53 protein-coding genes (1 of these 53 cut by a window edge) are annotated in these 56,287 nt (G+C 71.7%); 27 read left to right on the plus strand and 26 right to left on the minus strand.

What is annotated here, in order from left to right; translation table 11 throughout:
* The first annotated feature begins 119 nt into the window (after positions 1–119).
* Positions 120–938, plus strand: coding sequence for a hypothetical protein (locus ACFYU9_RS10440; RefSeq protein WP_389344168.1), 819 nt, complete (start codon positions 120–122; stop codon positions 936–938).
* A 27-nt stretch (positions 939–965) separates the two neighbouring features.
* Here ACFYU9_RS10440 and ACFYU9_RS10445 read toward each other — a convergent pair whose 3' ends face one another.
* Positions 966–1,634, minus strand: coding sequence for a response regulator (locus ACFYU9_RS10445; RefSeq protein WP_389205253.1), 669 nt, complete (start codon positions 1,632–1,634; stop codon positions 966–968).
* On the minus strand, positions 1,631–2,809 hold the full coding sequence (locus tag ACFYU9_RS10450) for a sensor histidine kinase (protein WP_389344170.1): 1,179 nt from the start codon (positions 2,807–2,809) through the stop codon (positions 1,631–1,633). The genes ACFYU9_RS10445 and ACFYU9_RS10450 overlap by 4 nt, the downstream gene beginning before the upstream one ends.
* A gap of 96 nt (positions 2,810–2,905) precedes the next feature.
* On the opposite strand from ACFYU9_RS10450, the gene ACFYU9_RS10455 reads away from it, so the two are divergent.
* The gene (locus ACFYU9_RS10455) at positions 2,906–3,469 is read left to right on the plus strand and encodes a GNAT family N-acetyltransferase (RefSeq protein ID WP_389205251.1); all 564 of its coding nucleotides are present in this window, start codon (positions 2,906–2,908) and stop codon (positions 3,467–3,469) included.
* A gap of 52 nt (positions 3,470–3,521) precedes the next feature.
* Here ACFYU9_RS10455 and ACFYU9_RS10460 read toward each other — a convergent pair whose 3' ends face one another.
* The 6 genes from ACFYU9_RS10460 to ACFYU9_RS10485 form a co-directional block, all read right to left on the minus strand.
* Positions 3,522–5,099, minus strand: a complete 1,578-nt coding sequence (locus ACFYU9_RS10460) for a type IV secretory system conjugative DNA transfer family protein (protein WP_389344172.1) — start codon at positions 5,097–5,099, stop codon at positions 3,522–3,524.
* A gap of 3 nt (positions 5,100–5,102) precedes the next feature.
* Complete coding sequence (locus tag ACFYU9_RS10465) at positions 5,103–6,500, minus strand: ATP-binding protein (RefSeq protein ID WP_389205249.1); 1,398 nt, start codon at positions 6,498–6,500, stop codon at positions 5,103–5,105.
* 20 nt (positions 6,501–6,520) lie between these two features.
* The gene (locus ACFYU9_RS10470; protein ID WP_389205247.1) at positions 6,521–8,074 is read right to left on the minus strand and encodes an SCO6880 family protein; all 1,554 of its coding nucleotides are present in this window, start codon (positions 8,072–8,074) and stop codon (positions 6,521–6,523) included.
* On the minus strand, positions 8,071–9,441 hold the full coding sequence (locus ACFYU9_RS10475) for a hypothetical protein (protein ID WP_389344174.1): 1,371 nt from the start codon (positions 9,439–9,441) through the stop codon (positions 8,071–8,073). Before ACFYU9_RS10475 ends, ACFYU9_RS10470 begins: the two co-directional genes overlap by 4 nt.
* A complete protein-coding gene (locus ACFYU9_RS10480; RefSeq protein WP_389344176.1) occupies positions 9,431–10,252 on the minus strand; it encodes a hypothetical protein in 822 nt (273 codons plus the stop codon). The genes ACFYU9_RS10475 and ACFYU9_RS10480 overlap by 11 nt, the downstream gene beginning before the upstream one ends.
* Before the next feature lie 93 nt (positions 10,253–10,345).
* Positions 10,346–10,654 (minus strand): hypothetical protein, encoded by a 309-nt coding sequence (locus tag ACFYU9_RS10485; RefSeq protein ID WP_116159777.1) that lies wholly within the window; start codon positions 10,652–10,654, stop codon positions 10,346–10,348.
* 377 nt (positions 10,655–11,031) lie between these two features.
* Between ACFYU9_RS10485 and ACFYU9_RS10490 the strand changes: the two genes are divergently transcribed.
* Complete coding sequence (locus ACFYU9_RS10490) at positions 11,032–12,051, plus strand: NlpC/P60 family protein (RefSeq protein ID WP_389205310.1); 1,020 nt, start codon at positions 11,032–11,034, stop codon at positions 12,049–12,051.
* Positions 12,052–12,221: 170 nt separating this feature from the next.
* A complete protein-coding gene (locus ACFYU9_RS10495) occupies positions 12,222–12,932 on the plus strand; it encodes a phosphatase PAP2 family protein (protein WP_389205244.1) in 711 nt (236 codons plus the stop codon).
* Between the two features lie 141 nt (positions 12,933–13,073).
* On the opposite strand, the gene ACFYU9_RS10500 is transcribed toward ACFYU9_RS10495, so the two are convergent.
* Complete coding sequence (locus tag ACFYU9_RS10500; RefSeq protein WP_389205309.1) at positions 13,074–13,262, minus strand: hypothetical protein; 189 nt, start codon at positions 13,260–13,262, stop codon at positions 13,074–13,076.
* 103 nt (positions 13,263–13,365) lie between these two features.
* Between ACFYU9_RS10500 and ACFYU9_RS10505 the strand changes: the two genes are divergently transcribed.
* Together ACFYU9_RS10505 and ACFYU9_RS10510 are read left to right on the plus strand one after the other, a co-directional pair.
* Positions 13,366–14,127: a hypothetical protein gene (locus ACFYU9_RS10505; RefSeq protein ID WP_389344177.1), complete on the plus strand. Its 762-nt coding sequence runs from the start codon at positions 13,366–13,368 to the stop codon at positions 14,125–14,127.
* 173 nt (positions 14,128–14,300) lie between these two features.
* On the plus strand, positions 14,301–14,483 hold the full coding sequence (locus ACFYU9_RS10510; RefSeq protein WP_389205241.1) for a hypothetical protein: 183 nt from the start codon (positions 14,301–14,303) through the stop codon (positions 14,481–14,483).
* Between the two features lie 20 nt (positions 14,484–14,503).
* Here the strand turns inward: ACFYU9_RS10510 and ACFYU9_RS10515 are convergent, their stop codons facing one another.
* Positions 14,504–14,878, minus strand: coding sequence for a metal-sensitive transcriptional regulator (locus ACFYU9_RS10515; protein WP_389344179.1), 375 nt, complete (start codon positions 14,876–14,878; stop codon positions 14,504–14,506).
* Between the two features lie 193 nt (positions 14,879–15,071).
* Between ACFYU9_RS10515 and ACFYU9_RS10520 the strand changes: the two genes are divergently transcribed.
* Both ACFYU9_RS10520 and ACFYU9_RS10525 read left to right on the plus strand, forming a co-directional pair.
* A complete protein-coding gene (locus tag ACFYU9_RS10520; protein ID WP_389205238.1) occupies positions 15,072–15,692 on the plus strand; it encodes a DUF47 domain-containing protein in 621 nt (206 codons plus the stop codon).
* A gap of 6 nt (positions 15,693–15,698) precedes the next feature.
* Entirely contained in the window at positions 15,699–16,697 is a 999-nt protein-coding gene (locus tag ACFYU9_RS10525; RefSeq protein WP_389344181.1) for an anion permease, read from the plus strand.
* Positions 16,698–16,802: 105 nt separating this feature from the next.
* Here the strand turns inward: ACFYU9_RS10525 and pstB are convergent, their stop codons facing one another.
* From pstB to mshD, 9 genes are all read right to left on the minus strand, one after another.
* Positions 16,803–17,579, minus strand: a complete 777-nt coding sequence (pstB, locus tag ACFYU9_RS10530; protein WP_389205236.1) for a phosphate ABC transporter ATP-binding protein PstB — start codon at positions 17,577–17,579, stop codon at positions 16,803–16,805.
* 28 nt (positions 17,580–17,607) lie between these two features.
* Positions 17,608–18,678 carry a phosphate ABC transporter permease PstA gene (gene pstA, locus ACFYU9_RS10535; protein WP_389205234.1) on the minus strand — a complete coding sequence of 357 codons (1,071 nt, stop codon included), beginning with the start codon at positions 18,676–18,678 and terminating at the stop codon, positions 17,608–17,610.
* Entirely contained in the window at positions 18,675–19,649 is a 975-nt protein-coding gene (gene pstC, locus ACFYU9_RS10540) for a phosphate ABC transporter permease subunit PstC (protein ID WP_389205233.1), read from the minus strand. The genes pstA and pstC overlap by 4 nt, the downstream gene beginning before the upstream one ends.
* Before the next feature lie 124 nt (positions 19,650–19,773).
* Entirely contained in the window at positions 19,774–20,907 is a 1,134-nt protein-coding gene (pstS, locus tag ACFYU9_RS10545; RefSeq protein WP_389205232.1) for a phosphate ABC transporter substrate-binding protein PstS, read from the minus strand.
* A gap of 229 nt (positions 20,908–21,136) precedes the next feature.
* Complete coding sequence (locus ACFYU9_RS10550; protein ID WP_389205231.1) at positions 21,137–21,550, minus strand: NUDIX hydrolase; 414 nt, start codon at positions 21,548–21,550, stop codon at positions 21,137–21,139.
* Positions 21,547–22,593: a CHAD domain-containing protein gene (locus ACFYU9_RS10555; protein WP_389205308.1), complete on the minus strand. Its 1,047-nt coding sequence runs from the start codon at positions 22,591–22,593 to the stop codon at positions 21,547–21,549. The genes ACFYU9_RS10550 and ACFYU9_RS10555 overlap by 4 nt, the downstream gene beginning before the upstream one ends.
* A gap of 28 nt (positions 22,594–22,621) precedes the next feature.
* Entirely contained in the window at positions 22,622–24,931 is a 2,310-nt protein-coding gene (locus ACFYU9_RS10560; protein ID WP_389344183.1) for an RNA degradosome polyphosphate kinase, read from the minus strand.
* Between the two features lie 575 nt (positions 24,932–25,506).
* Entirely contained in the window at positions 25,507–26,724 is a 1,218-nt protein-coding gene (locus tag ACFYU9_RS10565; RefSeq protein WP_389344746.1) for an RNA-guided endonuclease InsQ/TnpB family protein, read from the minus strand.
* Positions 26,725–27,010: 286 nt separating this feature from the next.
* Positions 27,011–27,937, minus strand: a complete 927-nt coding sequence (gene mshD, locus ACFYU9_RS10570) for a mycothiol synthase (RefSeq protein ID WP_389205227.1) — start codon at positions 27,935–27,937, stop codon at positions 27,011–27,013.
* A gap of 204 nt (positions 27,938–28,141) precedes the next feature.
* Between mshD and ACFYU9_RS10575 the strand changes: the two genes are divergently transcribed.
* The 3 genes from ACFYU9_RS10575 (at position 28,142) to ACFYU9_RS10585 (ending at position 36,922) form a co-directional block, all read left to right on the plus strand.
* A complete protein-coding gene (locus ACFYU9_RS10575; protein ID WP_389344185.1) occupies positions 28,142–29,974 on the plus strand; it encodes a bifunctional metallophosphatase/5'-nucleotidase in 1,833 nt (610 codons plus the stop codon).
* A gap of 173 nt (positions 29,975–30,147) precedes the next feature.
* The gene (locus ACFYU9_RS10580) at positions 30,148–33,480 is read left to right on the plus strand and encodes a FlgD immunoglobulin-like domain containing protein (RefSeq protein ID WP_389344187.1); all 3,333 of its coding nucleotides are present in this window, start codon (positions 30,148–30,150) and stop codon (positions 33,478–33,480) included.
* A 136-nt stretch (positions 33,481–33,616) separates the two neighbouring features.
* A complete protein-coding gene (locus ACFYU9_RS10585; RefSeq protein ID WP_389344189.1) occupies positions 33,617–36,922 on the plus strand; it encodes a FlgD immunoglobulin-like domain containing protein in 3,306 nt (1,101 codons plus the stop codon).
* Positions 36,923–37,086: 164 nt separating this feature from the next.
* Here the strand turns inward: ACFYU9_RS10585 and ACFYU9_RS10590 are convergent, their stop codons facing one another.
* Complete coding sequence (locus ACFYU9_RS10590; protein ID WP_389344191.1) at positions 37,087–37,866, minus strand: alpha/beta fold hydrolase; 780 nt, start codon at positions 37,864–37,866, stop codon at positions 37,087–37,089.
* 156 nt (positions 37,867–38,022) lie between these two features.
* On the opposite strand from ACFYU9_RS10590, the gene ACFYU9_RS10595 reads away from it, so the two are divergent.
* The 3 genes from ACFYU9_RS10595 to ACFYU9_RS10605 are packed head-to-tail and all read left to right on the plus strand — an operon-like array spanning position 38,023 to position 40,143.
* The gene (locus ACFYU9_RS10595; RefSeq protein ID WP_389205222.1) at positions 38,023–38,583 is read left to right on the plus strand and encodes a TetR/AcrR family transcriptional regulator; all 561 of its coding nucleotides are present in this window, start codon (positions 38,023–38,025) and stop codon (positions 38,581–38,583) included.
* A 54-nt stretch (positions 38,584–38,637) separates the two neighbouring features.
* Complete coding sequence (locus ACFYU9_RS10600; RefSeq protein WP_389344193.1) at positions 38,638–39,513, plus strand: phosphatidylinositol-specific phospholipase C; 876 nt, start codon at positions 38,638–38,640, stop codon at positions 39,511–39,513.
* A gap of 9 nt (positions 39,514–39,522) precedes the next feature.
* A complete protein-coding gene (locus ACFYU9_RS10605; protein WP_389344195.1) occupies positions 39,523–40,143 on the plus strand; it encodes a hypothetical protein in 621 nt (206 codons plus the stop codon).
* On the opposite strand, the gene ACFYU9_RS10610 is transcribed toward ACFYU9_RS10605, so the two are convergent.
* The 5 genes from ACFYU9_RS10610 to ACFYU9_RS10630 all read right to left on the minus strand — a co-directional run bounded on the left by ACFYU9_RS10610 (position 40,097) and on the right by ACFYU9_RS10630 (position 45,342).
* Positions 40,097–41,491 (minus strand): sensor histidine kinase, encoded by a 1,395-nt coding sequence (locus tag ACFYU9_RS10610; RefSeq protein WP_389205219.1) that lies wholly within the window; start codon positions 41,489–41,491, stop codon positions 40,097–40,099. The genes ACFYU9_RS10605 and ACFYU9_RS10610 overlap by 47 nt on opposite strands.
* Positions 41,488–42,234, minus strand: a complete 747-nt coding sequence (locus ACFYU9_RS10615; protein WP_389205306.1) for a response regulator transcription factor — start codon at positions 42,232–42,234, stop codon at positions 41,488–41,490. Before ACFYU9_RS10615 ends, ACFYU9_RS10610 begins: the two co-directional genes overlap by 4 nt.
* Before the next feature lie 40 nt (positions 42,235–42,274).
* A complete protein-coding gene (locus ACFYU9_RS10620) occupies positions 42,275–43,324 on the minus strand; it encodes a S1C family serine protease (RefSeq protein WP_389205218.1) in 1,050 nt (349 codons plus the stop codon).
* A gap of 160 nt (positions 43,325–43,484) precedes the next feature.
* On the minus strand, positions 43,485–44,510 hold the full coding sequence (locus ACFYU9_RS10625) for a LacI family DNA-binding transcriptional regulator (RefSeq protein WP_389205217.1): 1,026 nt from the start codon (positions 44,508–44,510) through the stop codon (positions 43,485–43,487).
* A 61-nt stretch (positions 44,511–44,571) separates the two neighbouring features.
* On the minus strand, positions 44,572–45,342 hold the full coding sequence (locus ACFYU9_RS10630) for a response regulator transcription factor (protein WP_389344197.1): 771 nt from the start codon (positions 45,340–45,342) through the stop codon (positions 44,572–44,574).
* A gap of 189 nt (positions 45,343–45,531) precedes the next feature.
* Here ACFYU9_RS10630 and ACFYU9_RS10635 point away from each other — a divergent pair, with 189 nt between their 5' ends.
* The 7 genes from ACFYU9_RS10635 to ACFYU9_RS10665 all read left to right on the plus strand — a co-directional run bounded on the left by ACFYU9_RS10635 (position 45,532) and on the right by ACFYU9_RS10665 (position 50,966).
* Positions 45,532–46,374, plus strand: a complete 843-nt coding sequence (locus tag ACFYU9_RS10635) for an alpha/beta hydrolase family protein (protein WP_389344199.1) — start codon at positions 45,532–45,534, stop codon at positions 46,372–46,374.
* A 45-nt stretch (positions 46,375–46,419) separates the two neighbouring features.
* A complete protein-coding gene (locus tag ACFYU9_RS10640) occupies positions 46,420–46,674 on the plus strand; it encodes a MoaD/ThiS family protein (protein WP_389205214.1) in 255 nt (84 codons plus the stop codon).
* A gap of 10 nt (positions 46,675–46,684) precedes the next feature.
* Positions 46,685–47,932: a hypothetical protein gene (locus ACFYU9_RS10645; RefSeq protein ID WP_389344200.1), complete on the plus strand. Its 1,248-nt coding sequence runs from the start codon at positions 46,685–46,687 to the stop codon at positions 47,930–47,932.
* Between the two features lie 101 nt (positions 47,933–48,033).
* Positions 48,034–48,726 carry a DUF2993 domain-containing protein gene (locus tag ACFYU9_RS10650; RefSeq protein ID WP_389205212.1) on the plus strand — a complete coding sequence of 231 codons (693 nt, stop codon included), beginning with the start codon at positions 48,034–48,036 and terminating at the stop codon, positions 48,724–48,726.
* 565 nt (positions 48,727–49,291) lie between these two features.
* Positions 49,292–50,137, plus strand: a complete 846-nt coding sequence (locus ACFYU9_RS10655) for a sulfurtransferase (protein WP_389344201.1) — start codon at positions 49,292–49,294, stop codon at positions 50,135–50,137.
* A 36-nt stretch (positions 50,138–50,173) separates the two neighbouring features.
* Positions 50,174–50,461 (plus strand): DUF1416 domain-containing protein, encoded by a 288-nt coding sequence (locus ACFYU9_RS10660; protein ID WP_389205210.1) that lies wholly within the window; start codon positions 50,174–50,176, stop codon positions 50,459–50,461.
* A 190-nt stretch (positions 50,462–50,651) separates the two neighbouring features.
* Entirely contained in the window at positions 50,652–50,966 is a 315-nt protein-coding gene (locus ACFYU9_RS10665; protein ID WP_389205305.1) for a DUF3099 domain-containing protein, read from the plus strand.
* A gap of 28 nt (positions 50,967–50,994) precedes the next feature.
* Here ACFYU9_RS10665 and ACFYU9_RS10670 read toward each other — a convergent pair whose 3' ends face one another.
* The gene (locus ACFYU9_RS10670) at positions 50,995–51,357 is read right to left on the minus strand and encodes a DsrE family protein (RefSeq protein WP_389205209.1); all 363 of its coding nucleotides are present in this window, start codon (positions 51,355–51,357) and stop codon (positions 50,995–50,997) included.
* A 301-nt stretch (positions 51,358–51,658) separates the two neighbouring features.
* Here ACFYU9_RS10670 and ACFYU9_RS10675 point away from each other — a divergent pair, with 301 nt between their 5' ends.
* From ACFYU9_RS10675 to ACFYU9_RS10700, 6 genes are all read left to right on the plus strand, one after another.
* Positions 51,659–52,432: a hypothetical protein gene (locus ACFYU9_RS10675; RefSeq protein ID WP_389344203.1), complete on the plus strand. Its 774-nt coding sequence runs from the start codon at positions 51,659–51,661 to the stop codon at positions 52,430–52,432.
* Positions 52,429–53,301 carry a hypothetical protein gene (locus tag ACFYU9_RS10680; protein WP_389205207.1) on the plus strand — a complete coding sequence of 291 codons (873 nt, stop codon included), beginning with the start codon at positions 52,429–52,431 and terminating at the stop codon, positions 53,299–53,301. Before ACFYU9_RS10675 ends, ACFYU9_RS10680 begins: the two co-directional genes overlap by 4 nt.
* On the plus strand, positions 53,298–54,275 hold the full coding sequence (locus ACFYU9_RS10685; protein WP_389344205.1) for a hypothetical protein: 978 nt from the start codon (positions 53,298–53,300) through the stop codon (positions 54,273–54,275). Before ACFYU9_RS10680 ends, ACFYU9_RS10685 begins: the two co-directional genes overlap by 4 nt.
* A gap of 299 nt (positions 54,276–54,574) precedes the next feature.
* Complete coding sequence (locus ACFYU9_RS10690; RefSeq protein WP_389205205.1) at positions 54,575–55,147, plus strand: FABP family protein; 573 nt, start codon at positions 54,575–54,577, stop codon at positions 55,145–55,147.
* A gap of 46 nt (positions 55,148–55,193) precedes the next feature.
* Positions 55,194–55,646 (plus strand): Fur family transcriptional regulator, encoded by a 453-nt coding sequence (locus tag ACFYU9_RS10695; RefSeq protein WP_389205204.1) that lies wholly within the window; start codon positions 55,194–55,196, stop codon positions 55,644–55,646.
* Between the two features lie 106 nt (positions 55,647–55,752).
* Positions 55,753–56,287, plus strand: the 5' portion of a protein-coding gene (locus tag ACFYU9_RS10700; RefSeq protein ID WP_389205203.1) for a YgfZ/GcvT domain-containing protein. 431 nt of this gene lie beyond the right edge of the window; only the first 535 of its 966 coding nucleotides appear in the window; its start codon is at positions 55,753–55,755; the stop codon falls past the right edge of the window.

Below are 56,287 nucleotides of genomic sequence, written 5' to 3' on the forward strand. Positions count from 1 at the left end.
ACTGCAGGGGGGACCCTGTGGGAGAGTAGGACGCCGCCGAACAATCATTGTGGGAAAGCCCCGCACCGTATGGTGCGGGGCTTTTCTGCGTTTACGGCCAGATGCCTATGATCCGGGGCATGCTGCAGCAGCCCTTTCCTGACCGGCCTTCGGCCGAGGACATACTCGCCGCCGTTCCCGGACTCGCGCCCTACGCGCGGCCGGCCGTGGTGCTCGAACCGGTGCCCGGTACACCGGGAGTCCACGAGAGCTCGATCGGCGGTCCCTTGCTCTGGCCGGCCGACGAGCCGTGGCCGCGCTGTTCCGTGCCGGACGAGACCTCGGGCGAGGAGGAGCCGGAACCATCGGCGATGGTGCCCGTGGTCCAGGTATTCCGGGCGGATGCGCCCGGAGGCTGGTGGCCGGACGGAGCCGATGTCTTCCAGCTGCTGTGGTGCCCCAACATGCACTGGGATCCGCCGGTGCCGCAGCCGGAGGCGAACCCGGTGATCGAGATCAGGTGGCGCCGGGCGGCCGACGTCACGAGCGTGCGGGCGGAGCCGCCCGTACCGCTGCGGACGGGGGACGAGCTCGACGGGTTCGTGCCGCGGCCGTGCACGCTCACGCCGTTCGCCTGCACGGACTTCGCCAGCACCTGGGAGCTGCCGGAGGAACTCGTACCGGATGTGCGGCGGTTGATGGAGGCGGGCAGGGAGGCCGGCGGCGAGCGGCTGGTGCCCGTCACCAGCCTGGGTGGCTACAAGTTCGGTGGCTGGCCGTACTGGGGGATCACCGACCCGTGCGAGTACCGGTGCGATGTCTGCGACGCCGTGATGCCGCTGCTGTTCACCGTGGCGAGCGACGACAGGACGGGGATCGTCGTCGGGCGGTTCGGGGCTCTGCGGGTCTTCGCGTGTCCGCGCGATGTGGGGCACGGGTACTGGTTCGACGTGCAGTGACACCGCGGCGGGCCGGGACGCCGGGGACTACGTGGACGGGGACACCAGGCCCGTGTCGTAGCCGAGGATGACGGCCTGGACGCGGTCGCGGGAGCCGGTCTTGGCGAGGATGCGGGTGATGTGGGTCTTCACCGTGGATTCGGCGAGGTGGAGGCGGGTGGCGATCTCCGTGTTGCTCCAGCCCTGCGCGACGACCGTGAGGATCTCGCGTTCGCGGTCCGTCAGGGAGGCGAGGCGGGGGTCGTCCTGTCTGGGGGACGGGGCGGCGGGCGGGAGATGGTGGAGGTAGGTGTCGAGGAGGCGGCGGGTGAGGCTCGGGGCGACCACCGCGTCGCCGGCCGCCACCGCGCGGATGCCCGCGAGGAGTTCCTCGGGCTGGGCGTCCTTGACCAGGAAGCCGCTCGCGCCGGCGCGCAGCCCGTCGTAGGCGTATGCGTCGAGGTCGAAGGTCGTGACGATGAGGACGCGGGTCCGGGAGCCCGCCGCGACGATGCGGCGGGTGGCCTCGATGCCGTCGAGGCCCGGCATGCGGATGTCCATCAGGACGACGTCCGGGTGGTGGCGGTCGACCAGGCGGACGGCCTCCGCACCGCCGCCGGCCTCGCCCAGGACCGTCATGTCGTCCTGGCTCTCGAGCAGCATGCGGAAGCCGAAGCGCTGCATCGGCTGGTCGTCCGCGATCAGTACCGTCGTCACGAGGGGGAGTCCTCCCGGGGAAGCCGGAGTCGTACCCGCCAGCCGGAGCCGGAGCCGGGGCCGGGCGGCAGCGGGCCGCAGTCGAGTGTGCCGTCGTAGAGCGCCGCGCGTTCGCGCATTCCGGTCAGGCCCTGACCCGAGCCGAGTGGGCCCGTGGCCTTGCCGGTGTCCGTCACGGTGAGCCTCACGCCTTGCGGGCCCGACTCCAGCGTCACCGTCGCCGTCGCCCCCGGCCCCGCGTGCTTCATCGTGTTCGTCAGCGCTTCCTGCACCACGCGGTAGACCGTCAGTTCCGCGCCGGTGGACAAGGTGTGGCCGTCGATCGCGTCCAGGCTGCTTCGCACCGGCAGGCCCGCCTTCCGCACTCCCTCGATCAGGGACGGCAGTTCCGCCAGGCCCGGCTGGGGGGTGCGATCGGCCGTCAGGACGCCCAGGACGCGGCGCAGTTCGGTCAGGGCCTGGCGGCTGGTGGTGCCGATGGCGTCGAGGGCCTGGGCCGCGCGCTCGGGGTTCTTCGCCGCCGCGTAGCGGCCGCCGTCGGCCAGGCCGGTGATGACGGAGAGGTTGTGGCCGATGATGTCGTGCATCTCGCGCGCGATGCGGGCGCGTTCGGCCGCGGCCGCGAGCCGGACCTCCTGTGCGCGTTCCTCCTGGCGCGAGCGGACCGTGATGCCGAGGAGGGCCGCCAGGGCGTACGTCCACAGCAGCGGGTCGGCGGCCGGCGTGCCGGCGGGGAAGCGGAGCGCTCCCGCCACCAGTGGTGCGGCGACCAGGGCGGTGGCGCCGAGCAGGGCGCGGGGCGGGCGGCGGAGCGCGATGTGGAAGACCGGGACGGCCTGGAAGTAGCCGGCCTGGAGGAAGGCGCCCGTCGTCGTGCTGATCAGCGCCGCGGCCGTCAGTGCGGCCAGGACGGCCGTGGGGCGGCGGCGGCGCCAGTGGAGCGGGAGGGTGAGGGCCAGGCTGAGGGCGAGGACCAGCCAGGTCGGCAGGGCCGGGTCGCGGGCGACGGTGCGCCAGCCGCCGCCGGCCGCGTCGACGAGCGCGGAGGTCGTCAGGGCGGCGGTCAGCGTCGCGTCCCACACCCAGGGGCGGGCCGCGTCGAGGGCCCGTACGCGCGCGAGGAGGCGCCGTACGTACCGGCTCGGTCCCGGCGTCGTGGCCGTGTCCGTCGTCACCCGGCCACGGTAGGCGGCGCGGGCCGGTGCCGTCGTCGTACCCAGGTACCACGAATTCCCTTGTCAGCGGGGTGTGGTGGTGGTCAAGATCGCGACATGGACTATTCGATTCGCACCATCCGAGCCGACGAGTGGGAGAAGGTGCGCGAGCTGCGGCTCGCGGCGCTGCAGGACCCGGTCGCGCACCTCGCCTTCGTGGAGACGTACGAGAAGGCCGCCGCGCAGCCCGACTCCTTCTGGCAGGAGCGGGCGGCGGGCGCGTCCGAGACCGGCGCGGGGCGGGTGCGGCAGTTCGTCGCGGAGACGCCGGACGGGCGCTGGGTCGGGACGACGACGGTGATCGTGGAGCGGCCGTCGGACGCGGAGCCGCTGTTCGGGGAGCCCGCGAAGGTCGACCAGACGCAGCTGGTGGGCGTGTACGTGCGGCCCGAGGCGCGCGGTGCCGGGGTGATCGACGCGTTGTTCCGGGCGGGCGTGGAGTGGTCCTGGGCGCTTCCGGAGCCGTCGGTCGAGCGGGTGCGGCTGTACGTGCACGAGGACAACGGCCGGGCCGCCGCCTTCTACCGGCGCTTCGGTTTCGTCCCGTCGGGTGTGCGGATGCTGCTGGCGGACGTGGAGAGCGGCTACGACCTGGAGTACGTGCTGCCCCGGCCCGCGTAGTGGCTCCAGCGGCTGCCGCGGGTCCGGGGGTCTAGCGGCTCCAGGGGGACTTCTAGGGGTACGGGAGGGGCTCGGGCCAGCGGGACCGGGCCTGCTCCTGGGAGCGCATCAGGGCGAGGGTGGGCATGCCCTGCTCCGCGCCCGCGGCGACGAGCTCGGGGAGGCCGGGGAGCGGTGCGACCGCGGCGACGTCGTCGAGGACGAGGCTCAGTGGTGGGTCGAGCCGACCGTCGGATGACCGTGCGGCCATGCGGCGGCCGTGCTCGACCACGCTCGCTGCGAGCGCGGTGAGGAGGGGCATCGCGCCCGGGTGGGTGCGCGGGTCCTCGATCGGTTCACCCACCACGTACAGCGTGCCCTGTTCGGCGACGAAAGATGCGAGCGTGAGCGAGTCCGTTCGATTTGCCGTGCAGGCGTCCCGGATGTGGATCGAGGAGAGCGCGCCGAGCGCACGGGCCGTCAGTTCCTGGGCCGCCGAGCGACGTTCGGGGTGTGCGGTGAGCGCCGATTCCAGGAGGCCGGCGTGGCCGGCGGCGGCCTTGGGGTGGGTGCGGAGGATCCGTACGGGCTCGTGGGCGTCGGTGCCCTGGGCCCAGCGGTGCACCTGCTTGAAGGGCCGGCCGTCGGTGGCGGCGGCGTGCAGCCAGCAGCGCAGGAGCGTTTCAGCGGTGTCGGCCGTCGCCGCGTCGAGCCGGGCCTGGGGCCGTACGGGGGCGAGCAGTGCCGCTGCCCGCTCCCGTGCCCTGTCCGGGTCCTCGCACCCCTCCACGGGGCTCCAGCGCAGCCGGGCGGGCGTGTCGCAGAGGTGCCCGGGGTCGTAGACCAGGACCGGGCCGAGCTTTCCGCGCGCGTCCTTCGTCTCGGCCCACAGGCTCGGGTCGGACGTCACGACGAGCACGGCTCCGTCGGCGTCCCGGACCGCCTGTATGGCGGCGGGGCGGCGGGTGGCGGCGGGGCCGTAGACGATCCGGGGCGCGGTGGCTGGAGCCGGGGCCTGGACGGGGGCCGGGGCAGGTGCCGGGGCCTGGACGGGAGCCTGGGAGAGCGCCGGGGCCGGGGCGAGCACGGTGGCCGGGGCCGGGGCCGGGGCCGGGGCCTGGTCGGGGACCGGGCTGGGCGTCTCGTCCACGGGGGTACGGGGGTGGGGCGGCGCGGCCGGTACGGGCACGGGCGCGGTGGCGTTCTCGTACCCGGTGTGGTCCTTCGTGCGCCTGGTCTTCGCGCCCGTCTCGCGCCGGCCGCGCCCGTCGCCGTACGCCCCCGCCTTCCTGTTGGCCCGTACCGTCCGCCAGCGCGCCAGCGTGCCCAGGGCGAAGACCGTGAGGACCGCGAGGACCATCGCCTCGCCGATGAGCAGGCCCCAGAACAGGCCGTACCCCGGCAGCTGCCCGGGCCCGGCGTCCGGCCAGGCGGTGGGGAGGTCGGTCGGGGCGGTCATGAGGGAGCGCAGGGCGAGCGGGGTGCGGGTGAAGGTGACGCCGGTGGGCCAGCTGCCGTGGGTGAAGAGGGCGGCGAGGCCGGTGGCCGTCCACACCAGGAACGCGAGGGCGAGCAGGAGGGCGAGCAGACCGACGACGAGTCCGTCGGGGATGCCGCCCTCCTTGCGTACCTCCTTCTCCGCGCCTGGCACCGCTCAGGCCACCGTCGACTGCGAGGAGCCGTTCATCTGCTGCTCGATGAGCATCGCGCGCTGTTCCGTCTCCCATTCGAGGTCCGGGTCGTTCGGCGCGGAGGACTCGGTCATGGCGCGGTCGGTGTAGACGAGCGGGCGTTCCTTCTCGGTGATGAGGTGTTTGACGACCTGGACGTTGCCGTTGACGTCCCAGACGGCGATGCCGGGGGTGAGCGTCGGGATGATCTCGACGGCCCAGCGGGGCAGGCCGAGGACGCGGCCGGTGTTGCGGGCCTCGTCGGCCTTCTGGGCGTAGATGGTGCGGGTGGAGGCCATCTTGAGGATGGCCGCCGCTTCCTTGGCGGCCGCGCCGTCGACGACGTCGGAGAGGTGGTGGACGACGGCGACGAAGGACAGGCCGAGGCGGCGGCCGAACTTGAGCAGGCGCTGGAACAGCTGGGCGACGAACGGGCTGTTGATGATGTGCCAGGCCTCCTCGACGAGGAAGATGCGCTTCTTCCGGTCGGGGCGGATCCAGGTGTGTTCCAGCCACACGCCGACGATCGCCATGAGGATGGGCATGGCGATGGAGTTGCGGTCGATGTGGGACAGGTCGAAGACGATGAGCGGCGCGTCGAGGTCGATGCCGACGGTCGTCGGGCCGTCGAACATGCCGCGCAGGTCGCCGTCGACGAGCCGGTCGAGCACCAGGGCCACGTCGAGGCCCCAGGCCCGTACGTCGTCTATGTCGACGTTCATGGCCTCGGCCGACTCCGCCTCCGGGTGGCGGAGTTGCTCGACGATGTCGGTGAGGATCGGCTGGCGGTCGGTGATGTGCTCGTTGACGTAGGCGTGGGCGACCTTGAGCGCGAAGCCGGAGCGCTCGTCGAGGCCGTGGCCCATGGCGACCTCGATGATCGTGCGGAGCAGCGCGAGCTGCCCCGTCGTGGTGATCGAGGGGTCGAGCGGGTTGAGGCGGATGCCGTCGTCGTTGGCGACCATCGGGTCGAGCCGGATGGGCGTTATCCCCAGCTCCTGGGCGATCAGGTTCCATTCGCCGACGCCGTCCTCGCCCTGGGCGTCGAGGACGACGACCTGGCGGTCGCGGAAGCGGAGCTGGCGCAGCACGTACGTCTTCTCCAGCGCCGACTTGCCGTTGCCGGACTCGCCGAGGACGAGCCAGTGGGGGGCGGGGAGCTGCTGCCCGTACAGCTGGAAGGGGTCGTAGATGTACCCCTTGCCGCTGTAGACCTCGCGGCCGATGATCACGCCGGAGTCGCCGAGGCCGGGGGCGGCGGTCGGCAGGTAGACGGCCTGGGCCTGCCCGGTGGAGGTGCGCACGGGCAGGCGGGTCGTCTCCACCTTCCCGAAGAGGAAGGAGGTGAAGGCTTCGGTGAGGACGGACAGCGGATCTCGCATCGGTCTGTGCCCCTTCGGCCCTAGCGGCGGATGCCGGTCGCGAACGGCAAGGTGTTCACAAAGGCCCGGTGGTGCTCGCGGTCGCACCACTCCAGCTTCAGGTACGACTTGCCGGCGGAGGCCCTGATCGTGCGCTTGTCCCGGGCCAGGGCCTCGGGGGAGCGCGACGATACGGTGATGTACCCGACGAGGTTGACTCCCGCAGCGCCGCTGGCGAGATCTTCACCCCGCTGGTCGAGCCGGCCGTGGGCGGCGATGTCACGCGGGTCGACGGTGCGGTTCATCTTGGCCTGGCGGGATGCCTCGGCCTCGTCGTTGGTCTTCTCGGTGAGCATGCGCTCGATGGCGACCTCGGTGGGCTCCAGGTCCATGGTGACGGCGACGGTGCGGATGACGTCGGGGGTGTGGACGAGGAGCGGGGCGAGGAAGTTGACGCCCACCGGGGTCATCGGCCACTCCTTGATCCAGGCGGTGGCGTGGCACCAGGGGGCGCGGGTGGCGGACTCGCGGGTCTTGGCCTGGAGGTACGTGGGCTCCATCGCGTCCAGTTCGGCGGGCCAAGCGTTTCGTTTCGTCATGGCCTGGATGTGGTCGATGGGGTGGTCCGGGTCGTACATGGAGTGCACGAGGGACGCGAGCCGGGACTGGCCGAGGGGCTGGCGGACGCGGATGTCGGCCTCGGCGAGGCGGGCGCAGATGTCGGTGAGTTCGCGGGCCATGACGACGGCGAGGCCGGCGTCGCGGTCGAGCTTGCGGGCGCCGGAGGCGTGGCGGGCGGCGCGGGCCATGGCGTTGGCCTCGGCGGCGAGTTCGCGGGTGTAGTGCATGCAGGCGACGAGGTAGGCGCGGTGCTGCTCGCTGGAGGTCGACACCATGGACTGGAGCTGGTCGTAGGACTCCTGGAGCCAGGCCGGGGCCTGGTGGTCGCCGCGCTGGGCGACGTCCTTGGCGTGGGCGTCGGGGTCGGCGGGCAGGGTGCGGGCGAGCATCTGCAGGCGGGTGACGAAGCCGTCGCCGTTGGCGACGTGCTTGAGGAGGGTGCCGAAGCGGTCGACGAGGGCTTCCTGGTCCTCGGAGTCGCGCAGGCCGACGCCGGGGCCCTCGATCTCGATGGCGGCGGTGACGGTGCGGCGGTCGGCGTGCAGCAGGACGGCGATCTCGTCGGGGCCGAAGGGGGCGGAGAGCCAGCTGATGCTGCCGATGCCCGGCGGCGGGCCGACCTCGACCTCGCGGCCGTCGAGGCGGGTGCCGGCCTCGACGGCGGTGGAGCGGTAGGCGGTGCCGCGCTTGAGCATGCGCTTGTAACTGCGGTTGATCTCGAACCACTTGTAGAACGTGCGGTGCTTGTACGGCACGTAGACGGCGGCGAGCGCGAGCATCGGCAGGCCGGCGAGCAGGGCGATGCGCAGGGCGAGGATCTGGACGATCAGTCCGCTCATCATGCCGAGGAACGCGCCGGCGATGATGAGCGCGATCTCACCGGTCTCCCGGTTCTTGCCGATGACCGCGTTCGGCCGGGCGCGGCCGACGAGATACGTGCGGCGGGGCGAGACCGGCTGGGACTGGGTCGTCAACGCCCTGCACCTCCTGCTCCTGTGTTCTTGCTGCTGTTGCTGCTACGGCTGGTGTGCGGGGTGCCCGCGGTGGGGCTGCCGCTGCGGGGCGGGGGTGTGGCGCCGCCTCCGGTGCCGGAGGACGAGCCGCGGCTGCTGTGGGCCGCGACGCCGCCGGAGAGCGGGTTGGCGGGGCGGGGGGTACTGCCGCCCGAGGCCTGGGAGCCGCCGCCGTCGCCGCGGGTGCTGTGGGTCTTGATGCCCTGGGACACGAGGGAGGCGGGCGAGGAGATGACGGCGGCCGCGGTGTTCTCGCCGGCGCGGTGCAGCCGGTTGTTGCGGGAGGCGATGATCTCGTCGCCGAAGCCGGGGACGAAGCGGTAGATCATCGCCGACGCGAAGATGGCGAGGAGGACGATCGCGAGGCCGGAGACGACGGCGGAGAACGAGTCGGGCCCGGTGCCGGAGGAGAGCGCTCCGGCGAGCCCGAGCACGATCACGATCACCGGCTTGACCAGGATCACCGCGATCATGATTCCGGCCCAGCGGCGCACGTGGCCCCACATGTTCTTGTCGACGAGGCCGGAGTAGACGACCACGCCGAGCAGCGCGCCGACGTAGAGCAGGACGGCGCGCAGCACGAGCTCCAGGTAGAGCACGCCGGCCGCGAGGACCGTCACCAGCGACACGATGATCAGCATGATGGGCCCGCCACCGATGCTGTCGCCCTTCTCCAGGGCCTGTTTGAAGCTGCCGAAGAACACGTCGGTCTGCTGGCCGGTGCCGGAGGCGATGACCTCGGTGACGGCGTCGGTCGCGTTCACGACGGTGTAGAGGATCAGCGGCGTGAAGGCGGAGGCGAGGACCGTCAGCCAGAGGAACCCGACCGCCTCGGAGATCGCGGTGGTGAGCGGGACGCCGCGGATGGCGCGCTTGGCGACGGCGAGGAGCCAGAGGAGGAGGGTGAGGAAGACGGAGGCGGCGAAGACGATGGCGTAGCGGCCGAGGAACTGCGGGTTGGTGAAGTCGACCTGGGCGGTCTCCTTCACGGCGGCGGAGAGGGTGTCGACGACCCAGGCGGCGGCTTTGGCGCAGCCGTGGGCGAGGGAGGCGAGCGGGTCAGGGTTGGTGGTGGGGTCGGTGATGCGAGGGGCGGAGCCGCCTGTCTTCTGACCGTTCTCGCAGTACTCCCTGGCTTGGCCCACGATGAGCGCGCATGGGTCATTGCTGGCGCTCGGTGACGGCGTACCGGGCGACGGTGTGCCGCTGGGCGGGGTCGTCGGCGTCGGAGCCGCGTACGCGCGCGAGGCGAGCAGGACGAGCGTGGCGGGGAGCGCGGCCGCGGCGGCGGTCAGGGCGCGCAGCGGGGTACGTCGGCTAGCGGGCATAGGTGAAGCCTCCGTATCCCTCGACGGCCTTGGCGATGTCGTCCGCCATGGAGGCCCGGTTGTCACCGTTGACGGGCGTGGGACCTTCCGTCTGCTCGGAGCCGGTGATCTTCCAGTCGCCGCCGGTCCAGCGGAGCTTCTCGGTGATGGTGAACCACGTGGACGTCACCGGCTTGGTGGAGCCCTCGCCGGCCAGGCCGACGAGTCCGGTGCACCACACCTCCACGGTGGCGGTGTCGTTCGTGAAGTCCTTCACCTTGGCGCCGACGGGGATCGTGCGGGACACGAACGTCAGGCCCGAGGGGGCGAGGCCTTCGGGGGTGAGGCCCACGTTCGCCAGGAACGCCGCCGAGTAGGAGTCGTCCAGGCGCTTGACCAGACCGTCGGTGACGGCCGGGTCGTGGATGGCCCGGACGATGGCCTCGCGCGGCCCGCGCTGGAACATGTCCACCGACCCCAGCGCCACCGCGTAGTTCGTCGCCGCGCTCTGCGCCCCCTGCTCGTCCCTCGCGTACCCCGTCGGGATCTCGCCGTTCTTGCCCGTCACCGGGCGCACGCCGCTCGCCGCCGTCGGGGCCGCCGAGCGGGCCGGGGCGCCCGCGCCGCCGGTGGTGTCGGAGCCGCCGGTCGGGGTGTCGCTGCCGCGGTTGGCGAGGGCGATCGCGGCGATGAGGAGGGCCACGACGCCGACGACGGCGATGAGGGAGCGGGAGCCGCGGGCGGGGCGGCGGGGGGTGGCGTAGGGGTCGCCGGTGTTGCCTTCGGGGAGGCGGGTACGGGTCTGGCCGTCGTGCTCGTCGCCGAGGCTCATGCCGGGTACGCCCTCTCAAGCGCGCGGGGGTACGGAAGCGGGTCCGGGTGGTGACTGGACATCAGGGAACGCGACCTCGTTGGTAGGAACGGGTTAGACGGCCATCCCGTACACGATGGTGAAGAGCGTCCCCAGAGACCCGATGATGAAGACGCCGGTCAGGCCGGCCACGATCAGGCCCTTGCCCTGTTCGGCGCTGAAGGTGTCGCGCAGCGCGGTCGCGCCGATGCGCTGCTTGGCCGCACCCCAGATGGCGATGCCGAGGCAGAGCAGGATGGCCACGGCCATCACGACCTCGATCATCACCTTGGCCTCGGCGCCGAGGCTCCCGAAAGGCCCCCAGTTCGGGGCGATTCCACCGATGATGGTGGAGATGTCGCCCTTCTCGGCCGCCAGGTACATGTAACTCACCGCCCCTGTTGGGTAGTTCGTCGCCCCTGCCGAACGGCATGGGTCGTCGACCTATCTTCGCTGATGAAACCGCTCGCGTGTGACGGCTTGACGGCTCTCTTTACCCGATCCCCGCACAGTTGACCGATCTGACCGTCTTGACCTGCGACGGTGTGGCCGGTTTGTATGCGAAGAAGCGTATGGTCACTCTGTGTATCACGGAGGGTGACTCCGGGCAATGATTGTCGTTGTGGCACCTTTGGGGCGGCGTCAGGGGCGGCGGGCGGGACCGCGTCCGGTTCGTCCACCCCCGCGCCCGGGAGTGCCCGCCTAGACTGGACGGCCGGGGCGTACTGGCAGGGACCGAAGGGTGGTTGACGGTGCGTAAGGTGCGGGCGGCGTGGCTGGTGGGCGGCGGGGTCGGTGGGTTCTGCCTGCTGTTCGTCGTGCTGCTCGTCGTCGGGACGTACTCCGCCGCGGCCGGGCTCGTCGGGGGCGCCGGGACCGGGCGGAGCGGGACCGTGGGCCTTGCCAAGGGGGCGGTGCCGGCGGCGTACCAGGGGCTGGTGCAGAAGTGGGGCAACCTCTGTCCGGCGCTCAACCCCGCGCTGCTCGCCGCCCAGCTGTACCAGGAGAGCGGCTGGAACCCCACGATCGTCTCGCCCGCCGACGCCCGGGGCATCGCCCAGTTCATCCCGGGCACCTGGGCCGGGCACGGCATCGACGGGGACGGGGACGGGGACCGGGACATCTGGGACCCGAAGGACGCGATCCCGTCGGCGGCTTCGTACGACTGCGAACTCGCCGGCTACGTGAAGGACGTGCCGGGCGACAACACCGACAACATGCTCGCCGCGTACAACGCGGGCGCCTATCGGGTCATCAGGTCCGGTGGTGTGCCCGGGATCAGCGAGACGCAGAACTACGTGCGCATCATCCGTTCCCTGGAGAAGAGCTTCGCCCGGCCCGTCGGCCGTGTGGAGCCGTCCAAGCAGGCGGCGGCCGCCATCTACTACGCGCAGCAGAAGCTCGGCACGCCGTATCTGTGGGGCGGTACGGGAACGGCCGCGCAGAACGGGCGGTTCGACTGCTCGGGCCTGACGCAGGCCGCGTACGAGTCGGTGGGGATCGAGCTGCCGCGCGTGGCCAACGACCAGTACAACGCCGGGCCGCACCCGAGCCGTGACGAGCTCCTGCCCGGCGATCTGGTCTTCTTCTCCGACGACCTGACCAACTCGCGGGCCATCCGGCACGTCGGCATCTACGTGGGCGGCGGCTACATGATCGACGCGCCGCGCACCGGCGCAGTCATCCGCTTCGACCGGATCGACACCCCGGACTACTTCGGGGCCACCCGCGTCACGGAGGACGGTGCCGCCGCGCTGCCCACCCACCTGCCCCAGCAGTGACTCTGCGCGAAGCCGTGGCCCTGAGCTGCGGTGACGCGTCACCTTTCGATAACGTCGCAGTGATCTTGGGAGGGGAGCGGAACGCTCCCCTCGGGCGGATCGTTTCCGATCCGACCACTCTGACCACGGGGGTTGGACGCCACCACTCAGACAGCAAGGGGCCGCAGCAGATGGCTGGACTCGCATCGGACGGCATGAACCCCGATGTCAGCCTGCTCTACGACATCAACGGGCTGGCCAAGGCCGCCCCGCCGTGGTTCGACCGCGTCATGGAGTTCGTCGGCGAGTACGGGATCGTGCTCGGCCTCGTCCTCGTCGTGCTCGGCTGCTGGTGGCACGTGCGCCGGGGCGGCGCCCTCGCCGACTCCGTCGCGGGCATCGCCGGCCTGGTGTGGGCGCCGCTCGCCGCCGGCCTCGCCCTGCTCGTCAACATCCCCATCCGCGGCTTCGTCGAACGCCCCCGGCCCTTCAAGGAACACCCGGGCCTCGACGTCCTCGTCCCCGGCAAGACCGACTACTCCTTCGTCAGCGACCACGCCACGCTGACCATGGCCATCGCCGTCGGCGTCTTCATGGCCCACCGCCGCTTCGGCCTCGCCGCCATCGCGCTCGCCCTCGCCGAGGCCTTCTGCCGCGTCTACATGGGCGTCCACTACCCCACGGACGTCGTCGGCGGCCTCGCTCTCGGCACCGCCGTCGCCCTGCTGCTCGCCCCGCCCGCGCTCGCGATGCTCACCCCGGTCGTCGCCGCCGTCGCCCGCTCCCCGCGCGGCGCCCGCCTGGTGCGCTCCCGGCGCGCCGCCGAGGGGCACGCCGTCACCGAGGCCATCGGCATCCCCGAGCCCCGGATCGGCACCGGCGAGAGCGATCTGGCCGCCTAGCCAGGCCCCGCCCGGGGGATCAAAACCCGCACGAGGCCGCCAGGGTCCTCGGACCCCTCGGGATCGCCCTGCCGTGATCAGCCCGCGGTGCGGTACATCCGCGGGACGGGCCCCGGGCGCCGCCCGGCGCCCGGTGTTCCGCTAGTCGTCGACCGACGCCTGGTGTTCCGCCGCGTCCGTACGGGCCCGGTCGCGCGACCTGCGGGCCGGGCCGGTCCAGCCGCAGCTGCACCGGGCGAACGCGAACGAACCGCGCTCCGTGGTCTCCGTGTGATGCACGCCCTCCACCGTACTGCGCCCTGCGTGACGGGTCGTCGGCACCGTCGTTATCCGGTCGGGCGGGATCCGGACGGACACGCGGGACGGCGTTGGGGGTTGGCAGGCGATGGTGGTGTGCGGCAACGGACGCTCCGGCAGGGTGTGGGGCGTCGCCATGGCTCTGGTGCTGGGCGGCTGCGCCGCCCCCGGTGACGACGGCGAGCCCGGCGGCGACCCGGCGCAGACCGTGCGCGGCGCGGCCGAGGCGCTGGTCCGGGTCGGCTCGTCGAAGGCCAGCACCTCCCTGGAGATGGCCACCGGCGGCACCCGCGTCACCATCCGCGGCGAGGGCGGCTACGACTTCCGGCTGCGCACCGGCCGGCTCCAGGTGGTGCTGCCCAAGGACGCCGCCGGCGAGAGCGAGCACCGGCCCATCACCGAGCTGCTCGTTCCCGGAGCGCTCTACATGAAGAACCGGGGCGCCGGCGTCCCCGCCGACAAGTGGGTACGGGTCGACACCACCACCCTCGACGACGGCAACCTCGTCACCGGCGGCGCCACCGACCCGGCCGCCGCCGCCGAGCTGCTGCGCGGCGCGCGCCGGGTGACGTACGTGGGCGAGGTCGACCTCGCGGGCGTGAAGGTGCGGCACTACCGCGGGATCACCGACATCGCGGAGGCCGCCCGGCTGGCCTCGCCGCAGGTGCGCGGCGCGCTGGCCGCGGCGGCGAAAGGGTTCACCACGGACGCGGTGCCCTTCGACGCGTACCTGGACGAGGAGGGGCGGCTGCGCAAGGTCCGCCACCAGTTCAGCTTCAGCAACCAGGGCCGTACGGTCGCCGTCGCGTCGACCACTCTTCTCTACGGCTTCGGGGAGCGGGTCACGGTGACGCTGCCGGACCGGGCGGACATCTACGCGGGGAAGATCAAGGCGTGACGCGAAAGAGATGACGGCGAAGAGGCGGCAGGGGAAGAGGTGACAAGGGACGGACGGGCCATCGGCGAATGGTCCGGACGTGTCATGCGCGATGCGTGCGCCGCTCCTTACGCTGGGAGAGCACGGGAGAGCACGCTGGGAGGCCGACGCCGGCAGGAAGAGGTGAAGGACGCATGGCTCCGCCGCCGACCGGTACCGGTACCGCGACCGCACCCGGCGACCCCGAGTGCGTCGCCCTGGCCGAAATCGAACTGTGCGGGGAGCTGATCATCGCGGCCTCGGCCGTCGACGGGGAGCGGCTGAGCGCCGACCGGATCGACGAGGTGCTCCGCGTCGGCGCCTGGTGCGGGCACTAGCCGCGTACCTGCCGAGTGCGTCAGGTGCGCATCATCCGCGCGATGGCCTTCGTGGCCTCCTCGACCTTCGCCTCGATCTCGTCGCCGCCCTTGGTGGCCGCGTCCGCGACGCAGTGCCGCAGGTGCTCCTCCAGGAGCTGGAGGGCGAAGGACTGCAGCGCCTTCGTCGAGGCCGAGACCTGGGTGAGGATGTCGATGCAGTAGACGTCTTCGTCGACCATCCGCTGCAGGCCGCGGATCTGGCCCTCGATGCGGCGCAGCCGCTTGAGGTGCTCGTCCTTCTGCTTGTGGTAGCCGTGCACCCCGTGGTCGTGGTCCGTGCCGTGGCCGGCCGGCGTGGCGGTCTCGGGGGTGACCTCGGCCGCCGCCTCGGTCGTCGCCTCGGTGGTCGTCATCGCGTCCTCCCGTTGTCCAGAAAGAGTGGGTATACCCCTCGTGGGTATAGGGTACCGATCCCCGCGAACCGGGGCGGGGGCCCGTGCAGATCACTGTGCCTGATGGGCGACACTGAAGGGACGCCGGTTAGCCGTGGCCGGATGATGCGCCTAGCATCAGCCTGACCGAAACCCAGCACCCCGAGGACCCCACGTGCGATTTCGTCTGACCCCCAGGGAGACGAGCTTCTACGACATGTTCGCCGCGTCCGCGGACAACATCGTCACGGGCGCGAAACTCCTGATGGAACTGCTCGGAGCGGACGCGTCCGCCCGGGCCGAGATCGCGGAACGCATGCGGGCAGCGGAGCACGCCGGCGACGACGCGACCCATGCCATCTTCCACCAGCTGAATTCGTCGTTCATCACGCCGTTCGACCGCGAGGACATCTACTCCCTCGCCTCCTCCCTCGACGACATCATGGACTTCATGGAGGAGGCCGTCGACCTGGTCGTCCTCTACAACATCGAGGAACTGCCCAAGGGCGTCGAGCAGCAGATCGAGGTGCTGGCCCGGGCGGCGGAGCTGACCGCCGAGGCGATGCCGAACCTGCGGACCATGTCCAACCTGACCGAGTACTGGATCGAGGTCAACCGGCTCGAGAACCAGGCGGACCAGATCCACCGCAAGCTGCTCGCCCACCTCTTCAACGGCAAGTACGACGCCATCGAGGTGCTCAAGCTCAAGCAGGTCGTGGATGTCCTCGAAGAGGCCGCGGACGCCTTCGAGCACGTGGCGAACACGGTGGAGACCATCGCCGTCAAGGAGTCCTGAGGCTTCGTGGACACCTTTGCCCTGGTCGTGACCATCCTGGTCGCGCTCGGCTTCACGTATACGAACGGATTCCACGACTCGGCGAACGCCATCGCCACCTCGGTCTCGACCCGGGCGCTGACCCCGCGGGCGGCCCTGGCGATGGCCGCGGTGATGAACCTCGCCGGTGCCTTCCTCGGCCAGGGAGTGGCGCACACCGTCAGCAAGGGCCTGATCGAGACGCCGACCGGCGACAAGGGGATGGCCATCCTCTTCGCCGCGCTGCTCGGCGCGATCGTCTGGAACCTGATCACCTGGTACTTCGGTCTTCCCTCGTCCTCCTCGCACGCGCTGTTCGGCGGCATGGTGGGCGCGGCGCTCGCCGGTGGCACGGCGGTCATCTGGTCGGGCGTCCTGGACAAGGTCGTCATCCCGATGTTCCTGTCGCCGGTGGTCGGTCTCATCGCCGGTTACCTGGTGATGTGCGTGATCCTGTGGATGTTCCGCAAGGCCAACCCGCACAAGGCCAAGCGCGGTTTCCGTATCGCGCAGACCGTCTCGGCGGCCGGCATGGCGCTCGGCCACGGCCTCCAGGACGCCCAGAAGACCATGGGCATCGTGGTGATGGCCCTGGTCATCGGCGACGTGCAGAGCGCCGACGCCCCGATCCCGGTGTGGGTGAAGATCGCCTGTGCCGTGATGCTCTCGCTCGGCACGTACGCGGGCGGCTGGCGGATCATGCGGACTCTCGGCCGCAAGATCATCGAGCTGGACCCGCCGCAGGGCTTCGCCGCGGAGACCACCGGCGCCTCGATCATGTTCGGCGCGGGCCTGATGTTCGGTGCGCCGATCTCCACGACCCACGTCATCACCTCGGCGATCATGGGCGTGGGCGCGACCAAGCGCGTCAACGCGGTCCGCTGGGGCGTCGCCAAGAACATCGTGATGGGCTGGTTCATCACGATGCCGGCCGCGGCGATCGTCGCGGCGCTGAGCTTCTACGTGATCCAGCTGTTCTTCGGCTGATCCCGGAGCACCCCACGGAACGTGGTTGGGCCCGGCTCCCCTGTGGGGGAGCCGGGCCCTGTTCGTCATACGGCGGCACCGCCATGCAGCGCCGTACAACGGCTTTTATCCGAAGCGGCCGGAGATGTAGTCCTCGGTCGCCTGGACGCTCGGGTTGGAGAAGATGCGCTCGGTGTCGTCCAGCTCGATCAGCTTGCCGGGCTGACCCACGCCCGCCAGGTTGAAGAACGCCGTGCGGTCCGAGACGCGGGCGGCCTGCTGCATGTTGTGCGTCACGATGACGATCGTGAAGCGCTCCTTGAGCTCGCCGATCAGGTCCTCGATGGCGAGGGTGGAGATCGGGTCGAGGGCCGAGCAGGGCTCGTCCATCAGCAGCACGTCGGGCTCGACCGCGATGGCGCGGGCGATGCACAGGCGCTGCTGCTGGCCGCCTGAGAGGCCGGCGCCCGGCTTGTTGAGGCGGTCCTTGACCTCGTTCCAGAGGTTGGCGCCCTTGAGGGAGCGCTCGACGATGTCGGCGAGCTCGGACTTCTTGTACGAGCCGCTCAGCCGCAGGCCCGCCGCCACGTTGTCGAAGATCGACATGGTGGGGAAGGGGTTGGGGCGCTGGAAGACCATGCCGACGGTGCGGCGCACCGCGACCGGGTCGACGCCGGCGCCGTACAGGTTCTCGTCGTCCAGCATCACCTTGCCCTCGACGCGGCCACCGGGGGTGACCTCGTGCATGCGGTTCAGGGTGCGCAGGAAGGTGGACTTGCCGCAGCCGGACGGGCCGATGAAGGCCGTCACGGAGCGGGGCTCGACGGTCATGGAGATGTCGTCGATCGCCTTGTGGTTGCCGTAGTAGGCGGAGAGGCCGCTGACGTCGATTCGCTTGGCCATATCAATTCACATCCAGGGGTAACCGCGGTCAGCGGCCGGTCTTCGGGGCCTTCCAGCGGGCGATGCCGCGGGCCACCAGGTTGAGGATCATGACGAAGGCGATCAGGACGAGCGCCGCTGCCCAGGCTCGGGCCACGGCGGCGTCGGTGCCGACCGCGTACTGCTCGTACACGTAGAGCGGCAGGGAGGACTGGGCGCCTTCGAAGGGGTTCGGGTTGATGAGCTTCGTACCGAACACGAGGAGGAGGACGGGGGCCGTCTCACCGGTGATGCGGGCGACCGCGAGCATGACGCCCGTGGTGATGCCGCCGATCGCGGTGGGCAGGACCACCTTCAGGATCGTGCGCCACTTGGGGATGCCGAGGGCGAGGGAGGCCTCGCGGAGCTCGTTCGGGACGAGCTTGAGCATCTCCTCGGTGGAGCGGACCACGACCGGCATCATCAGGATCGCGAGGGCCATCGCGCCGGCGAAACCGGAGGGGCCGAAGCCCAGCATCAGGTTCCAGGTGGCGAGGATGAACAGGCCCGCGACGATCGACGGGATGCCCGTCATGACGTCGACGAAGAAGGTGACGGCCTTGGCGAGCTTTCCGCTGCCGTACTCGACCAGGTAGACCGCGGTGAGCAGACCGATCGGCGCGGCGATCAGGGTCGCGATGCCGACCTGCTCGATGGTGCCGAGCAGTGCGTGGTAGACGCCGCCGCCGGCCTCGGCGTCGAGGACGCCGTTCATGGAGTGGCTCAGGAAGTACGGGTCGAGGACTTCGAGGCCCTTGCTGATCGTGACCCAGCCGAGCGAGAGCAGCGGCACGACGGCGAGGACGAAGCAGACCCAGACGAGGCTGGTGGCGACGCGGTCCTTGGCCTGGCGGGCGCCTTCGACCTTGGCGGTCAGGGCGTAGGTGACCAGGACGAAGAACAGCGCGGAGATCAGGCCCCACTGGACCTTGCTCTCCCAGCCGGCGGCGAGGCCGAGGCCGCAGCCCGCGGCGATGGAGCCGGCGGCGACGGCGAGCGGCGTCCAGCGCGGGAGCCGGGCGTGGGAGAGGGAGCGGCGCGGGGAGACGGCCACCGGGCGATCCTGTATGGCGTGGCTCATGCGTTGGCCCCCGAGTACTCCTTGCGGCGCGCGATGATCATGCGCGCGGCGCCGTTGACCAGCAGCGTGATGACGAAGAGGACGAGACCGGAGGCGATCAGGGCGTCCCGGCCGAACTCGTTGGCCTCGTTGAACTTCGCGGCGATGTTCTGGGCGAAGGTGCCGCCGCCCGGGTCGAGCAGGTGGCCCGAGAGCACGAAGCTGGGGGAGAGGACGACGGCGACGGCCATCGTCTCGCCGAGGGCGCGGCCGAGGCCGAGCATGGAGGCGGAGATGATGCCGGAGCGGCCGAAGGGCAGCACCGACATGCGGATGACCTCCCAGCGCGTGGCGCCGAGGGCGAGGGCGGCCTCCTCGTGCATCCGCGGGACCTGGAGGAAGACCTCGCGGGTCACGTTGGTGATGATCGGGAGGATCATGATCGCCAGCAGGATGCCCACGGTGAAGATGTTGCGGGCGACGCCGTCGCTGGACTTGTCGAAGATGTAGGTCCAGCCCATGTACTGGTCGAGCCACTTGTTGAGGCCGCCCAGGTACGGGACGAGGAAGATCGCGCCCCACAGGCCGTAGATGATGCTGGGCACGGCGGCGAGCAGGTCGACCACGTAGGCGAGCGGCTTGGCCAGCTTGCGCGGCGCGTAGTGCGAGATGAACAGCGCGATGCCGATGGCGACCGGCACGGCGATGGCCATGGCGATGAGCGACGAGACGATCGTGCCGAAGGCGAGGACGGCGATGCCGAAGACCGGCGGGGTGCCGGCCGGGTTCCACTCGAAGGTGGTGAAGAAGTTGGTGCTGTCGTTCGAGATCGCGTTGATCGCGCGGTAGGTCAGGAAGACCGCGATCGCGGCCATGATCACGAGGAGGGTGATGCCGGAGCCGCGGGAGAGGCCGCTGAAGATGCGGTCCCCGGGGCGGGCCGCGCTCTTGGCGCGCCGGCTCCTCTGTATCTCTGGTGTGGAAGTAGCCATCTTGTTTCTCCGGTCTGCGGAGCCGGCACGGGCACGGGGCTCGGCGGGTGGCTCCTGGCGGCGGTGCACCGGATGCCGGGGGCGGCCCCTCCACGGGAGGTGAGGGGCCGCCTCCGGCCGGGGGTCAGGACAGGGTGGGGACGATCTCGCGGACCTTGGCGGCGATCTCGGCCGGGAGCGGGGCGTAGCCGGCGTCGGAGAGGACCTTCTGGCCCTCCTCGCTGGCGGTGTAGTTGAGGAACGCCTTCAGGGTCGGCAGGGTGTCCGCCTTGTTGCCCTTGTCGCAGGCGATCTCGTAGGTGACGAGGGTGATCGGGTAGGCGCCCTCGGCCTTGGTGGTGTAGTCGAGGGAGAGGGCCAGGTCGGAGCCGGTGCCCTTGATCTTGGCGGCGGCGATGGCCTTGGACGCGTTGTCCGTGGTGGCCGCGACCGGGGCGGAGGCGCCGGTGTTGATGGAGACCGTGCTGATCTTGTTGGCGGTCGCGTAGGAGAGCTCGAAGTAGCCGATGGAGCCCTCGGCGTCCTTGACCGCGGTGGCGACACCGGAGGAGCCGTTGGCGGCCTGGCCGCCCGGGGCGGGCCACGACTTCGTCTTCGGGTCGTACTTCCAGTCGGCGGGGGCCGTGGCGGAGAGGTACTTGCCCAGGTTCTGGGTGGTGCCCGACTCGTCCGAGCGGTGGAAGGCCTGGATGGTGCTGTCGGGGAGCTTGGCGCCCGGGTTCAGCTTGGCGATCGCCGGGTCGTTCCACTTGGTGATCTTCGTGTCGAAGATCTTCGCCAGGGTGGGGGCGTCCAGGACCAGGTTGTCCACGCCGTCCAGCTTGTAACCGATGGCGATGGGGCCACCGACCATCGGGAGGTTGATGCCCTTGCCGCCGGCGCACACCTTCTGCGACTCGGTGACCTCTTCGGGCTTCAGGGCGGAGTCCGAGCCGGCCATGGCGACCTGGGCCTGGTTGAACTTGGTGATGCCACCGCCGGAGCCGATGGCCTGGTAGTTCACCTCGACACCGGAGCAGGCGGCCTGGAAGTTCTTGACCCACAGGTCCATCGCGTTCTTCTGCGCGGACGAGCCGGCGGCGAGGAGCTGGCCCTTGGCGCCGTCGCACTTGATGTTCGACGCCGCGGCGGAGGTCTTGCCGCCGTCCTTGGTGGGCTCGTTGTTGTTGTCCGAACCACACGCCGAGAGGACCAGCGCGCCGGTAACGACGAGGGCACCGATCGCGGAGGCGCGAAGCCCGTTCTTCGAAAGCTTCACTTTCGGGTGTTCCTTCCAGAAGCCGCCATGTCGTGGACCTTGATGTCCTGATCGTTTCTACGGCGGCGCGTGTCGGGGTCGAGGTGCCGCACTGGGCTGTGCACCTTGTACGGCCGAAATTAGGCAGATCAGGTGAAGCCGTCGACGGAGGAGAGTGAACGGGAAGTGAACCGTGCCGGAAGGTGAGGTGCGGGGTGTCCGGGCGGGTTTTCCGCGCGATCGCGCCGGCTCAGCGCAGGGTGACGGCCCGCAGCGCGTCGAGGAGCTCGCGGTCGCGCGGCTGGGTGAGGCGGGCGCGGGCCGCGGCCGGGGGCAGCCAGGCGAGGGCGTCGACCTCGCGGCCGGGGACGAAGGCGCCGCCGATGGCGCGGGCCGCCCAGTAGGCGACCTCCTTGGGGCGGCCGCCCACCGTGTAGCGCACGGTGGGCAGCCGGGCGCCGAGCAGGCAGGACTGGCCCGTCTCCTCCATGACCTCGCGGACCGCGCAGTCCGCGAAGGTCTCGTCGCCCTTCAGCTTGCCCTTCGGGTGCGACCAGTCGTCGTACTTCGGCCGGTGTACGAGGGCGATCTCGATGGCCCCGCCCGCCGCCGCCGGGCGCCACAGGACGGCGCCCGCCGCGAGGACGGGGGTGGGGGAGGTCATGGCACCGGGGCCGTCGCGCGGGACCAGGCGCGCTGGAAGGCGAAGCGGGCGGCTTCGACGTCGTGGCGCTGGTCGGCGTGCAGGACGCCGAGGGCGTAGGCGGTGGCCGGGGCGATGCGCGGGGTGCGGGCTGCGGCGGCCGCGGCTGCGGCGGCCTCGGCGGCGTCGCGGTGCCGGTTCAGGGCGCGGGCCGCCTCGTAGAGGACCGGGTCGGGGTCGGCGCCGTCGTGCAGCACCTCGTCCGCGTACCGGTGCAGTCGCAGCAGGCCGCGGGCCTGGTGCCAGGGCGTGTCCTGGGACTCGCCGGCGGTGAGCGCGAGGGCTTCGGCGTTGTACGGGTGGGCGGCGCGGCCCAGCGGCAGCGCGGCGACCGCGTCGCGCAGCCGGCGTTCGACGGCCTCGGCCGGGGCGTGCAGGACCTCGTCGGCCCGGGCGGCGCCGGCCGGGCCGAGCGGCACCTCGGAGGCGAGCAGCGCGACGGAGTCGGCGAGGGCGTGGAAGCGGGCGGAGCCCAGCGCCTGGAGGGCCGCGGAGTGCGCCCGGGTGCGCGCCAGGGTGAGCTGGCGTTCGAGCAGCGCGCCGGCCCGGGCGGCGCCGACGGTGAGGCCGCGGCTGGTCTCCGTGCCGCGGGCGGCGGGCACCGGGCCCTGTGTGCCGCCGTTCGACAGCCGGGACAGCGCGTCCAGCAGGCGGACGAGCCGGGAGGTGCAGGCGTGCTCCAGGGCGAGGGTGCCGGAGAGCCAGGCCAGCTCGGCGCGCAGCTGGTCGGCCCAGGCGGCGTCGAGCAGGGGCCGGAAGGTGTGCAGGGTGCCGCTGATCCGGCGGGCCGCCGCCCGCAGGGTGCGGGCGGCCTCCTCCGCGCCGCCCGTGCCGGCGCCGCTCTCGGTGTGCAGCCGCAGGCCGCGGAGGAAGTCCGCGGCCCGGGCGTGCAGGTAGGGGGCGAGGACCTCGCCCGCGGTGGCGGTCGGGGTCACGGCGGTCGCCGTGACCTCCCCCGTGGTGACGTCGGCCAGCGTCACGTCCGCCGTCGTGACATCGGCCATGGTGAGGTCCGTCCTCGTGACGTCGTGGTCAGGGTTGTGCACGCCGGCGCCTCCGCGCGTCGATGAGCATCTCCTGGACGTGCCGGAGCGGCTGGCCCTCGGGGTCGGTCGCGTGCCGCGTCCAGTTCCCGTCCGGGCCGAGGTGCCAGGAGGAGGTGGTGTCGGACATCCCGGTCTCCAGGAGCCGGGTGAGGGAGGCCCGGTGGGCGGGGTCGGTGACCCGGACCAGGGCCTCGATGCGGCGGTCAAGGTTGCGGTGCATCATGTCGGCGCTGCCGATCCACACCTCCGGCTCGCCGCCGTTGCCGAAGGCGAAGATCCGGGAGTGCTCCAGGAAGCGGCCGAGGATCGAGCGGACCCGGATGTTGTCCGAGAGTCCGTCGACGCCGGGGCGCACGGCGCAGATGCCGCGGACCCAGACGTCGACGGGCACGCCGGCCTGCGAGGCCCGGTAGCAGGCGTCGATGACGGCCTCGTCGACCATCGAGTTGACCTTGATCTTCACGTACGCGGGCCGGCCGGCGCGGTGGTGCGCGATCTCCTTGTTGATCCGGGAGACGAGGCCGTCGCGCAGGGACTTCGGCGCGGTGAGCAGGCGCCGGTAGGTCTCGCGGCGCGAGTAGCCGGAGAGCCGGTTGAACAGGTCGGAGAGGTCGGCTCCGACCTGCGGGTCGGCGGTGAGCAGGCCGAGGTCCTCGTAGAGCCGGGCGGTCTTGGGGTGGTAGTTGCCGGTGCCGACGTGGCTGTAGCGGCGCAGGGTGTCGCCCTCCTGCCGGACGACGAGCGACAGCTTGCAGTGGGTCTTCAGTCCGACCAGGCCGTAGACGACGTGGCAGCCGGACTCCTCCAGCTTGCGCGCCCACTTGATGTTGGCCTGCTCGTCGAAGCGGGCCTTGATCTCGACGAGGACGAGGACCTGCTTGCCGGACTCGGCGGCGTCGATCAGCGCGTCGACTATCGGCGAGTCGCCGGACGTGCGGTACAGCGTCTGCTTGATCGCGAGGACGTCGGGGTCGGCCGCGGCCTGTTCCAGGAACGCCTGCACGGACGTGGAGAACGAGTCGTACGGGTGGTGGAGCAGCACGTCCCGCTCGCGGACCGCCGCGAAGATGTCGGGCGCGGACGCCGACTCGACCTCGGCGAGGTCGCGGTGGGTGCCGGCGACGAACTTCGGGTACTTCAGCTCGGGCCGGTCGAGCGAGGCGATGCCGAAGAGGCCGGTGAGGTCGAGCGGGCCGGGCAGCGGGTAGACCTCGGAGTCGGAGACCTTCAGCTCGCGGACCAGCAGGTCGAGCACGTACGGGTCGATCGACTCCTCGACCTCCAGGCGCACCGGCGGGCCGAAGCGGCGCCGCATGAGCTCCTTCTCCAGGGCCTGGAGCAGGTTCTCGGTGTCGTCCTCCTCGACCTCCAGGTCCTCGTTGCGCGTCACCCGGAACATGTGGTGCGCGAGCACCTCCATGCCCGGGAACAGCTCTTCGAGGTGCGCCGCGATGACGTCCTCCAGCGGGACGTAGCGCTCCGGCGACGCCTCCAGGAAGCGCGAGAGCAGCGGCGGGACCTTGACGCGGGCGAAGTGGCGGTGGCCGCTGACCGGGTTGCGGACGACGACCGCGAGGTTCAGCGACAGGCCCGAGATGTACGGGAAGGGGTGTGCCGGGTCCACGGCCAGCGGCGTGAGCACGGGGAAGATCTGCTGCCGGAAGAGCGTGAAGAGGCGCGCCTGCTCCTTCTCGGTGAGCTCCGGCCAGCGGATCAGGTGGATGCCCTCGTCGGCGAGCGCCGGCGCCACGTCCTGCTGGTAGCAGGCGGCGTGCCGGGCCATGAGCTCGCGCGAGCGCGTCCAGATCAGGTCGAGCACCTCGCGCGGCTGCAGCCCGGAAGCGGAGCGGGTGGCGACACCGGTGGCGATGCGGCGCTTGAGGCCGGCGACGCGCACCATGAAGAACTCGTCCAGGTTGGACGCGAAGATCGCGAGGAAGTTCGCCCGTTCGAGGAGGGGCGTCGACGGGTCCTCGGCGAGTTCGAGCACGCGTTCGTTGAACGCCAGCCAGCTGCGCTCCCGGTCCAGGAAGCGCCCCTGTGGCAGCTCGCTCGCGTCGCCGTCCTCCTCGTACGCGTCCAGATCGGCGTCGAGATCGGGCGCGAGGTCGTTCGTCGCCGCGCCGTTCACGGCGTGCGGCCGGTGCGCGGCTATGGATCCCAGGGAAGGCTGGGCGGCGGCGGGCTTGGCGGAAGGCTGCGCCTTCGTGGCGTCCGTGCCCTTGGCTGTCTTCGCTGCCTTCGCGGGCGCGTTCTTCTTGGACTGGACCGGGACCTCGGCGGGCTGGTGGCTCATGACCCCATTCTTCCGCGCGAAGGGCAGCTCGGGCGCGTCGGAACCGACCGGCGGCGAGGGAAGCCTCCCCTTGGGGAGGGCCCGGGTGGGGGCGGGCACGGAGCGCTTCATTGCGTGAGCGTCGCAAGCGCGTCTGAATGGTTGGTAACGGGGACGTGACGTGAGGGAATCGGGGGACGATCGGGTGGCGGGGCGGGGCCCCGGCCCCGGTGTTCTCGCGCCTGTTACGGAAGACGGAAGTGGAAGGCGGCGAAGGCCGCGAGGGCGAGCGTCTCGACGGGCAAGAGCCTGGCACGGACCTCGGCGAGGGCGCGCAAGACTGCACCGGTGAGCAGTGGCAGGTAGAGAGCGCTCTTGGGGACGTACGTGGGGCTGCGGGCCGAGACCCTCAGGGGGCCTCGGCGGGTCAGACGGCGGCGAGAGCGAGGGGACTTCCCGGCGTCGTTGGGGCCGACGAGGTCGCAGCTCCGGCCGATCGAGACGGAGAAGTCGTGCCCCGAAGGGCGCAGGGACAGGTGCTTTCGTTCAGTACGGATTTGAAACCTCCCCTCATTGGTGAGGAGGGGATTCCTGGCTCAGGCCGCCTCCTGGAGCAGCGCTCCAGGAGGTCTTCCGCCATCAGCACCAGCCGGGGTGAGACCAGCCCGGACGAGCATCACGCGCGCGGAATTCTTGTCCCTGGGGGACGAGGTTCCGCATGCGGTGCAGGTGTAAGTGCGCATTCCCAGCGGCAGTGCGTGCTTGGCTCTCGCTCCGCACTGCGCACAGTCCATCGTGGTGTACGCGGGGTGGACCAGGCGGATGTCCCGCCCGTGCTTACGGCCCATCTCGATCAGGGCCTGCTTGGTGGCGCCGATGGCGGCGTCAGCGGCCTTCCTTGCCATGGTGGTCCTGGCCAGAAACCGCGGGCGGAAGTCCTCCACGGCGATGGCGTCGTGGTCCCGTACGACCTTCTTGGCCCACTTGCGGCCGGTGTCCTCACGCTGCTGGGCGGCCTTTTTGTACGTTCTGGCCCGCAGCCGCCTCGCCTCGCGGTAGCCATTCGAAGCTGCCTGACCCTTCTTCGGCTTGCGGCGAGCCATCATCCGGTCGTATCGAGTCAGCTCCGCCTGGGCCTTGCGACCGTGTTCGGCGTGCGGCAGGTCGTGAGCGTCGGAGGTGGTGGTAGCGGTCTCCCTCGCGCCCCAGTCCACACCGAGGACGCGGCCGGTCTCCGGCAACGGATGAAGCTCGGCGGGGACGACGAAGCTCGCATACCAGTGCCCAAGACTGTCCTGGTGTACGCGCACCGACGACGGCTCCGTCGGCAGTGCCCGTGACCACACCACCGCCAGCATGATGCCCCCGGCCAGGTGTAGACGGTCGTTCTTCAACCGGAAACCACGCAAGGTGTAGTTGAGGGTCGGCAGCGACTCACGCTTGCTCTTCCACCCCGGCATCCCGGCCCGACGCGCCATAGGCAGACGGTCCTTGGCGTCCTTCAGTGCCTTGGAACGGGAGCGAGCGAAGTCGCGGACGATCTGCTGCTGACAAACTGACGAGCCCTCACGTAGCCAGGGAGTCGCCTTCCGGGCCTCGGTCAGCATCCTGTCCAACTGAGCAGGACCACACGTGACCTTCTCGCCGATGGCCTTGCCGTGCAGATGCACAGCCCTGGACTTGGCGACGCACTCGTTCCACACCCATCGGCACCGGTTCCACTCGGCCACCAGGGAAGCGTGGGCGCCGGACGACACACGCAGCCGGTAGGTGTATCGGGCACACCTGGCATCCACTGCCGCCCCCACGTGCATCACCTCGCCCCCACTCGCCGTCCCGGCTGCAACACCGCGCAATCCCGATGCCTCTCAAGGACCGTACGTGCGGCCACCGCACACATGCACCGCAATCCCGCAGTCATTCACCCGAACCGGCGATCGGCAGGTGCATGTTCGAGTTTTTCTGAGCGTCGTGTGGGCGTCCCACGCGGGCCCGGCTGGCCCAGACAGCGAGTTTGTCGTGCAGAGGCGAGTCGGCGGGCCATTGCGGGGTGGCGTGGATGAAGGGGGCGGTGTCAACCACCCCCTTGGATCCCCGAGTTCACGACTCCGCGCGGTACATCAGGTCCACCTCGTGCGTACGGAAGCCGAGCCGCTCGTACACCGTCACCGCCGCCGTGTTGTCCGCGTCCACGTACAGCATCGCCGTCGGCAGCCCCTCGCCCGCCAGGTGGCGCAGGCCCGTCGCGGTGAGCGCCTTACCGAGGCCGCCGCCCTGTGCGTCCGGCAGCACGCCGACCACGTACACCTCGCCGAGCTGCTCCTCGGCGTGCACCTTCGTCCAGTGGAAGCCGACGAGCCGGCCGTCCTTCTCCGCCAGGAAGAAGCCCTTCGGGTCGAACCACGGCTCGGCCATCCGGTCGTCCAGGTCGCGCTGGGTGAGCGAGCCCTGCTCCGGGTGGTGGGCGAACGCGGTCGCGTTGACGGCGAGCCAGGCCGTGTCGTCCTGCCCGGGCACGAAGGTGCGCACGGTGACGCCCTCGGGCAGCACCGGCTCCGGGATGTCGAGCGGCGTCAACGGCCGGCGCAGCTGGCGCAGTTCGCGGAACAGGGTGAGCCCGAGCACCTGGGCCAGGTGCCGCGCGGCCGGCTTGCCGCCGTGCGCCCACACCCGCAGCCGCTTGCCGGTCGCGTCGAGCAGCGCCGTGCCGAGCGCCCGCCCGTGCCCGCGCCCGCGGTGCGCGGGGTGCACGACCAGCTCGGCGGCCGGCGCCTCGACCGGGTCGGTCTCCTCCAGCTGGGCGTAGCCGTACAGGTGCGAGCCGACCGTCAGCAGGAAATGGCGGACGCCCTCCCGCTTGCCGTGGCGCAGATAGAGCCGCCCCTGCTCGGACACGGCGTGCACGCCGTCGGCGCGGTCCGCCGCCGCGAGCAGGTCGAGGACATCGGTCACCTGCTCGGGGCCCAGCTCGTCGTAGGTGTGGATCTGCCGACCGGGTTCGAGGGCCGGCGCCGCGTCAGAAGTCATGGCTACGAGCCTACGGCGGGGGTGTGCCGGGCCGTGGGAGATCAAACCGAGACTGTCAGATGGACGGACCCGCCCATCACCGTGCAAAAGGGTGTCGCGCGGACAAGGGCAACCACCTCGTAACCCGTCACCCCCTGTTGCGCTACGCGCGTTGACCCTAGGCTGCGCGGGCAGGACCGGAGTCGTTCAGGGAACTGGGGAGAAATGGCAACGACGCGGAAGAACAACAAGGCCGGGCGGCGGATACTCGCCCTCGGGGCGGGACTCGCCACCGTCGGCGCGCTCGTCGCGGCGATGCCGGCCGGTGCGTCGCAGGACGCCGACACCGCCGCGTTCGGCGGCACCAACGGCAGGGGCTGGGGGCGGATGGTCGACGTCCAGCTGCTCTCCTTCAACGACCTGCACGGCAACCTCGAGCCGCCGGCCGGGTCGTCGGGCCAGGTCACCCGGGTGAAGCCGGACGGCACCACCGAGAAGATCGACGCGGGCGGTGTGGAGTACCTGGCCACGCACCTGCGCCAGGCCCGTGAGGGGAACCGTTACTCCATCACGGCCGCCGCCGGTGACCTGATCGGTGCCTCGCCGCTGCTCTCCGGTCTCTTCCACGACGAGCCGACCATCCAGGCGATGAACGACCTGGACCTGGACGTCACCTCGGTCGGCAACCACGAGTTCGACGAGGGCGCGCGCGAGCTGGCCCGGATGCAGAACGGCGGCTGTCACCCGACGGCCGGCTGCTTCACGAAGGACCAGAAGTTCGACGGCGCCGACTTCCCGTACCTCGCGGCCAACGTGACGGACGAGAAGACCGGCAGGCCGATCCTCGACCCGACCTTCGTCTGGGAGAAGGACGGCGTCCGCATCGGCTTCATCGGCGTGACCCTGAAGGGCACCCCGAACGTCGTCACCGCCGAGGGCGTCAAGGGCCTGAAGTTCGGCGACGAGGTCGAGACGATCAACAAGTACACGAAGATCCTGGAGCGACAGGGCGTCAAGTCCATCGTCGCCCTGATCCACGAGGGCGGCATGCCGGCCTCGTCCGCGTACAACTACAACTGCGACGGTGACGGCGACGGTGAGGGCGAGGGCGTCTCGGGCGCGATCGTCGACATCGCCAAGAACATCGACCCGCAGGTCGACGCGCTGGTCACCGGCCACACCCACCAGGCCTACGTGTGCACCATCCCCGACCCGGCCGGCCGGCCGCGCCTGGTCACCTCGGCGTCCTCGTTCGGCAAGCTCTACACCGACACCACGCTGACGTACGACCGCCGCACCAAGGACATCGTCCGCACCGCGGTCGCCTCGGCGAACCACGTCGTCAGCCGTGACGTCCCCAAGGCCGAGGACATGTCGCAGCTGATCGCCGGCTGGAAGGAGCTCGCCGCTCCGGTCGCCAACCGCCCGCAGGGCTACATCGCCGCCGACATCAACGGCCGCGGCTCCACGGCGTACGAGAAGCCGCTGGGCGACGTCATCGCCGACGCCCAGCTGGAGGGCCTCGCCCCGGCCGACAAGGGCGGCGCGCAGCTGGCCCTGATGAACCCGGGCGGCATCCGCGCCGACCTCGTCTACCAGCAGTCCGGCGCCGAGGGCGACGGTGTGGTGACCTACGGCGAGTCCTTCACCGTGCAGCCGTTCACCAACATGATGAACGTGGTCGACCTGTCCGGCGCCAACCTGATCACGGCGCTCAAGCAGCAGGTCAGCGGCTCGAACCTGAACTCGGTGAAGATCCTCCAGGTGTCGAAGGGCCTGACCTACACGCTCGACATGACGAAGTCGGGCGCGGACCGGGTCGTCGACGGCACCATCAAGCTCAACGGCGCGCCGATCGACCCGGCGAAGACCTACCGCGTCGCGATGAACGAGTTCCTCGCGGGCGGCGGTGACGGCTTCGGCGCCCTGGCCACCGGCACCAACAAGCTGGTCGGCGCCTCCGACCTGGACGTCTTCAACGCCTACCTGTCCGCGCACTCCTCGGCGGCCGCGCCGCTGCAGGTGCCGGCGGCGGACCGCATCACGGTCGTGAAGTAGCCCCCGGGCAGGACCGCCGGGACAGACGGGGGAGGGGTGGATTCCGCTTCGGCGGGGTCCACCCCTTTTCCATGTCCCTTTCCGTGTCCCTTCCCATGGCCCGAACTCGTTTTGAACGAGTTCGAAGGCCTGTTACCCTCAGGCCACTTGGGGCCACTGGGGAGGGGTTCGATTTGATCGACAACGGGTGGGGCAAGCGGCGCAGAAGCGCCCTCTCACTGGCCGCGGCCACCGCGGTACTGATCTCACTGACGCCGGCCGTCGCGGGCGTCGCCTACGCCGCCGAGACGGCCGACCCGCCGGCGGAGCTGGTCATCCCGGCGGAGCAGACCGCGGCCGCGGACGCCGCGGTCGTCCGGACCGGCGCCACCGGCTTCCTGCAGGGGGACGGCAAGTCCGGCTCCTACCGCTGGTTCTCGTACGCCGACGGCAGCGACAGGACGTTCGCCGCCCAGGGCGCCACGGACGTCTTCACCAACGGCACCGACGACACCGTCGCCCGCTGGTACCGGGCGACGAACAAGGTCGTCCTCCAGGACGCCGCCGGCGGCGCCGAGGAGACCGTCCAGATCCCCGCCGGCCAGGAGGCCATCGGACTGGTCGGCCGCACGGTCGTCACCGGCGCCGCGAGCACCGGCGGCGGCCTGCACGCGGTCTCGCTCGTGAACGGCGCCGTGCGGGACGTGCCCGTCGCCGGTCTCCAGGACGGCGCCTACGACTTCCGCTTCTGGGGCGGCAACGCGCACGGCTTCCAGACGCGCTACTACGTCGGCAACGACGAGGTGTCCGCCACCGCCTGGGTCGACCTGTCCGGTGACGCCCCGAAGGCGGTCGCCCTCGACGCCTCCGCCCGCTCCTCGGTCGTCGACGGCGACACCCTGCTGCGGGTGACGGACGCGGGCAAGCTCCAGGTCTGGGACCTCAAGGGCGACCTGACCGCCGCCGCGCGCGAGACCGACTGGACCGGCTCCGACACCCCGGTCCGCGTCCAGGGCGACCAGGTCCTCAGCGTCACCCCGGGCGCCGGGCGCACGCTGCTCTCCCGCTCCTTCGCGGGCGGCGAGCAGAAGACGGTGCTCGACGCCGTCCTCGGGGACCCGTACCTGCTGGGCGGCGACCTGCTCGCCGTCGTCAAGGGCGACGACGCCGAGCGCGTGGTCCACCGCGTGCGGGCGGGCGCCGACGACACGTTCGCGGCCACCGAGGTCGCCGTCGTCCCGGGCGACCGCACCATGACGAAGCGGATCTCCGCCGCGCAGGGCGTCCTGCGCACCCTCGACCAGCTCCCGTCGGGCGAGTACCGGCTGCGCTCGATCGAGATGAAGGCCGGCGGCCCGCTCGTCGCGGGGGACCGGTTCGACCGCGGTACGGACGCCAAGCTCGCCACCTCCCGGGAGGTGCCGACCGGCGACGGCCGCCTCGTCCGCCAGACCGGCTCGGCGCTGTCCGTCCTCGCCGACGGCGCGTCGCTGCCCGGCACCGCCCTGCCGTCGGGTTCCGTCGAGGGCGACCTGGAGGCGTCGGGCCACTACGCCTCGTACCGCCTGACCACCGGTGAGCGCCGGGTCCTCGACCTGGACACCCTGACGCCCGTCTTCACCAGGAACCTCGGCACCGGCCCGACCGCGATCGACGGCGCCACCCTGTGGACCGCGACCGGCACCGCCGGCGCCGTCGCCGCGATCGACGTCCGCACGGGCGCCACGGTCCGCACGGTCACCGCCGCCGACTGCGCCCTCAAGGACGTCCAGTCCGTCGGCTCGGACCTCTACTGGAAGTGCGACACGAAGTCCGGTGTGCTCAACACCGCGACCCAGGTCAACACGCCCCTGCCCGCGCACGGTTCGGCGCGCCTCGGCGACGGCTTCGTCTCCTGGGCCAAGGGCGACGTGCTGTCCGTGACGCCGCTGCGCGGCGGCGGCGCGACCCGCGAGATCGGCACCGTGGCGGACGTCATGCCGGAGGCCGGCTGGAGCGTGGACCGCTTCGGCGGCAACACCGTCTTCACCGACGACGCCGGCCGCATCCACGTCGTCCCGAGCGGCGTGCCCACCTCGGCGGTGTCCGTCGTCGACTCCACCGTGCCCTCCGACGTCATCAACCTGTCGGGCGGCACGGCCTGGACCGGCCAGTGGTGGCTGTCCAAGCCGGTCGCGTCCTGGACGATGACCGTCAAGGACAGGTCCGGCACCGTGGTGCGCACCCAGAGCGGTCTGCAGACCCGTGGCATGGTCCGGGCGGTGTGGGACGGCAACGGCCCCGACCGCCTCCCGGTCGCCGACGGCGGCTACAGCTGGGAGCTGACCGCCCCGTCCGTCGACGGCTCCGGTGCCGCACTGCGCACCACCGGCACGGTGTACGTGACGCACGACGGCATCTCCACCTTCCGCCCCGTGGCCCCGGCCCGCATCCTCAACACCCTCGCCGGTGTCGGCGCGCCCAAGGCCAAGGTCGGCCAGGGCGGCATGGTGAACCTCCAGGTCACCGGGCGCGGCGGAGTCGCCGCGCGCGGTGTGTCGGCGGTCGTGCTGAACGTGACGGTGACCAACCCGACCAGCAGCACGTGGGTCTCGGTGTACCCGTCCGGGCACGCCCGTCCGCTGGTCTCCAACCTGAACGTGCCGAAGGGCCGCAGCGTCCCGAACCAGGTGACCGTGCCGGTCAGCAGGGACGGCAAGGTCACGCTGTACAACGCGTGGGGCTCGGCCGACCTGCTCGTGGACGTGTCCGGCTACTACACGCTCGACGGCGCCGGTGACCGCTTCAAGGCGGTGACCCCCGCCCGCATCCTCAACACGCTGGCGGGCGCCGGCGCGCCGAAGGCCAAGCTGGGTGCCGGCAAGACCGTCAACCTCCAGGTCACCGGCCGTGGCGGCGTCCCGGCGACCGGCGTCACCGCCGTCGTCATGAACGTGACCGCGACCCGGCCGACGGCCGCGACCTACGTCTCCGTCTACCCGTACGGGACGACCCGGCCCGCGACCTCCAACCTGAACATGGTCGCGAACCAGACGGTGGCCGGCCTGGTGACCGTGCCGGTGAAGAACGGCAAGGTGACGCTGTACAACCACAGCGGCTCCGTCGACCTGCTCGGCGACGTCGCCGGCTACTTCACCAACACGGCCGGCCAGGGCGACCGCTTCATGCCGCTGTGGCCGGTCCGGCTCTTCGACAGCCGTGACTGGGGCCCGGACGCGAAGATCCCCGGCGACCACTACGGCACCCTGCCCGTGGCCGGCTACGGCGGCATCCCGGAGTCCGGCGCGACCTCCCTGGTCCTCAACGTCGCGGGCACGAACGCCACCGCCCCGACGTACCTCACGGTCCACCCGTGGCTGGAGGGCCTGCCGTCCCGTCCGACGATGTCCAACCTGAACCCCGTGCCGGGCGTGACGGTGGCGAACCAGGTGGTGGTGAAGATGTCGAGCCAGGGCTCGATCGACGTCTACAACCGCGCGGGTCTGATCGACGTGATCGTGGACGCCTTCGGCTACTACACGAAGTAACCGGCGCGAAGCAACAGAAAACAGAGCGGAAGGGCGGCGCATCGTTTCGGCGGTGCGCCGCCCTTTCATCGGGAGGAGCTCACACATCGTGGGAAGAACATGGCCGCGTAGCGGCCGTATGACGGTGGCGGCGGCCGTGGCCGTGGCCGCGGCGCTGGCGCCGATGACACCGCTGGCGGCGGGGACGGCCGTGGCGGCGGAGGCGCCGGGCGAGGTGGTGATCCCGGCGGAGCTTTCGGCGGATCCCAACGCGGGCCGGCTGCCCGCAGTGGGTGACACGGGGTTCCTGCAGGGCGCGTCCACGTCCGCGTACAACTGGGTGTCCTTCGTCGACGGGTCGCGCTCGCAGCCCTTCGGGAGGTTCGCCGGGGGCCGGCCCTGGGCCACCGGCAGCGACGTGATGGCCGACTACACCATGTCCGACGTGACCTTCCGTGACCCGAAGGCCGGTACGCCGCAGGTCGTCCCGATCCCGGCGAACCACCGCTTCCTCGCCGTCATGGGCCTCGGCGTCGTCACCCAGGAGAGCGCGGCCCCGTACGGGATGCACCTTCGGTACCTCGACTCGCAGGGTGCCGTGGTGGCCAAGCCACTGGTGGGACTGCCCGCCGGTGCGACGCCGTCCTTCCACATCGGTTCCTGGGTCAACGAGCACGGCTTCCTGCTCGGTTACACCGCCGGCGGAGTCCAGCACCTCGGCTGGGTCGACTCGTCCTTCACCCTGCGCCCCATCCCTGACCAGGCACTCAGGAACCTGCCGACGTCCGAGGTGCTCGCGGACCGGTTCGTGCTCCACACGGTGGGCGCCAAGCTCCAGATCTGGGACGTCACGGGGGACTGGTCGGCGCCCGTCAAGCAGATCCCCTGGGCCGGGACCGGGGTCACTCCGGTCGCGCTCCTCGGCGACTACGTGCTGGCCCGGACGCCGGCCGGGGACGGCACGGACACCCTGATCGCGAAGTCCCTCACCGATCCCGACGCGCCCGAGGAGACCGTGCTGGACCGGGTCTTCGGCAACTCGCCCGTGAGCCCCGGCGGGAGCCGGGTCGTGGTCGCCCGTCAGGGCGCGGGCACGGAGCGCACGCTGCACTCCGTCCGGATTCCGGAGGGCGGCGGAGCGCCGGTCGCGAGCCGGATCTCGAACGTTCCGGACGTCCGTACGAGGGTCGCGCAGATGTCGGCCGCGCAGGGCGTGCTCTATTCCGCCGACGTCGTGTCCGGCACCCACGCCCGGCTGCGCACGGTCGACCTGTCCGTGGGCGGCGTCCTTTCGGCCGGGCCGCGCGTGGACCACGACGGATCCGCCGACATCCTCACCGGCACCTGCTCCGTCGCGGGCGACTGCAAGGCCCCCGTGCCGACCGGCGATGGCCGTGCCGTGCTCATGGAGTCCGGCTGGGGCGGCGGGCTGTACGTCCTGGAGCCCGGCCGGAAGCTTGCCGAGGCGACCAAGGTGGCCGGCATCGACGGCGTGAACGGCGTCGCGGCGTCGGGCCGTTACGCGGTCTACGTGACCACGGCCGGGACGGGCGTTCTCGACCTCGACACCCAGCAGACCGTGCTGCGCCGGCAGGCCGCCCTCGGCGCGGCGATCGACGGCGGCACGCTGTGGGAGGGCGCCGCCGGCGGCGTGCTCAACGCCGTCGACGTGCGCTCCGGAACCGTCACCCGCTCGGTGAAGGTCTCCGACTGCGAACTCGCGAACTGGTCGGTCGTCGGCGACGACGTCCTGTCGGCCTGCGGCGACACCTTCAGCGTGCGGAACCTGACCACGGGCCGGAAGACCGCGGTCCCGGGCCGCTTCGCCCGGCTCGGCGACGGCTACGTCATCAGCGAGCAGGGCGCCGACACGCTCCTCACGCCCCTGCGGGGGACGGCCGGGTCGCGGGTGGTCGACCACCCGGGCGCCAACGCTCCGGTGTGGAGCATCGACCGCTTCGGCGGCGCCCTCTCCTACGCCGACGACCAGGACGCGATCCACGTCGTCCCGAGCGGCGTCCCCGCCGCCGACCTGTCCGTCCTCGACGCGGACACCCCGCAGACCCTGGACGCGGCGGACACCGCGTCCTGGACCGGCCGCTGGTGGCTCGACAAGCCCGCCGCGTCCTGGAAGCTCGCCCTCAAGGACCGCTCCGGCGCCGTCGTGCGCACCTTCGGCGGTGGTGAGGCGCGCGGTCTGGTGAAGGCCGTGTGGGACGGCAAGGACGGGGCCGGGGCGGAGCTCGGGGACGGGCGGTACGGCTGGGAGCTGACCGCCGCGCCCGCGGACGGCGCCGGGCCGGAACTGCGGCGCACCGGTGAGGTGTTCCTGACGCACGGCGGGCTCGGCACGTACGAGCCGGTGGCGCCCGCGCGGCTGCTGAACACGATCGCCGGGGTCGGCGCGCCGAAGGCCAAGGTGGGCCCGGGCAAGACCGTCACCGTGCAGATCACCGGCCGCGGCGGGGTCCCGGCGACGGGCGTGACCGCGGTGACGCTGAACCTCACCGCGACGAACCCGTCGGCGACGACGTACGTGTCGGCCTACCCGTACGGCACCGCGCGCCCGGCCACGTCGAACCTGAACGTGACGGCCGGCAGGAGCGTGCCGAACCTGGTGACCGTGCCGGTCAGGGACGGCAAGGTGACGCTGTACAACCACTCCGGGTCGGTGGACCTGCTCGCCGACGTGGCCGGCTACTACACGCTGAGCGGCGAGGGCGACCGGTTCGCTCCGGTGGCTCCGGCGCGGGTGCTCAACACGCTGGGCGGGGTCGGCGCGCCGAAGGCCCAGGTGGCCGGCGGCAAGACGGTGACCGTGCAGGTCGCGGGCCGTGGCGGCGTCCCGGCGACGGGCGTGACGGCCGTGACGATGAACGTGACGGCGACGAACACGTCGGCGACGACGTACGTGTCCGCGTATCCGTACGGGACGGTCCGGCCGGCCACGTCGAACCTGAACCTGGTGGCCGGGCAGACGGCCGCCAACCTGGTGACCGTGCCGGTCAGGGACGGCAAGGTGGTGCTCTACAACCACTCCGGTGCGGTGGACCTGCTCGCCGACGTGGCGGGCTACTTCACCGACGCGGCGGGGAAGGGTGACCGCTTCAAGGCGCTGCCGCCGGCCCGGCTGCTGAACACACTGGGCGGCGTCGGCGCGCCGAAGGCCCAGGTGGGCCCGGGCAAGACCGTGGACCTCCAGGTCACCGGTCAGGGCGGGGTGCCGGCCGGGGTGTCGGCGGTCGTGATGAACGTGACGGCGACCCGGCCGACGGCGACGACCTATGTGTCGGTGTACCCGTTCGGGACGGCGCGCCCGGCGACGTCGAACCTGAACGTGGTCGCGGGGCAGACGGTCGCCAACCTGGTCGTCGTCCCGGTGCGGGACGGCAAGGTGACGCTGTACAACCACTCCGGTGCGGCGGACCTGCTGGCGGACGTGGCGGGTTACTACACGAAGTAGCACTGTGCACCGGACAGTTCCGGACAGTTCCGGAGAGTTCGGAGGGTTCCGGACGAGGGGCGGCACACCGTTTCGGCGGGGTGCCGCCCCTTCGCCGTTCCCGTCCGCCGTTCCCGTCCGCCGTTCCCCCTCGCTGTTCGTCTTCGCTGTCACCAGTCCGCGGCTCACAGCGTCGCCAGGAACTCCCCGACCGCCTTCTCGAAGCCCCGCGGGTCCTTCAGCTGGACGAAGTGGTCGGTGTCGAGCTCGACCAGGGTGGTGCGGGGGCGGGTGGCCGTCATCTCGTGGGCGTGGGCGGCGGTGAGGACCTGGCTGCTCGTGCCGTGGACGACGAGGGCGGGGCAGCGGGAGGCGAGCCAGGCGGGGCGGTGGTCGCCGTGCACCAGGGTCTCGGAGTCGACGGTGTCCCGCGGGTGGAAGGGGAGCCGCCAGCCGTCGGGGTGCGGGCGCAGGGCCGGGGCGACCATCGGGCCGACGGGGCCGCAGGCGGCGACGAGTCCGTCGCGGGTGGGGGCGGTGTAGGGGAAGCCGAGGACGAAGGCGAGCGGGCTGGAGCCGGTCTCCGGGAGGTGGGCCGCGGTGTCGACGGAGACGAGGCCGGCGATCCGCTCGGGCCGGGCGGCGGCCAGGTGGTACGCGTTGACCGCGCCGAGCGAGTGGCCGACGAGGACCACCTGGTCCAGGCCCAGGTGGTCGAGGAGGGCCTGGGCGTCGGAGACGTAGCCCTCGCGCCGGTAGTCGGGCGCGCGGTCGGAGTCGCCGTGGCCGCGCTGGTCGAGGGCGACGACCCGCCACTCGGGGCCGAGGGCCTCGGCGAGGTGCGCGAAGGAGGCGCCCTCGGAGAGGTGGCCGTGCAGGGCGAGCAGCGGGCGGCCGGTGCTGTCGGGGGTGAAGTCCAGGTAGGAGAGCGTGCGGCCGTCGTCGGTGGTGAGTTCCTTGCGCATGGGTGCTCCTCGGCTTGGCGTCGCCGGTGTCCGGGCGACTCGGCTCGGGCGGTGTGGTGGCGACTGTACGCAGCATTTGGGCGGCCGCGCAAGACAAATGTATAGATCGCTTGCCCAAAACGCTTGGCGGAGCGGCCGGCGCCGTACGATCCCCGCATGGGAAACCGCGAGAAACTGCTGGCCGGAGCCCGGCGCTGCCTGGAGGAGAAGGGGTATCTGCGCACCACCGTGCGCGACATCGCCACCGCCTCCGGTGTCTCCATGGCCGCCATCGGCTATCACTTCGGCTCCCGTGAGGCCCTGCTCAACCAGGCGCTCTTCGCGGCGATGGAGGAGTGGGGCGAGGAGTTCGGCGGGGCGGGCGGCGGCTTCGAGGAGCTGTGGGCCGGCAAGATCCGCTCCTTCGGCGAGCACCGCTGGCTCTGGCTCGCGAGCGTCGAGGCGTTCGTGCACGCGCAGACCTCGCCCGAGCTGCTCGCGCTGCTCGCGGCGGGCCAGCGCGAGGGGCGGCGCGGGACGGCCGCGCAGCTCAGGGGCGTGCCGGAGGAGGAGGTCGCCGAGGAGGACGTGCGCACGCTCGGCTCGGTGCACATGGCGCTGCTGAGCGGTGTGATGATCCAGTGGCTGACGGATCCTCAGGCGGCCCCGGACGCACGGGAGCTGGCGATCGGGCTGCGGGCACTCGCGGAGCGGATCGATCCGGATACCGGGCGGTAGGAAGTCCCGCATGACTATGGCAGGGGCACGTCAAGCACTGCCATAGTGCGGGCCATGGACCGACGACGCTTTCTCGCGGGCGCCGGCGCAGCCGGTGCCGCCCTGCTCGTGGGCACGGCAGGCACCCCGTCCGCCGCTGCGGCCACCGCCGCCCTAGGCACCCAGGACTGGATGGCTGCCCACGGCGACCCCACCCCGCTCCAGAGGCTCACGATCCCCGGCACCCACGACTCCGGCGCGCGCTACGGCGGCCCCTGGACCGAATGCCAGAACACCACGATCGCCCAGCAGCTCGACAGCGGCATCCGCTTCCTGGACGTACGGTGCCGGGTGACCGGCGGCTCCTTCGCCATCCACCACGGCGCCTCCTTCCAGAACCTGATGTTCGGCGACGTCCTCGGCGCCTGCTGGGACTTCCTCGCCGTGCACCCCACCGAGACCGTGCTCATGAGGGTCAAGCAGGAGTACTCGACCGAGTCCGACGCCACCTTCCGCGCGGTCTTCGACGACTACCTCGACCACCGCGGCTGGCGGCCCCTCTTCCGCATCGGCTCAGGCCTGCCGACCCTCGGCGAGGCCCGCGGCCGGGTCGTCCTGCTCGCCGACAACGCCGGACTGCCCGGACTGCGCTGGGCCGACGGTACGTACTTCGACGTCCAGGACGACTACCAGGCCGAGCCCTTCGCCAAGTGGCCCAAGATCCAGGCCCAGTTCCGCAAGGCGGCCGCCCAGCCCGGCCGCTGCTACGTCAACTTCGTCTCCACCGCCGCCGCCCTCCCGCCCCGCTGGAACGCCGACCGCCTCAACCCCCAGGTCCACGGCCTCCTCGACAGCGCCGAGGCGGCCGGCTGGAAGGGCCTCGGCATCGTCCCGCTCGACTTCCCCAACACCCGCACGGGACTCGTGGAGGCCCTGATCCGCCACAACTAGGCTCGTCCCATGAGAGCTTGGGTGGGGTTCGCGGTGAAGGCGACGGTGGCGGGGGCCGGGTTCGGGGCGGTGACCTCGCTCCTGAACGCGCTCGGCTCGCCGTACGGGTCCTTCGGCGCCGGACTGCGCGGTACCTTCTGGGCCCGGTGCGCCCAGGTGCTCAGCCTCCTCGTCGACACCGGATGGGCCTGGGCCGCGCTCGCCGTCGTCGCGGGTCTCGCGGCCGGGACCCGGCGGCGCGGCGCGGTGGCCGGGGTGGCGGCGCTGGGCGCGGCGTGCGCGGCGTACTACGTCACCGACGGCGTCGTCCGCGACGAGCCCTTCGGCACGTACGGCGGCGAGCTGCTGTTCTGGTGGGCCGGCAGCGTGCTCGCCGGCTCCGTCCTCGGGGCCGTCGGGGCGGCGGCCCGCCGGCCCGGGGCGGCCGGGCTGCTCGCCGGCCTCGTGGTGCCGGCCGGGGCCGCCGTGCAGATGGCCGTGCTGCCGCCGGGCACGACGACCGAGGCGTGGGCCGGGACCCTGGCCCGGGGCATCACCTGGGCCGGGGCCGCGGCCCTCGCGCTCTGGCTGGCCGTGCGGTTCGTCAGGCAGCCGCGTCCGGCGGCGGTGTCGGCGCGCCCGGGAGCGTGACCGTCGCCACCGTGCCGCCGCCCTCCGCCGGCGTCAGCGCCACCGTGCCGCCCGCCTGGCCGACCGTACGGGCGACGATCGACAGGCCGAGGCCCGACCCCGGCAGGCTGCGGGCCGACGGGGAGCGCCAGAAGCGGTCGAAGACGTGCGGGAGTTCGTCGGCCGGGATGCCCGGGCCGTGATCGCGCACGGTCAGCTCGCCGCGCATCAGCCGCACCTCGACCGTCCCGCGCGGCGGCGAGAACTTCACCGCGTTGTCCAGGACGTTGACCAGGGCCCGCTCCAGGGCCGCCGGCTCGGCCCGGACGTACCAGGGCGCGAGGTCCGCGTCGAAGGTCAGCTCGGGTCCGCGCAGCCGGGCCCGGTCGAGGGCCGAGCGCAGGATGACGTGCAGCGGCACCACTTCCAGCGGGCCCGGTTCGGCGGCCTCGGGGCGGGCGAGCTCCTGGAGGTCGCCGATCAGCGAGGCCAGCTCCGTCATCTGGGCCTTCACCGAGGCCATCAGCGCCCGCCGGTCGTCCGGCGGCAGCGCGCGGCCCGTCTGCTCGCTGCGCGCGAGGAGTTCGATGTTGGTGCGCAGCGAGGTCAGCGGCGTGCGCAGCTCGTGGCCCGCGTCGGCGATGAGCCGGGCCTGCCGGTCGCGGGAGGTGGCGAGCGCCGCCGTCATCGCGTTGAACGACCGGGAGAGCCGGGCGATCTCGTCCTCGCCCTCGACCGGGATCCGCACGGTCAGGTCCTCGGTCGCCGCCACGTGCTCGACCGCGCCCGTCAGCCGGTCCACCGGCGCGAGCCCGGTCCGCGCCACCCACAGTCCGGCCGCGCCCGCGCCGACGACCCCTATGCCGGAGACGACGAGCAGCACCCAGGCGAGGGTGTTCATCGAGTTGTCGATCTCGGACAGCGGCCGCGCCAGCGAGACCGCCATGCCGATCCGGCCCGGCTGGTCGTAGGTGTAGACCCGCATCTCGCGGCCGTCGCCGTCCCTGGTGGTGTGCAGCGTGTCCGTGAGCAGCCCCTGCGCCACGGCCAGGTCGGCGGCCTGTGCCGGGATGGGCGCCTTGCCGGACGTGCAGACGGTGCCGTCGGCCAGGATGACCTGCACGGTGTACGGCGGCAGCGGCGGCACCCGGGTCTCGGTGCGGCAGCCGCCGAGCACGAGGTTCAGGTACGTGTTGTCGACCTTGCTGCCGCGCAGCGAGGAGTCCAGCTCGCGCTCCAGCTGCGCCCGGGTCACGAACCAGCAGGCCAGCGACACCCCGGCCACCGCGAGCGCCACCGCGAGCGCGGTGAGCAGCGCGAGCCGGGAGCGCAGCGGCCGGGTCCGGAACCAGGCGAGGGGGCTGGTCACTCCGCCGCTCCGCCACGGAGCACGTAGCCGACCCCGCGCACGGTGTGCACGAGCCGCGGTTCGCCGCCGGCCTCCGTCTTGCGCCGCAGGTACATCACGTACACGTCCAGGGAGTTCGAGCTGGGCTCGAAGTCGAAGCCCCACACGGCCTTGAGGATCTGCTCGCGGGTGAGCACCTGCCGCGGGTGCGCCAGGAACATCTCCAGGAGCGTGAACTCGGTGCGGGTCAGCTCCACCGGCCGTCCGCCCCGCGTCACCTCGCGGGTGGCCAGGTCCATCCGCAGGTCGTCGAAGGCCATCACGTCGCCGGCCGCCTCGTCCGCCGACGCCCGGCGCTGCTGCGCCGCGTACGAGCTGCGCCGCAGCAGTGCCCGGATCCGCGCGAACAGCTCGTCCAGCTCGAACGGCTTCACCAGGTAGTCGTCGGCGCCCGCGTCGAGGCCGGTGACCCGGTCGCCGACGGTGTCGCGGGCGGTCAGCATCAGGATCGGCACGGTCGAGCCGGACGCGCGGATCCGGCGGGCGGCGGTGAGGCCGTCCATGCGGGGCATCTGGACGTCGAGGACGACGAGGTCGGGGCCGTACGACTCCAGCTTGGCGAGCGCGTCGAGCCCGTCGACGGCGTCCTGCGTCCCGTATCCCTCGAAGGCGAGGGACCGGCGCAGGGCCTCGCGGACGGCGGGCTCGTCGTCGACGATGAGGATGCGCTCGGTGCCCTGGGGTTCATTGTGCTGGCCACTCATGCCACTCATGGGGTCAGCGTCCCACGTGTCCTCCACGTGATCAGCTGCCGCCGCCCGAACGGAGCGCGTCCAGGTCGGCCTTGACGGTGTTCACCGGGATCGCGAATCCGAGACCGACGCTGCCGGCCGTGGAGCTGCTCGCGGAACTGGGCGAATACATGGCCGAATTGATTCCGATGATCTCGCCGTTCATATTGATCAGCGCGCCTCCGGAATTCCCGGGATTGAGGGAGGCGTCGGTCTGGATCGCCTTGTACGTGGTCTTCGACGAACCGGTGTCGCCGTTGAAGCGCTGCCCGCCGAACTCGAACGGCCAGCCCTGGCTCGGGTCGTACGGCTGCTGACCCTGGCCGCCGCCGTCCTGGCCGCCGCCCTCCTTCGCGACGGTCACGTCGCGGTCGAGCGCGGAGACGATGCCGCTGGTGACGGTGCCGGTCAGGCCCTCGGGCGAGCCGATGGCCACGACCTGGTCGCCGACCTGGAGCCGGGACGAGTCGCCGAGGGTGGCGGCCTTGAGGCCGGACGCGCCCTCCAGCTTGATCAGCGCGAGGTCCTTGTCGGGATCGGTGCCGACGACCGTGGCGCCGTAGGTCTTGCCGTCGCTGAGCCGCACGGTGATCGAGGAGGCGCCGGAGACGACGTGGTTGTTGGTGACGATCTCGCCGTCGGAGGTGATGATCACGCCCGAGCCGGTGGACCGGCCGCCGTTCGAGCTCGCCGAGATCTCCACGATGGACGGCGAGACGGCCTGCGCGACGCCGGCGACCGTGCCCTTGCTGCCGGCCGACACGTTCGTCCCGCTCACGCTGCTCGACGCGGCGGCGGTCGTGGTGCCGTCGGACATCCAGCGCTCGACGAGCGTCGCCGTGCCGCCGCCGACGGCCGCCGCGGCGATGGCCACGGCGGCGAGGAGGCCGACGCCGCGCTTGGCACGGCGGTGCGGCGCGGGGGCCGGGGCGGGGCCCGCGGCCTGAGCGGAGGGCCAGACGGTGGTGCCGTGCTCCGTCTGGAACGGCTGGGCCGGGTCGTACGGCGGCTTCGGCGGGTAGTACGGCTGCTGCTGCGGCTGGGGCTCCTGGTTGTCCGTCATGCCCACGACTCTCGGAGCCGTACATGAGAACCGTCTGAGGACGGGGTGAGAAGCCCGACAGAAGCCTGTATGCCCGAAATAAAGACCCGGGGGGCCCGGGTCCTCGGATCAGTGAGAGCAGCCGCAGGAACGGATCAGTGAGAGCAGCCGCAGGAACGGATCAGTGCGAGCAGCCGCAGGAGCGGCGCACGATCAGCGCCGACGGGAACTGCTTCACCCGCTCCCGGCGCGAGCCCGCCACCCGCAGCGAGTCGTCGAGGACCAGGTCCACCGCCGCCCGGGCCATCGCCGGGCGGTCCGAGTAGACCGTGGTCAGCGGCGGGTCGGCGAGCGCCGCCTCCTTGACGTCGTCGAAGCCCGCCACGGCGAGTTCCGACGGCACGTCGATGCGCAGCTCGCGGGCGGCCCGCAGCACGCCGAGGGCCTGGTCGTCCGTCGAGCAGAAGATGGCCGGCGGCCGGTCGGGGCCGGAGAGGATCTCCAGCGCGACCTTGTAGGCGTCGTAGCGGTTGTACGGGGCCTGGAAGAGCCGGCCCTCGATCGGCCGGCCCGCCTCCAGCATGGCCCGCCGCCAGCCCTCCTCGTGGTCGGCGACGGGGTCGCCGACGGCCGGGGTGTTGGGGATGCCGCCCATGCAGGCCACGTACTCGTGACCGTGCTCCAGGAGGTGCCGGGTGGCGAGCTGGGCGCCGCCGATGTCGTCGGTGACGACGGCGACGTCGTCGATCGCCTCGGGCCGCTCGTGCAGCAGCACCACGCGCGCGTCCCACGCCTCGATCTCGCTCGCGGCCTGCTCGCTCATGCCCTGGCTGACCAGGATCAGACCGGAGACCCGCATGCCGAGGAAGGCGCGCAGGTAGTGGATCTCGCGCTCGGTGCGGTAGTCGGAGTTGCCGACCAGGACCATCTTCCCGCGCTCGGCGGCGGCCTGCTCGACCGCGTGCGCCATCTCCGCGAAGAAGGGCTGGCGGGCGTCCGGGACGACCATGCCTATGAGGTCGGTGCGCCGGGACGCCATCGCCTGGGCGACCCGGTCGGGCCGGTACCCCAGTTCCTTGATCGCTGCGAGGACACGCTCGCGCGTGGCCGGGGCGACCGGCCGGGGTCCGTTGTTGATCACGTAACTCACGACGGCGGTCGACGTACCCGCCAGTCGTGCCACGTCATCCCGCGTCACCTTGGCCACGCGCGGAAGTCTACGCGTGGTGACCTAGCTACCGGCAGGTCGCGCTGTGGCATACGCCACGTTAACGGTCCTCCGCCGGAGTGAGTTTCCGCGCGTCGTCCTTGACGCGCGCCTCCGCTCCCGGTCCCGTGCGGCCCTCGGTGCGTTCCGTGCGGTCCGGCTTCTCGGGCGTGACGAAGCGGTAGCCGACGTTGCGCACGGTGCCGATCAGCGACTCGTGCTCGACGCCGAGCTTCGCCCGCAGGCGCCGCACGTGCACATCGACCGTTCGGGTGCCGCCGAAGTAGTCGTAGCCCCACACCTCCTGCAGCAGCTGGGCCCGGGTGAAGACCCGGCCCGGGTGCTGGGCGAGGTACTTGAGCAGCTCGAACTCCTTGAAGGTCAGGTCCAGGACCCGGCCCTTCAGCTTCGCGCTGTACGTGGCCTCGTCCACCGACAGGTCGCCGTTGCGGATCTCCATCGGGGAGTCGTCGACGCTGATCTGCTGCCGGCCCATGGCCAGGCGCAGCCGCGCCTCCACCTCGGCCGGCCCGGCGGTGTCGAGCAGCACGTCGTCCACGCCCCAGTCGGCGGTGACGGCCGCGAGCCCGCCCTCCGTCACGACGAGGATCAGCGGACAGCCGGGGCCCGTGGAGCGCAGCAGCTGGCAGAGCGAGCGGATCTGCGGCAGGTCGCGCCGGCCGTCCACCAGGATCGCGTCGGCGCCCGGCGTGTCCACCAGGGCCGGGCCCTCGGCCGGGGCCACGCGCACGTTGTGCAGCAGCAGACCGAGTGCGGGCAGCACCTCGGCCGACGGCTGGAGGGCATTGGTGAGGAGCAGCAGTGAGCTCATCGCGCGCTGCCTCCTGCCTGGCTCGCGGGTCGGTTGTGGGTCGTACGCGGTCGATCGTCCATGACGTCGGTTCCTCCTCGGCCCTCGCGCCCCGAGAGCTTTTGTTCACCTGTCCGTAACAACGGTCGGAAAACACAAAAGGACCCGGGGGCTGCGGTGCCCGGATCCTCTGCAAGCAGAATAGCCGACATGAGTTCCGAGGCAGAGAGCCGATTTCACATGGTGGATGTTTCTCAGATCACTTCCCGCCCTGTGCAGGACATGCTCCGGACCGATCTCCGTACCGACGACGGTGTCCGGATCGAGGCGGTTTACGAACCTTCCACGGCAAGTGTCACCGATCCGGCCGCCGGCACCGCCGTCGTCGTGGCACACGGGTTCACCGGCTCGGCCGACCGGCCCGCGCTCCGGCGCGCCGTCGCCGCCTTCCGCGACCGGGCGTCCGTCGTCTCCTTCTCCTTCCGCGGCCACGGCGGCTCCGGCGGCCGCTCCACCGTCGGCGACCGCGAGGTCCTCGACCTGTCCGCCGCCGTCCGCTGGGCCCGTGAGCTCGGCCACGCGCGCGTGGTGACGGTCGGCTTCTCGATGGGCGGCTCGGTGGTGCTGCGGCACGCGGCGGTCGAGCGCGACGCGGACGCCCGCGCGGACGCGGTGGCCGCCGTGAGCGCCCCCGCCCGCTGGTACTACCGGGGCACGCCCTCGATGCGCCGCGTCCACTGGGTGGTCACCCGGCCGCTCGGCCGGGTCGTCGGCCGGGTCGGGCTCGGCACCCGCATCCACAACAGGGACTGGGATCCGGTGCCGCTGTCGCCGGTCGAGGCGGTGCCGCTGATCGCGCCGACGCCGCTGCTCATCGTGCACGGCGACCGCGACCCGTACTTCCCCGTCGATCACCCCCGGATGCTGGCCGCCGCGGCCGAGCGGGCCGGCGCCCCGGCCGAGCTGTGGCTGGAGCGGGGCATGGGCCACGCCGAGAACGCGGCCGACGACGAGCTGCTGCGGCGCCTCGGGAACTGGCTGGCCCGGCCATAGCCCATCATGGGGGGCGGCGCGCACACGAACGAAGGGAGCGCCGTCATGGCAGCGGGAACCATCCGCTACTGGGCCGCGGCGAAGGCCGCCGCCCAAGTCGCCGAGGAGCCGTACGCGGCCGACACCCTCGCGGAGGCGCTCGACGCCGCCCGCGAGCGGCACCCCGGCGAGCTGGCGCGCGTCCTCCTGCGCTGCTCGTTCCTGATCGACGGCGACCCCGTCGGGACGCGCGCGCATGAGACGGTACGGCTGGCCGAGGGCGGCACGGTCGAGGTGCTCCCCCCGTTCGCAGGAGGGTGAACCGCACACCATGAGCAGTGATCAGCACTACCCGTACGACCCGCAGGCCGGGCCCCAGGACGGCCCGTCCTACGACCCCGAGGTCACCCAGACGTGGGAGGGCCAGACCTGGGACACGCAGTCCCAGCCGACGGTGCAGCCGCAGCAGCCGCAGCCGCAGGTGCAGCACGCGCAGCATCCGCACCCGCAGGTACAGGTGCGGGCTGAGGCACAGGCCCAGGCGCAGTACCAGGAGTACGGCCGGCAGCAGTACGCACAGGAGCACGCGCAGGAGTACGCGCGGCAGCCGGTGACCGGCGGCCACCCGCTGCCGCCCGAGGCGCTGTACGAGCCCCCGGTGGCCTACGAGGCTCCCGCACCGGCCGCGTACGAGCCCCCGGCGGCCTACGAGGCTCCCGCCCCCGCCGCGTACGAGGCCCCGGCTCCCGCGCCGCTCCCGGCCTCCGCCGCTTCGGCCTCCGGCGCCGAGTACTCCGCCCCCACCACCTCCGGCAGCTCCCGGATCACCGACGCCCAGCGCGCCCGCGCCGAGGGCCGGTCGCCGATCATCGAGCCCGGGATGCAGCCGGCCGCGCTGACGGCCGTGCTCGGCGTGCTGCTCGCCGCCGGCGCGGCGGTCGGTTCGTACGCGCTGCTCGTCCCGCTCGTCCTGCTCCAGGCGGTCACCGCCGCCGGCTGGTTCCGGCTCAACGGCATGTGGCCGGCCCGGCAGGGCATCGCCCTCGCGTTCCTCGGCGGTGTCGCCGCGGACGGGGCGCTGCTCGCGGTCGGCCGGGAGAACGCGCCGGCGGCGATCATCGGCACGCTCGGCGTCTGGGTCCTGCTGACGCTGGTGCTCCAGCTGCGCAGCCACGCCGATCCCGACGAGCGGATGTACGGCCTGATGGCGACCGTCGTGTCCGCGGCGCTCGCGATCCTGGCCGCCGGGCACCTCGGCGCGGACCCGGACGCGGTGGTCGTCGGCGCGGTGTCCGTCGCCGCCGCGGTCCTCGCCCGGGCGCTCCCGCTGCCCGGCCCCGTCTCGGTCGTCGCGGCCCTGCTGGCCGCGGCCGGTGCCGGCGTCGCGGCCGGCGCCTTCACCGACCTGGGCACCGGCGGGGCGCTGCTCGGCCTGGGCGCCGGGGTGTGCGCGCTGGTCGGCCTGCGGGTGGCGAGCTACGACTACCCGTCGCGGTTCGTCCACATGACGGCGGGCGTGGCGCTGCCGCTGACGGCGGCCGTGCCCGCCGTCTACCTGCTGGGACGGGTGCTGGGCTGAGCCGCTCCCGCGGGCTCCGGGGAACCGACCGGCCCTCCGACACGTCGATCTTCGTGTCGGAGGGCCGGAGCTTTTTGCTGGTGACGAGGAGGACGTGGGCGATGCGAGCGCTGCGGAGGATGCTGATCGCGACCGTGGTGCTCTGCGGACTCCTCGCCGGCGCGGACCGGCTGGCCGCCGCCTACGCGGAGTCGCGGGCGGCCGGCGAGGTGTCGCTCGGCGGCATGACGGCCGAGTCCAAGGACGTCGACATCAAGGGCTTCCCGTTCCTCACCCAGGTCGCCGACAAGCGGTTCGGCGAGGTCGACGTGGCCCTGAGCGGCATCCGGGCGAGCGCCGGCGGCCGGCCGGTGCGCATCGGCGAGATGACCGCCACGCTTGCCGACGTCACCCTGGACGACGACTACGCGATCGAGCGCGCCCGCAGCGCGAACATCACCGCCCTGATCTCGTACCCCGACCTGGTGGCCGCCTCCGGCGAGGACGCGAAGGTCGCGTACGGCGGCGCCGGCAAGCTGAAGGTGACGGGCGGGGTGCGGTTCCTGGGGCAGACGTTCACGCGCACGGTGACGTCCACGGTGACCCTGGTCGGCCGCGACACCATCCGCGTGCGGGCCGACGAGGTGCCCGGCGAGGGCATCCCGGGCCTGGAGCAGATGGTGCGGGCCCGGACCGACTTCGACTGGCGGGTCGACGGCCTGCCGAAGGGCATGCGGCTGACGAAGGTCGAGCCGCGCCAGGACGGCCTCGCGGTGACGGGGACCGGCGAGAACGTGGTCCTGACGACCTCCTGAGCGTTCCACGGCAGGCACGGAGCACCTCCCCGGCGCACGCTGAGCGCTCCCGGGCACGGGCTGCGCCCTGGGCGCCCGCTCGGCGTGTCCCGACCGGATCCCGAGCGGGTCCCGAGAGCCGCCCGGATCCGCCGCTGATCACATGATGAGACAGTGGCGTCCGATCCGTAGAAACAATGGCCAAGACCGCTGTCCGCGGACCCTCCCGGGTGATCCGTACCCATTTCCCGTCCCGAATTCCGGACGATCGTGTCTCAAAATACGACACGCCGGTGACACGGCCGCCTGTCCGTCCCTACGATCGTCGGCATGAAGCGACAGGCGGATCTCACGAAGCGGCGGGCAGTAGACCTGTGCCGCATCGCCGCCATGCTCTGTCGCCCTGTCTGAGCGGGACGCACCTCGCCCCGTATTTCCTCAGGCCCTCCGACGTGATGTCGGGGCCACCCCTGCGCAGCCGTACGCCGTCGTCCGCACGCCCACCGCACCGCATGCGCGCCGACGCGTACCCGCACCGCACCACCCCGCACGACACCGCCGCACACTGCCCCGGAGGAGAAACAGCATGGCTCGCAGCGACGTCCTGGTCGACGCCGACTGGGTCGAGGCCAACCTCGACAACCCGCAGGTCGCCCTGGTCGAGGTCGACGAGGACACCTCGGCGTACGACAAGAACCACATCAAGAACGCGATCCGGATCGACTGGACGAAGGACCTCCAGGACCCGGTCCGCCGCGACTTCATCGACCAGGAGGGCTTCGAGAAGCTCCTCTCGGCCAAGGGCATCGGCAACGACACCACGGTCGTCCTCTACGGCGGCAACAACAACTGGTTCGCCTCGTACGCCTACTGGTACTTCAAGCTGTACGGCCACCAGGACGTCAAGCTGCTCGACGGCGGCCGCAAGAAGTGGGAGCTCGACTCCCGCGACCTGGTCGACGGCTCCGAGGTCCCGAACCGCCCGGCCACCGAGTACAAGGCCAAGGCCCAGGACGCCTCGATCCGCGCCTTCCGCGACGACGTCGTGGCCGCGATCGGCTCGCAGAACATCGTCGACGTGCGTTCGCCCGACGAGTTCTCCGGCAAGCTGCTCGCCCCCGCGCACCTCCCGCAGGAGCAGTCGCAGCGCCCGGGCCACGTCCCGTCCGCCCGCAACATCCCCTGGTCGAAGAACGCCAACGACGACGGCACCTTCAAGTCGGACGAGGAGCTCACGGCCCTCTACGCCGACGAGCAGGTCGACCTGGCGAAGGACTCCATCGCCTACTGCCGCATCGGCGAGCGCTCCGCGCTCACCTGGTTCGTCCTGCACGAGCTGCTCGGCGTCCAGAACGTCAAGAACTACGACGGCTCCTGGACCGAGTACGGCTCCCTCGTCGGCGTGCCGATCGAGCTCGGCGCCAACAAGTAAGCCCTTCCCCCTTCCTCGACCGTAAGGATTCCTGACATGTGCGGAGCGCAGCCCGGCGGCCCCGACGCCTCGACGATCAAGCCCGGTGAGACCACGATCCAGGGCTACGTGACCAAGGACGGCCAGCCCGTCACCGGTTACGTCCGTCTCCTCGACTCCACCGGCGAGTTCACGGCCGAGGTCCCCACCTCCGCCACCGGCCAGTTCCGCTTCTACGCGGCCGAGGGCACCTGGACCGTCCGCGCCCTGGTCCCGGGCGCCACCGCCGACCGTCAGGTCGTGGCCCAGAAGGGTGGCCTCGCCGAGGTCGCCATCGCGGTCTGATTTCCCGACGCGCCTCTCGCACCGCTCGGCGCCGGGGCGCCGCACAGGCTTCGAGGCGCCGCGCCGGCCTCCGTCCGTCGGAGTCCGGCGCGGCGGGAAGCCACACCGAACGGCCGTGGGGCCGTGCCTCCTGGGGGGTTGGACGCCATCACCAGGGATTTGAGGCACGGCCCTTCGGTCTGCCCGCGCACTGTCGGCGGCCGCCCGGCGGTCGTACGCTGAAGGTGTGTACGCACGGCGACGACGCGTCTACTTCTGGATGATGGGCGTCTGCCTGGTGCTTTTCGTGGGCGCCTGGGCCGTCGTGCGCCTGTTCTCGGTCCCGGCCGCGATCGGGATGTGCGTGGTCGCCATGCTCATCCCGCCCGTCGCGGCGATGGTCGCGAACCGGCGCGGTCCGGAGGACCGCTGGTGGGACGACCCCAGCGGCGACAAGCAGTCCGACGAGTGGTGGGACGAGCTCGACGGCAAGAACAAGCGCGACCGCGACGACCGGGACTCGTGAGCGGAGAGCGGGAGCGGGCTGGAGCGGGCTAGTAGACGAGCGCCTGGGTCTCGTCCGCCGTCGCCTCCTGCACGAACACCTGCGCACCCGCGATCCGTACGCCCTTCAGGACGTCGTCCTCGGTGATGTCGCGGCGGGCGGCGCACTGCGTGCACAGCGTGACGCGACCGGCCGCCAGGATCGAGTCGATCAGGTCCGGCAGCGGCGCCGCGTGCGGGAGCTCGAACTCCGCCGCGCGCCCGGGCAGCGCGAACCAGGACGACTCGCCGGTCAGCCACAGCGACACCTCGACGCCACTGGCGACGGCGACGGCGGCCACCGTGAATGCCTGCGAGCAGCGTTCGGGGGCGTCGGCCCCGGCGGTCACCTTGATCACGAGCTTCTTCGCCATATACCGAACTGTAATGCGGTCCCTGGCAACCCCATGCGCACCTCACGGGTCAGTTGGGTGCGCGGTGATACGGAATCCGCGCTTCTAGTCTCGTGGGGGGACTGCTTTGGAAGCCTCAGAAGCGGTGGGATCCGCTCAAAACGACCCGGCGTCCGCGCCCGGCCAGGCGCCGATACCGGCGCCGGCGCCGGTTACCGCCCCGGCGCCCGTGCCGGAATCCTCGCCGGCTCAGGCTCAGCCTCCGGCCCAGGCTCAGCCTCCGGCCGAGGCTCAGGCCGCGGCTCCGGCTTCCGCTCCGGCCGTGGGTCAGGTACAGGTCCATGTCGCGGACACGGACCGGGTCGCGGCTCCGCGCCGCCGGGCCGGCCGCACGGTCGCGCTGATCGCCGTCGCCGCCGTGCTCGGCGTCATCGGCGGCACGGCCGTCGGCTACGGCGTACAGGCACAGCGCGAGCCCACGCCGCTGCCGGCCCTCAACCAGCCGGGCCTCGCCTACCCGGCCAAGCCGCTGCCCAAGGGCCAGGAGCCCGCGCCGCTGTCCGCCGCCGAGGACCACCAGGCCAAGGCCGCAGGGGACCTGCGCAAGCTGCTCGTGCCCCGCCCCGCCGGCGCCCGCGAGGCCGAGTTCGGGCCCCGCGACGGCTGGTACGCCCTCTCCTCGTACGCGGAGGGCTTCAAGGACGAGGGCTGGATGCTCGAGTTCCTCGACGAGAACCGGGTGCGCCGGATCGCCGTGCGCAGCTGGGATTCCGGCGAGAACCGCTCGACGACCGTGCACCTGGTCCAGTTCCGGGCCTCGGACACGCTCGGCGCGGTCGAGCACGCCGAAGGCCAGCGGGACTACATGCCGGAGAAGAAGTTCGCGGGCAACGACGGCGACCCGATCAAGGGCAGCGGCAACGGCCGCTACTACCTCTACCCGGTGGAGAAGAAGGCCGGCTACCTCGACCTCTACCACGCCCGGGCCCTGTTCCAGCGCGGCGACGTGATGGTCGACATCACCATCTACGACACGAAGAAGATCAGCAAGAGCGACATCCGCTCGCTGGCCGAGAAGCAGCTGGAGCGCCTGTGAGCGAGCACCCGATCCCCGAGGAGACCCAGGTGCCGGACGCGGCGCAGGTGCCGGACGCGCAGCTGCCGGGCAAGGCGCGGGGCGGACGCGGGCGGAAGCTGCTGACCGTCGTCCTGCCCGCCGTCCTCGTGCTCGGCGCCGCCGGCGGCGGCATCGCCTACACCGCCGTGACCGTCGCGGGTGCCGACCGGTCGGCACCGACCGTCGCCTGGCAGGACCCGGAGCAGGACCCGTCCGAGAAGGCCGCGGCGAAGCTCGCCAAGGACCCCGCCGAAAGCGCCCTCAAGGGCCGCACGGACACCCCGATGAGGAAGCTCCTGCTGCCCGCCCCGAGCGGCTTCCACCTCGGCCCGGACGTCGAGTCGTACGGGAACGACGGCGAGCTGGGCGAGAAGGAGGCGGTCGTCCTCCTCAAGAACGACGCGCGCGGTCTCTCCGGCAAGAAGCGCCGCGACTACGAGAAGCGGATCGACCGGCTCGGCGTGCAGGGCATCGGCGTGCGCTCGTTCAGTTCGGACTCCGACGACCTCGTCGTGGAGGTCCAGATCGTCCGCATGAAGAACAAGCAGCGCATCCACGACCTGCACGAGGTCAAGCGGGAGATCGCCGAGATCCTGAAGTTCCCCAAGGGACCGAGGATCGAGGGCCACAAGAACTCGGCCTGCTATCTGACGCCGGACTTCGACGCGGCCCGTGACGACGACAAGGACGACGACTCGGACCTCGGCGGGATGACCTGCTCCGCGTACGACTCCGACCTGCTGGTCTTCGTCCGGGCGTACGGTTCCGCGCCCTTTGAGAAGAGCTCCGTCGCCGAGCTGGTGAAGAAGCAGCTCGACCACATCAAGTCCCCGGGGGAGTACGTATGAGCGAGCAGCAGACGGTCGCCGAGGCCGTGCCGGATCCGTCGCCCGCCCCGGAGCCCGGCGCCGGTACGGACACCGTCACCGGGTCCGGCACAGGCAGCGGCGCCGGTACGGACACGGTCACCAGCACCCGTACCGACACAGACACTGGTACAGACACCGGCACCGGTACGGGCACCGGCACTGGCACTGGCACCGGCACCCGGTCCGGGAAGGCGCGGCGCGTGCTCGGGGCGGTCGCGCGCTGGACGGCGGCCCTGGTGGTCTGCGGCGGTGTCGGCGCCGGCACCGCGGCCGCCATCACCTCGATGGAGCGCACCGACGTGCCGGGCCTCGCCACCGAGAGCGACGGCCGGTGGGAGTACCCGCGGCTGGGCCTCCCGCCGCTGCCCGAGGGCTCCCCGCGGCCGTTCACCGACGGCAACGAGGGCGAGATCCACCACGCCGACATCCGCCGGCTGCTGCTGCCCGCCCCGGCGGGCGCCACGGTCGACCCGAAGGCGGACGGCGGCTGGACCAGCACGGACGCGTTCCTGTCCGCTCTCTACGCGAAGGACGACCGGGCCGAGCTGAAGCAGGCCCTCGCCGACTCCACCCTCCGCCACATCGCGGCCCGCTCGTGGACGATGCCGGACGGCACCCGCAGCAGCGTCCACCTGCTGCGCTTCGGGTCGGTCGCGTACGCCGAGGAGTTCAAGGACGCGCTCGTGTCCTCGGACAGCGGCGACGTGGTCCCGGCCCTCCTGCCGGAGGGCGTGCAGAGCGCGAAGATGGACACCTTCGGCGACGACATCGACGTACCGGACACCCGTCCGTACGTGTTCCAGGAGCCGAAGCCGTACGGCCCCGAGCAGACCCGCTGGGCGTACATCCAGGCGGGGGACACGGTCGCGGTCGTCCTCCAGTCCCACAAGGGCGAGGCCGCGCTCGTGCCGTTCCAGCAGACGGTGACCCTGCAGAACCAGCTGCTCGGCTGATCGCCCTACGAGCTCACGTACGAGATCGCCGTAAGGGATCGCCGTACGAGATCACGTACGAGACCCACCTCACCGAGAGCGCCGGGCCCCCGCCCACTAAGCTGGGGCCCGGCCCGTTCCGCCTTCACCGCTCACAGAGGAGCATCACGTGATCGTCTTCTTCGAAACTCTGCTGGCGCTCGTCTGTGTCGCGGTGCTCGCCTTCGCCGGTCTGACCGTGAAGAAGCTGTACCAGGGCCAGCGCTGAGCCCCACCGCGGCCGATACCCGTCACCGTCACACAGATCGCCTGAGCTGCTCATGATCCAGATCCCGTCCGACCTCAATCCCGGACTCGTCCCGCTCGCGTTCCTGCTCGGCACGTGGGAGGGCGTCGGCGTGTCCGACTTCCCCGGCGCCGAGAAGTGCAACTTCGGCCAGTCGGTGACCTTCAGCCACGACGGCCGCGACTTCATCGAGTACCACTCGCACACGTGGGTGCTGGACGCCGACGGCGAGAAGGTCCGCCCGCTGGAGAGCGAGAGCGGCTACTGGCGCATCGACGCGGACCGCAAGGTCGAGATCGTCATGGTCCGCGACCAGGGCGTCGTCGAGGTCTGGTACGGCGAGCTCGCCGACCAGAAGCCGCAGATCGACATCGTGACGGACGCCGTCGCGCGCACCGGGGCCTCCGGCCCGTACAGCGGTGGCAAGCGCCTCTACGGCTACGTCAAGAGCGACCTCATGTGGGTCGGCGAGAAGGCCACCCCCGAGGTCCCGCTGCGCCCCTACATGTCGGCGCACCTGAAGAAGGTCGTCACGCCGGAGGAGGTCGCGGAGATGGCGCGCAACCTCCCCGACATGCCGGACGACGGCATCGCCTTCTTCAAGTAGGCGACGGACCTGACCGCGGTGCACCACGCCCTCATACACTGGGGGCGTGGTGAGCACCGACTGGAAGAGCGACCTGAGGCAGCGCGGCTACCGGCTGACGCCCCAGCGTCAGCTTGTCCTGGAGGCCGTGGACGCGCTGGAGCACGCGACGCCCGACGACATCCTCGTCGAGGTCCGCAAGACCGCCTCCGGCGTCAACATCTCCACCGTCTACCGGACCCTGGAGCTCCTGGAGGAGCTCGGCCTGGTCAGCCACGCCCACCTGGGCCACGGGGCGCCGACCTACCACCTCGCCGACCGGCACCACCACCTGCACCTGGTCTGCCGGGACTGCTCGGAGGTCATCGAGGCGGACGTGGAGATCGCGGCCGAGTTCACCGGCAAGCTCCGCGAGACCTTCGGCTTCGAGACGGACATGAAGCACTTCGCGATCTTCGGCCAGTGCCGGGACTGCGCGCGGAAGCACGCCGCCGGCGTCGCGGAGCCGGCGCAGGCGTAGGCATCGGGGAGCCGTGGGCACCGGGGAGTCGTGGGCCGCGGGTCGTGGGCTCCGGGGAGTCGTAGGCCCCGGGTCGTAGGCATCGGGGAGTCGTAGGCTTTCCTCCATGAAGAGCCCCCTGCTGTCCCTGCCCGGCGCCGTCCCCGCCGAGGGACGTGACGAAGGCGTCGCCGCCCACTACGGCGACCTGTTCCGCGAGCAGCGGACCCTCGCCGGCGGCACCGGCTTCGTCGACCTGTCGCACCGCGGAGTCGTCGCCGTCACCGGTGACGACCGGCTGTCCTGGTTGCACCTGCTGCTCACCCAGCACGTCAGCGCCCTGCCCGTCGGCCAGGCCACGGACGCGCTGATCCTCTCCGCCAACGGGCACATCGAGCACGCCCTGTACCTCGTGGACGACGGCGAGACGGTGTGGGCGCACGTCGAGCCGGGGACGCAGGCCGAGCTGGTCGGGTACCTGGAGTCGATGAAGTTCTTCTACCGGGTCGAGGTCGCCGACCGCACCGACGACTACGCCGTCGTCCACCTGCCGGCCGGCTCCATCGCCGAGGCGCCCGAGGGCGCGGTCGTCCGGGAGACCGCGCACGGCCGCGATCTGTTCCTGCCGCGCGCGGACCTGGAGGCGTTCGCCGCCTCGCACG

This window comes from Streptomyces sp. NPDC004327, assembly GCF_042873935.1.
Lineage (GTDB): Bacteria > Actinomycetota > Actinomycetes > Streptomycetales > Streptomycetaceae > Streptomyces.

Coding starts and splice junctions, on each gene's coding strand:
- ACFYU9_RS10440 (WP_389344168.1), top strand. CDS start 120: ATGCTGCAGCAGCCCTTTCCTGACCGGCCTTCGGCCGAGGACATACTC.
- ACFYU9_RS10455 (WP_389205251.1), top strand. CDS start 2,906: ATGGACTATTCGATTCGCACCATCCGAGCCGACGAGTGGGAGAAGGTG.
- ACFYU9_RS10465 (WP_389205249.1), bottom strand. CDS start 6,500: ATGCGAGATCCGCTGTCCGTCCTCACCGAAGCCTTCACCTCCTTCCTC.
- ACFYU9_RS10475 (WP_389344174.1), bottom strand. CDS start 9,441: ATGCCCGCTAGCCGACGTACCCCGCTGCGCGCCCTGACCGCCGCCGCG.
- ACFYU9_RS10480 (WP_389344176.1), bottom strand. CDS start 10,252: ATGAGCCTCGGCGACGAGCACGACGGCCAGACCCGTACCCGCCTCCCC.
- ACFYU9_RS10485 (WP_116159777.1), bottom strand. CDS start 10,654: ATGTACCTGGCGGCCGAGAAGGGCGACATCTCCACCATCATCGGTGGA.
- ACFYU9_RS10495 (WP_389205244.1), top strand. CDS start 12,222: ATGGCTGGACTCGCATCGGACGGCATGAACCCCGATGTCAGCCTGCTC.
- ACFYU9_RS10505 (WP_389344177.1), top strand. CDS start 13,366: ATGGCTCTGGTGCTGGGCGGCTGCGCCGCCCCCGGTGACGACGGCGAG.
- ACFYU9_RS10510 (WP_389205241.1), top strand. CDS start 14,301: ATGGCTCCGCCGCCGACCGGTACCGGTACCGCGACCGCACCCGGCGAC.
- ACFYU9_RS10515 (WP_389344179.1), bottom strand. CDS start 14,878: ATGACGACCACCGAGGCGACGACCGAGGCGGCGGCCGAGGTCACCCCC.
- pstB (WP_389205236.1), bottom strand. CDS start 17,579: ATGGCCAAGCGAATCGACGTCAGCGGCCTCTCCGCCTACTACGGCAAC.
- pstA (WP_389205234.1), bottom strand. CDS start 18,678: ATGAGCCACGCCATACAGGATCGCCCGGTGGCCGTCTCCCCGCGCCGC.
- pstC (WP_389205233.1), bottom strand. CDS start 19,649: ATGGCTACTTCCACACCAGAGATACAGAGGAGCCGGCGCGCCAAGAGC.
- ACFYU9_RS10550 (WP_389205231.1), bottom strand. CDS start 21,550: ATGACCTCCCCCACCCCCGTCCTCGCGGCGGGCGCCGTCCTGTGGCGC.
- ACFYU9_RS10555 (WP_389205308.1), bottom strand. CDS start 22,593: ATGGCCGATGTCACGACGGCGGACGTGACGCTGGCCGACGTCACCACG.
- ACFYU9_RS10560 (WP_389344183.1), bottom strand. CDS start 24,931: ATGAGCCACCAGCCCGCCGAGGTCCCGGTCCAGTCCAAGAAGAACGCG.
- ACFYU9_RS10565 (WP_389344746.1), bottom strand. CDS start 26,724: ATGCACGTGGGGGCGGCAGTGGATGCCAGGTGTGCCCGATACACCTAC.
- mshD (WP_389205227.1), bottom strand. CDS start 27,937: ATGACTTCTGACGCGGCGCCGGCCCTCGAACCCGGTCGGCAGATCCAC.
- ACFYU9_RS10575 (WP_389344185.1), top strand. CDS start 28,142: ATGGCAACGACGCGGAAGAACAACAAGGCCGGGCGGCGGATACTCGCC.
- ACFYU9_RS10590 (WP_389344191.1), bottom strand. CDS start 37,866: ATGCGCAAGGAACTCACCACCGACGACGGCCGCACGCTCTCCTACCTG.
- ACFYU9_RS10595 (WP_389205222.1), top strand. CDS start 38,023: ATGGGAAACCGCGAGAAACTGCTGGCCGGAGCCCGGCGCTGCCTGGAG.
- ACFYU9_RS10600 (WP_389344193.1), top strand. CDS start 38,638: ATGGACCGACGACGCTTTCTCGCGGGCGCCGGCGCAGCCGGTGCCGCC.
- ACFYU9_RS10605 (WP_389344195.1), top strand. CDS start 39,523: ATGAGAGCTTGGGTGGGGTTCGCGGTGAAGGCGACGGTGGCGGGGGCC.
- ACFYU9_RS10615 (WP_389205306.1), bottom strand. CDS start 42,234: ATGAGTGGCCAGCACAATGAACCCCAGGGCACCGAGCGCATCCTCATC.
- ACFYU9_RS10620 (WP_389205218.1), bottom strand. CDS start 43,324: ATGACGGACAACCAGGAGCCCCAGCCGCAGCAGCAGCCGTACTACCCG.
- ACFYU9_RS10630 (WP_389344197.1), bottom strand. CDS start 45,342: ATGAGCTCACTGCTGCTCCTCACCAATGCCCTCCAGCCGTCGGCCGAG.
- ACFYU9_RS10635 (WP_389344199.1), top strand. CDS start 45,532: ATGAGTTCCGAGGCAGAGAGCCGATTTCACATGGTGGATGTTTCTCAG.
- ACFYU9_RS10640 (WP_389205214.1), top strand. CDS start 46,420: ATGGCAGCGGGAACCATCCGCTACTGGGCCGCGGCGAAGGCCGCCGCC.
- ACFYU9_RS10645 (WP_389344200.1), top strand. CDS start 46,685: ATGAGCAGTGATCAGCACTACCCGTACGACCCGCAGGCCGGGCCCCAG.
- ACFYU9_RS10650 (WP_389205212.1), top strand. CDS start 48,034: ATGCGAGCGCTGCGGAGGATGCTGATCGCGACCGTGGTGCTCTGCGGA.
- ACFYU9_RS10655 (WP_389344201.1), top strand. CDS start 49,292: ATGGCTCGCAGCGACGTCCTGGTCGACGCCGACTGGGTCGAGGCCAAC.
- ACFYU9_RS10660 (WP_389205210.1), top strand. CDS start 50,174: ATGTGCGGAGCGCAGCCCGGCGGCCCCGACGCCTCGACGATCAAGCCC.
- ACFYU9_RS10670 (WP_389205209.1), bottom strand. CDS start 51,357: ATGGCGAAGAAGCTCGTGATCAAGGTGACCGCCGGGGCCGACGCCCCC.
- ACFYU9_RS10685 (WP_389344205.1), top strand. CDS start 53,298: ATGAGCGAGCAGCAGACGGTCGCCGAGGCCGTGCCGGATCCGTCGCCC.
- ACFYU9_RS10690 (WP_389205205.1), top strand. CDS start 54,575: ATGATCCAGATCCCGTCCGACCTCAATCCCGGACTCGTCCCGCTCGCG.